This is a genomic window from Okeania sp. SIO2C9 (assembly GCF_010672455.1).
GTDB lineage: Bacteria > Cyanobacteriota > Cyanobacteriia > Cyanobacteriales > Microcoleaceae > Okeania.
Map to the genome: position 1 here is coordinate 427,993 of NZ_JAAHGO010000012.1, position 57,671 is coordinate 485,663.

Annotated in this window: 39 protein-coding genes and 1 pseudogene (1 of these 40 running past the window's edge); 12 read left to right on the forward strand and 28 right to left on the reverse strand. The window is 36.8% G+C overall.

The features are described from left to right. Both F6K23_RS12350 and dhaK read right to left on the reverse strand, forming a co-directional pair. A protein-coding gene (locus tag F6K23_RS12350; RefSeq protein ID WP_293155345.1) for a VOC family protein crosses the window boundary here: on the reverse strand, positions 1-122 show its 5' end (the start). 232 nt of this gene lie to the left of the window's left edge; 122 of the gene's 354 nt are visible here — the first part of the coding sequence; its start codon is at positions 120-122; the stop codon falls past the left edge of the window. Between the two features lie 736 nt (positions 123-858). Continuing rightward, entirely contained in the window at positions 859-1,932 is a 1,074-nt protein-coding gene (gene dhaK, locus F6K23_RS12355; protein WP_293155348.1) for a dihydroxyacetone kinase subunit DhaK, read from the reverse strand. Between the two features lie 702 nt (positions 1,933-2,634). On the opposite strand from dhaK, the gene F6K23_RS12360 reads away from it, so the two are divergent. Next, positions 2,635-2,904 (forward strand): hypothetical protein, encoded by a 270-nt coding sequence (locus F6K23_RS12360; protein WP_293155351.1) that lies wholly within the window; start codon positions 2,635-2,637, stop codon positions 2,902-2,904. A gap of 200 nt (positions 2,905-3,104) precedes the next feature. Here the strand turns inward: F6K23_RS12360 and F6K23_RS12365 are convergent, their stop codons facing one another. The 4 genes from F6K23_RS12365 to F6K23_RS12380 form a co-directional block, all read right to left on the reverse strand. Continuing rightward, positions 3,105-3,281 carry a hypothetical protein gene (locus F6K23_RS12365; RefSeq protein WP_293155353.1) on the reverse strand — a complete coding sequence of 59 codons (177 nt, stop codon included), beginning with the start codon at positions 3,279-3,281 and terminating at the stop codon, positions 3,105-3,107. Between the two features lie 517 nt (positions 3,282-3,798). Next, a complete protein-coding gene (locus tag F6K23_RS12370) occupies positions 3,799-4,392 on the reverse strand; it encodes a winged helix-turn-helix domain-containing protein (RefSeq protein ID WP_293155356.1) in 594 nt (197 codons plus the stop codon). Continuing rightward, complete coding sequence (locus tag F6K23_RS12375; protein ID WP_293155359.1) at positions 4,382-4,522, reverse strand: hypothetical protein; 141 nt, start codon at positions 4,520-4,522, stop codon at positions 4,382-4,384. The genes F6K23_RS12370 and F6K23_RS12375 overlap by 11 nt, the downstream gene beginning before the upstream one ends. Positions 4,523-4,545: 23 nt before the next feature. Further along, positions 4,546-5,106 (reverse strand): GIY-YIG nuclease family protein, encoded by a 561-nt coding sequence (locus F6K23_RS12380; RefSeq protein ID WP_293155362.1) that lies wholly within the window; start codon positions 5,104-5,106, stop codon positions 4,546-4,548. 165 nt (positions 5,107-5,271) lie between these two features. Between F6K23_RS12380 and F6K23_RS12385 the strand changes: the two genes are divergently transcribed. Then, positions 5,272-5,748, forward strand: coding sequence for a nucleoside 2-deoxyribosyltransferase (locus tag F6K23_RS12385; protein WP_293155364.1), 477 nt, complete (start codon positions 5,272-5,274; stop codon positions 5,746-5,748). Between the two features lie 298 nt (positions 5,749-6,046). On the opposite strand, the gene tsaE is transcribed toward F6K23_RS12385, so the two are convergent. The 3 genes from tsaE to yvcK form a co-directional block, all read right to left on the reverse strand. Then, positions 6,047-6,535: a tRNA (adenosine(37)-N6)-threonylcarbamoyltransferase complex ATPase subunit type 1 TsaE gene (gene tsaE / locus F6K23_RS12390; RefSeq protein WP_293155367.1), complete on the reverse strand. Its 489-nt coding sequence runs from the start codon at positions 6,533-6,535 to the stop codon at positions 6,047-6,049. A 696-nt stretch (positions 6,536-7,231) separates the two neighbouring features. Beyond that, a complete protein-coding gene (locus F6K23_RS12395) occupies positions 7,232-7,459 on the reverse strand; it encodes a hypothetical protein (RefSeq protein WP_293155370.1) in 228 nt (75 codons plus the stop codon). A gap of 184 nt (positions 7,460-7,643) precedes the next feature. Beyond that, positions 7,644-9,032: a uridine diphosphate-N-acetylglucosamine-binding protein YvcK gene (gene yvcK, locus F6K23_RS12400; protein ID WP_293156143.1), complete on the reverse strand. Its 1,389-nt coding sequence runs from the start codon at positions 9,030-9,032 to the stop codon at positions 7,644-7,646. 962 nt (positions 9,033-9,994) lie between these two features. Between yvcK and F6K23_RS12405 the strand changes: the two genes are divergently transcribed. Continuing rightward, the gene (locus F6K23_RS12405) at positions 9,995-10,807 is read left to right on the forward strand and encodes an ABC transporter ATP-binding protein (protein ID WP_293155373.1); all 813 of its coding nucleotides are present in this window, start codon (positions 9,995-9,997) and stop codon (positions 10,805-10,807) included. Positions 10,808-11,263: 456 nt separating this feature from the next. Further along, positions 11,264-12,694, forward strand: coding sequence for an MlaD family protein (locus tag F6K23_RS12410; RefSeq protein ID WP_293155376.1), 1,431 nt, complete (start codon positions 11,264-11,266; stop codon positions 12,692-12,694). A 468-nt stretch (positions 12,695-13,162) separates the two neighbouring features. Here the strand turns inward: F6K23_RS12410 and F6K23_RS12415 are convergent, their stop codons facing one another. Then, the gene (locus tag F6K23_RS12415) at positions 13,163-14,122 is read right to left on the reverse strand and encodes a 3'(2'),5'-bisphosphate nucleotidase (protein ID WP_293155379.1); all 960 of its coding nucleotides are present in this window, start codon (positions 14,120-14,122) and stop codon (positions 13,163-13,165) included. A 771-nt stretch (positions 14,123-14,893) separates the two neighbouring features. Here F6K23_RS12415 and F6K23_RS12420 point away from each other — a divergent pair. Both F6K23_RS12420 and F6K23_RS12425 read left to right on the forward strand, forming a co-directional pair. Next, entirely contained in the window at positions 14,894-15,712 is an 819-nt protein-coding gene (locus F6K23_RS12420) for a creatininase family protein (RefSeq protein WP_293156146.1), read from the forward strand. A gap of 275 nt (positions 15,713-15,987) precedes the next feature. Next, positions 15,988-17,688 (forward strand): mechanosensitive ion channel family protein, encoded by a 1,701-nt coding sequence (locus F6K23_RS12425; protein ID WP_293155382.1) that lies wholly within the window; start codon positions 15,988-15,990, stop codon positions 17,686-17,688. Positions 17,689-18,206: 518 nt separating this feature from the next. Here the strand turns inward: F6K23_RS12425 and F6K23_RS12430 are convergent. Next, complete coding sequence (locus F6K23_RS12430) at positions 18,207-19,544, reverse strand: lipid-A-disaccharide synthase (RefSeq protein ID WP_293156149.1); 1,338 nt, start codon at positions 19,542-19,544, stop codon at positions 18,207-18,209. Positions 19,545-20,102: 558 nt separating this feature from the next. Between F6K23_RS12430 and F6K23_RS12435 the strand changes: the two genes are divergently transcribed. Further along, entirely contained in the window at positions 20,103-20,588 is a 486-nt protein-coding gene (locus F6K23_RS12435) for an ankyrin repeat domain-containing protein (RefSeq protein WP_293155385.1), read from the forward strand. Between the two features lie 266 nt (positions 20,589-20,854). Here the strand turns inward: F6K23_RS12435 and F6K23_RS12440 are convergent, their stop codons facing one another. After that, positions 20,855-21,817, reverse strand: coding sequence for an ROK family protein (locus F6K23_RS12440; RefSeq protein ID WP_293155388.1), 963 nt, complete (start codon positions 21,815-21,817; stop codon positions 20,855-20,857). A 931-nt stretch (positions 21,818-22,748) separates the two neighbouring features. Between F6K23_RS12440 and F6K23_RS12445 the strand changes: the two genes are divergently transcribed. Continuing rightward, positions 22,749-23,147, forward strand: coding sequence for a DUF5132 domain-containing protein (locus F6K23_RS12445; protein WP_293155391.1), 399 nt, complete (start codon positions 22,749-22,751; stop codon positions 23,145-23,147). 189 nt (positions 23,148-23,336) lie between these two features. On the opposite strand, the gene F6K23_RS12450 is transcribed toward F6K23_RS12445, so the two are convergent. The 6 genes from F6K23_RS12450 to F6K23_RS12475 form a co-directional block, all read right to left on the reverse strand. Then, entirely contained in the window at positions 23,337-23,921 is a 585-nt protein-coding gene (locus F6K23_RS12450) for a DUF3226 domain-containing protein (RefSeq protein ID WP_293155394.1), read from the reverse strand. Positions 23,922-23,993: 72 nt separating this feature from the next. After that, complete coding sequence (locus F6K23_RS12455; RefSeq protein ID WP_293155397.1) at positions 23,994-25,013, reverse strand: ATP/GTP-binding protein; 1,020 nt, start codon at positions 25,011-25,013, stop codon at positions 23,994-23,996. Positions 25,014-26,531: 1,518 nt separating this feature from the next. After that, a complete protein-coding gene (locus tag F6K23_RS12460) occupies positions 26,532-26,804 on the reverse strand; it encodes a hypothetical protein (RefSeq protein ID WP_293155400.1) in 273 nt (90 codons plus the stop codon). Between the two features lie 371 nt (positions 26,805-27,175). Further along, complete coding sequence (locus tag F6K23_RS12465) at positions 27,176-29,422, reverse strand: heavy metal translocating P-type ATPase (RefSeq protein WP_293155403.1); 2,247 nt, start codon at positions 29,420-29,422, stop codon at positions 27,176-27,178. Between the two features lie 508 nt (positions 29,423-29,930). Beyond that, positions 29,931-30,539, reverse strand: coding sequence for a metal ABC transporter ATPase (locus F6K23_RS12470; RefSeq protein ID WP_293155406.1), 609 nt, complete (start codon positions 30,537-30,539; stop codon positions 29,931-29,933). Positions 30,540-31,007: 468 nt separating this feature from the next. Then, positions 31,008-31,529, reverse strand: a complete 522-nt coding sequence (locus F6K23_RS12475; protein ID WP_293155409.1) for a DUF1499 domain-containing protein — start codon at positions 31,527-31,529, stop codon at positions 31,008-31,010. 239 nt (positions 31,530-31,768) lie between these two features. On the opposite strand from F6K23_RS12475, the gene F6K23_RS12480 reads away from it, so the two are divergent. After that, positions 31,769-32,914: an RNA-guided endonuclease TnpB family protein gene (locus tag F6K23_RS12480; protein ID WP_293155412.1), complete on the forward strand. Its 1,146-nt coding sequence runs from the start codon at positions 31,769-31,771 to the stop codon at positions 32,912-32,914. Positions 32,915-32,977: 63 nt separating this feature from the next. Continuing rightward, entirely contained in the window at positions 32,978-41,248 is an 8,271-nt protein-coding gene (locus F6K23_RS12485; protein ID WP_293155415.1) for a LamG domain-containing protein, read from the forward strand. A gap of 401 nt (positions 41,249-41,649) precedes the next feature. On the opposite strand, the gene F6K23_RS12490 is transcribed toward F6K23_RS12485, so the two are convergent. The 5 genes from F6K23_RS12490 to F6K23_RS12510 all read right to left on the reverse strand — a co-directional run bounded on the left by F6K23_RS12490 (position 41,650) and on the right by F6K23_RS12510 (position 48,289). Continuing rightward, the gene (locus tag F6K23_RS12490) at positions 41,650-43,812 is read right to left on the reverse strand and encodes a hypothetical protein (RefSeq protein WP_293155418.1); all 2,163 of its coding nucleotides are present in this window, start codon (positions 43,810-43,812) and stop codon (positions 41,650-41,652) included. A gap of 832 nt (positions 43,813-44,644) precedes the next feature. Beyond that, positions 44,645-45,538: a hypothetical protein gene (locus F6K23_RS12495; RefSeq protein WP_293155421.1), complete on the reverse strand. Its 894-nt coding sequence runs from the start codon at positions 45,536-45,538 to the stop codon at positions 44,645-44,647. A 274-nt stretch (positions 45,539-45,812) separates the two neighbouring features. Further along, a complete protein-coding gene (locus tag F6K23_RS12500; RefSeq protein WP_367267690.1) occupies positions 45,813-46,619 on the reverse strand; it encodes a hypothetical protein in 807 nt (268 codons plus the stop codon). 513 nt (positions 46,620-47,132) lie between these two features. Beyond that, complete coding sequence (locus tag F6K23_RS12505) at positions 47,133-47,876, reverse strand: hypothetical protein (protein WP_293155426.1); 744 nt, start codon at positions 47,874-47,876, stop codon at positions 47,133-47,135. A 281-nt stretch (positions 47,877-48,157) separates the two neighbouring features. Beyond that, positions 48,158-48,289 (reverse strand): hypothetical protein, encoded by a 132-nt coding sequence (locus F6K23_RS12510; RefSeq protein ID WP_293155428.1) that lies wholly within the window; start codon positions 48,287-48,289, stop codon positions 48,158-48,160. Positions 48,290-48,441: 152 nt separating this feature from the next. Between F6K23_RS12510 and F6K23_RS12515 the strand changes: the two genes are divergently transcribed. Then, positions 48,442-48,789 (forward strand): hypothetical protein, encoded by a 348-nt coding sequence (locus tag F6K23_RS12515; RefSeq protein WP_293155430.1) that lies wholly within the window; start codon positions 48,442-48,444, stop codon positions 48,787-48,789. Positions 48,790-48,809: 20 nt separating this feature from the next. Here the strand turns inward: F6K23_RS12515 and F6K23_RS12520 are convergent, their stop codons facing one another. From F6K23_RS12520 to F6K23_RS12535, 4 genes and pseudogenes are all read right to left on the reverse strand, one after another. Continuing rightward, positions 48,810-48,992: a hypothetical protein gene (locus F6K23_RS12520; RefSeq protein WP_293155432.1), complete on the reverse strand. Its 183-nt coding sequence runs from the start codon at positions 48,990-48,992 to the stop codon at positions 48,810-48,812. Positions 48,993-49,076: 84 nt separating this feature from the next. Next, positions 49,077-49,277, reverse strand: a pseudogene (locus F6K23_RS12525) (UPF0175 family protein); the annotation flags it as partial. Between the two features lie 523 nt (positions 49,278-49,800). Continuing rightward, positions 49,801-50,097, reverse strand: a complete 297-nt coding sequence (locus F6K23_RS12530) for a hypothetical protein (RefSeq protein ID WP_287521252.1) — start codon at positions 50,095-50,097, stop codon at positions 49,801-49,803. A gap of 99 nt (positions 50,098-50,196) precedes the next feature. Beyond that, positions 50,197-50,724, reverse strand: coding sequence for a hypothetical protein (locus F6K23_RS12535; RefSeq protein ID WP_293155438.1), 528 nt, complete (start codon positions 50,722-50,724; stop codon positions 50,197-50,199). Between the two features lie 740 nt (positions 50,725-51,464). On the opposite strand from F6K23_RS12535, the gene dnaE reads away from it, so the two are divergent. Continuing rightward, positions 51,465-57,176, forward strand: a complete 5,712-nt coding sequence (gene dnaE / locus F6K23_RS12540) for a DNA polymerase III subunit alpha (RefSeq protein WP_293155441.1) — start codon at positions 51,465-51,467, stop codon at positions 57,174-57,176. A gap of 172 nt (positions 57,177-57,348) precedes the next feature. Here dnaE and F6K23_RS12545 read toward each other — a convergent pair whose 3' ends face one another. Then, positions 57,349-57,537, reverse strand: coding sequence for a hypothetical protein (locus F6K23_RS12545; protein ID WP_293155444.1), 189 nt, complete (start codon positions 57,535-57,537; stop codon positions 57,349-57,351). Between the last annotated feature and the right edge of the window lie 134 nt (positions 57,538-57,671).

Genomic DNA, 57,671 nt, shown 5'->3' on the forward strand with positions numbered 1-57,671 from the left:
AAATCAAAAAACACAAATCTATCGGTTTCAATATCTGGCGATTTTTGAAAAATAGTTTCTGTATAGCATATCTTAGCCCGTTCAAAGTCCTTTGCTGCAACATATAGTGAATTAACTTTCATGATATTCCTACTCTTAAAAATTGAAAAGTTATTAATCCGCTTTGGTAGAGTAGATCACAATGGAATCCCCACCAGAGAGCATTTTCTCCTTCAAATCCTGAGTCTGCACCGCTGCCAATTGACCCTTTCAAGAATTTAGAATTTAGAATTTAGAATTTAGAATTACCTCTCCTTGAAAAGAAGAGTATTGACTCAAAGGAAAAATTTTTTCTTTTTTCTCCTTAAAAGGGGAGGCACATACCCACAATTTCTCGGTAAAAATGAACGAATGGTTTTCTGTCTAATATTCAATAAATCAGCCAACACCTTCGTATTATACCCCTGCCGAATCAATTGTGGCTCTAAATCATCCAGGTTCCCCAATAAAAATGAAAAATATTTTCAAAGTTTAGACCTGAAATAATTTACTGAAATTGAAGTCAGGATATTGAGAAATAGAAGAGGGAAAAAAGGCAAAAAAATGCCCCCTTCCTATCTCCTCCTCTATTTTTAAATAAATCTCAAATAGCTTCTATAAAATTTTACTTTTGAATTTTGAATTTTTACTTCAAATATCCCAAATAGATTCTACAAAATCTTACTTTTGAATTTTGAATTTTTACTTCAAATACCCTAAATAGATTCTATAAAATCTTACTTTTGACTTTTGAATTTTGAATTTTGAATTTTTACTTCAAATATCCTAAATAGATTCTATAAAATCTTACTTTTGACTTTTGACTTTTGACTTTTGAATTCAAATACCCCATCGTAATGCCGCTGTTTTTACAGGTGCATCCCAGAATTTAATCAGCTCATCATCCAACTTCAACAAAGTAATAGAACAACCTTGCATTTCCAAGGAAGTAATATAATGTCCAATCAAATTACGCATAATTTTTAATCCTTTTTGTTCGCATATTTCTGCTAATTTCCGATAGACAATATATAACTCAGAAATAGGAGTACCACCCATACTATTCACAAAAGCTAAAAGGCGATCGCCATGCTCAAACGGTAAATCTATCAACTCCACTTCCTGCCATTCTCCCTTCACCTCATCCCACTCCCGCACTATCCGACTATAACCAACATCTTCAATAATATTAATAGCCAACATTTCCACAATTTCATCCACTGATGTCATCGCCATTCGTTCTCGTCCTGGTTCCCCATGAATACCAATACCAAATTCAATTTCGTCATTATCTAACTCAAAGGTAGGACTACCCTTAGCAGGCGTCGTGCATGATGTCAATGCCATTCCCATACTTCGCCCATTGAGATTAACTTTCCGGCAAAGGTCAGCTATTTGCTTGAGATCGTAACCTGCTTCAGCAGCAGCACCACAAATTTTTTCTGCTAAAACTGTTGTCCCGACACCCCGTCGTCCTTGAGTAAAAAGACTATCTTTGACCGCTACATCATCATCTATTAATATATTCAAGACTCGGATATTTTCTGAGAGAGCAAGTTCGGTTGCCATCTCAAAATTCATCACATCGCCACTATAATTTTTGACAATGTTGAGAACACCTGCACCCGAATTAACTACTTTTGCTGCTTCTAACATTTGGTCAGGAGTCGGAGATGTGAAAATTTCACCAGGACAAGCAGCGTCTAACATTCCCATCCCCACAAAACCGCCATGCATGGGTTCGTGACCACTACCTCCACCGGAGATGATGGCAACTTTATTTTTAATTGGTGCATCAGCGCGGTAGATGAAATGGGGGTCGAGGTTGACTTTTATTAGATCCGGGTGAGCGATCGCCATACCTTGAAGACTTTCACGAACTACATCATTGGGGTTATTGATCAGTTTTTTCATAGGATATATCTTGATTGATAATTTTATTTATTAGGATTTACGCAGAATATTAAATTATACACAATCTGTGGGGGCGAATAGCCATTCGCCAGTTGGTTCGGAATTTGAGGTGGAACCGGATGAAAGTTTGGCAGCAATGCTGACTAAATTGCAAGACCTAATTGGTTGGAAATAATTGATCATCCTAAGATATTAAAAGGTACTTTGAGAGAGTATCAAAAACGAGGAGTTTCTTGGATTCAATTTCTGGAACAGTATTTTTTCCCGCAAAAATTTTTAACATTATGTGCAACTACAAAAGAAACAGTCCAAAAGGCTAAATATAATTTTAACTAATCAAAATATCTTAAACAATTGTTTCTTCAAATCAAAACAACTCTAATTTAGGCAAAATTATTAAAAATTATTCAACGTACTTGCTTTATTACAGCGATTTGTATCATACTTTAAACATTGATATGATGCTCTACTTGTATCTAACAGTAAAAATATTCTGTTTCTAGGAAGCTAAAAGCTAGTATTTACGTTAAAACTATCCTAAAAATCATAATTTGAACCTCGCTATAGATAACGGCAAAAAAACAAATTTCCCATAAGTATAAATACTTGAGTAAATATAACTATTGACAAATTGCTTTTTGTTGGTATCTCAACGTCAGCTTTTTTTCAACTAGAGATTAAGTCAGAGGAGAAAAAATTAAAATGTATAAAAAATCAAAAGAGCTCAGGGAAATCATCAGAAAAGTAGACAGCCTTTCACCAGAAGAGCAATTATCTTTAATGTCTTATTTAACAAATAGGCTGAAAATGTGTGAAATCAAAAAAAAGCCGAGTAGAGATTGGAAAGACTTAGAAGGAATAGCACCTAATTTACTAGAAGGAATGGATGCTCAAGAGTATGTTACTCGGATGAGACGAGGAGAGTTTCCCGAGTTAGAAATTCAACAAATGATGCAATATTTAGAAGAGTAACAGAATTGACTATATTATTGCTAGATGAATTAGAAATTTGAAGTAGGTTTTGGCTGTTGCTGGCATAAATATATATATAGATATAAGGAATAACAGAAAACTCAGACAACTTGTTTATTTATAACTGCAAATACGGTTTATTATCAAAAAATTGAAACAGCATGGCAACAGAAAGTATGAGACATAAAAATCGCTTATTTTTACCACACAAGTTTTTCATTTAGTTTAAAATCATCAGGTAATATTTTGAGATTATTACCTAATTTTAAAAGATAATTTTTTTTCATTTTTCCTGTCTCCATATATGGTTCTAGTAAATATAAATTTTTTAGTGCTTCTACTAAAGTAGTAATATTTGTCAATCTTTTGATTGTCACTCCAAAATTATTGCAGCTTGCTAGATTTGGGTATACAGCTTTAAAGACTTTTTTTGAAAGTTCGTACTCAAATAATTCTGCAAAAACAAAAATCCCTTGTCTTAAGTTAACTAAAAAACAGTGTGTTTCTGTATCATACCAAATCCGGTTTTCAAAACCCCATTATACTTAGGTGAAGTTTAGCCAGTGATAATTAGTTAAATTTTTAATTTCTGTTTTCATTTCACTCAGCACATTACATCTTTTCACTAAAATCTCTTCTAACTCATCAATAGTGTCAAAACACTGATTTACTAATGGCTCATCCACCAATTTCCATAAGCGTTCTGCAGGTTGTAAATAGGGGCGAATATGGTGGTAGAAATTCTATTTCTATTCCTTCTGGAATTTGACATTTTTGACTCCGATGCTATCCAGCATTATCCTCAATTAATAAGATTTTTTTTGTCTGAAACTCCTACATCCTCAGCAAATTGTTTGTCAACAACATTCAACCATAATGTATTGACTCTTGGGATTAAATACCCAGAGCTGTTTCTCCAGTTTTAGGCTTAACAAAACCATCAACATATAACCATTCATAACGATGATTAACATGGGCTTGAGGTCTTTGACATACTTGATTCCATACTTTCCTTAAAATTGGTTTGAATCCCACTCTATGCTCGTCAAAAAACCATAAATCTATTTCGACACTCGGATATTTTTTTTCTATCTCTTTTACTTTTAAAGGTAAGTTTTTTCTAAATTTTTCTTGTTCAATTAGAGAACATTTTTTATGTTTTGGCCAGGGACTTTGCCAGGAGTAGTTCAGCTTTTTTAAGTAATCCCACCCCCTTTGATTCCAAACTTTTTCCACTCCTGTTTCCCTTTCAATCCAACGGGCTACTTTTAGTCCTGTCCAAATGCCACCATCAAATGGTCTCTCTGCTAATTCTAGAGCTAATTTTTGAAATTGTTCTGGTTTTAATAGTTCTTTTTTCCCTCTTTTTCCTTTTTGAAGGTTGCGTTTACCATTTTTGACTTCAACTTCACCTAATTGATTGTATTTTTTGATTATTTCTCGGGCATAATCATAATTAATACCTATAGCGATCGCACTATTTTTCACTGTCCAACAATCTTGATACTTTCCACAATAAATGCCACCTTCTTGACTCTACTGGTTCTACAGTTTTTTTATACCTTTGTTTGAGTTCATCACAACTCAAATAATTTGCTAAATATACTTTTCTTGGCATTTCATTAATCCTATATATTTACCTTAAAGTATAATAGGGATTTGAAAACCGGATTTGGTATCATAAGTGCAAAAGCGTTTTTTTGTTCTGTGACGAGTTCTTTTATACAATAATTCACCCATATTTTGCTGACAAATAACCAAAATCAGAGGTATATTTTCAGTATCATCAATTCCAGCAATAAACCCACTAATCATATCCCAATCTTCTCTTGGAACTGTAATACCATTGACAGTTTTGAATTTAAGCGATGGGAATAAAGGAGTATTAGCTAATTTTAATAGTCGCTGCAACTCAGAAAATTTAGGGCTTTTTTTTGGCAGATATTCTTTAACTTTAGTATCGTTTTGTAGTGGCTTAATTTCCTCAATGTATTTTTTCTCTAAATTATCTAATTCTGATAGAGGAGCTTCAATATAGTAGATATAAACTTTATCCAATCCTTGCGTAGCAAATTGTTTGTAACGATGATGAGTTTTTCCTGCCCAACGTTTCTTCAAATTTTTAGCTTGACCTATATATAATATTTGATTTTGCTCATCTGCTATGAAATAAATTCCTGGTACATTAGGGATGAAGATCACGACTTCTTAAAGAACATTTGCCAGAAAATTTGGGTAAGTTATCCATAATTTTATCTGCTCAACTTTTTGACGAAATTTTATCAGTTAAGCTTTCATATTTGGACATTCTACTACTAAAATTAATGTACCAGATTTACATGGAATAAGCTGTAATACAAAAGCAAAATGAAAAAAACAATTTATCTAGCTAATCCTTATGGTTTCTCAGAGCAACAAAAAGAACTGCTGCTTCCTCCTATAACCGAAAAATTGAAATCTTTAGGAGCAGAAGTTTGGGAACCATTTGAACGAAACAACCAACAAGACTTCTCAAAGCCAGGATGGGCTTACATTATTGCTCAAGCAGATTTGAATGATGTAAGAAACTGCGATGCTATATTTGCTATTGTCAATGGCACACCGCCTGATGAAGGTGTAATGGTTGAATTAGGTGTGGCGATCGCCCTCAATAAAGAAGTTTTTCTGTTTCGAGATGATTTTCGTCGCTGCACAGATAGTGAAAATTATCCACTGAATCTTATGATATTTGCAGGTCTACCACAAAAGGGTTGGGAAGATTATTATTATAAGTCTGTGGAAGAAATTGATTCAAAACACAAAGCTTTATATAAGTGGCTATTAGAAGATTCTGAAATTACTTAGAGCTTACCGCTCTAATCTCAAAGCATTAACTGATATTGACTAAAGACTTTTTTCGGTAGAAAAAAGTGCCAGATATTACGCCCAAAACCCTCAAAAAGTTAGCATAAAAGGCAAACTAAGGACAGAAAAATTGAGGGACAAAACTTAGCTCCTACCTCCTCGCTCATTCCCCATTTCTCCTGAGGACTGAGGACTGAGGACTGAGGACTGAGGACTGACTCCTACCCTCACCCATAAGACTTTTTCCGCAAACCCTACTTATGGTCGGATATTATCTCCAAAATCAAATATAAAGTACCTAAATTTTATCCAAATCAAAGTCACACTTACCAATAGAAATTAATTTAGCCTGCCGTCCGTGGAGGGTTTTCTCAATAGTATTTCCTACATTAGAAAAACCCAAACAAACCCGCAAAAAATCGGGAGGATAATAAACCAACTTTTCAGCCCATTCAATAGCGACAATACCCAAAGGTACTTCCAAACCCTCCCAATAAATCTCCAAATTTAAAGCTTCAATTTCTGAACTTTCTAAGCGATATAAATCAAAATGATAAAGAGGAATTCTGCCAGAAAAATACTCATTAATCAAAGTAAAAGTAGGGCTATCAATTGTTTCTGTTATTCCCAAACCAGTACCCAGACCTTGAACAAAAGTAGTTTTACCACTACCTAAATTTCCCTCTAATAAAATTACACTACCAGCAGGCAAAATTTTCCCTAAATTTTTACCAAAATTGTGAGTTGCGACAGTATTTTGTAGTGACAAAAAAACTTCTTGGTTCATAATTATTTATCGCTATTGCTGATTTGAGGTATGTTAATTAATGGATAATTGATAATTGATAATTGATAATTGATAATTACCTCTCCCTTTTATACCAATTTGATAAATGTTTGTTACAAATGATAGAAGTAATACCAAATTCAAAAAAGGTAGTTACATCTTAATTAGTAATTTATTCCTATAATAAAAAAAAATTAATCCCATAATTTATAAAAATCAAACATTTTTTCCTCTTTTTTATCATATTTTTCTTTCCCTGTTCCCTGTTCCCTGTTCCCTGTTCCCTATGTTGTGACTGTAGCAATGTTTTATGAAATTGGTATAATAAAGAAGGAAGAAGGAAGCAGGAAGATGGTAAAAATATTGAAAAAAAGGGAAAAACGATAGATATAAATATCTAAAATGAACTGGAGCAACTATTTTTAAGCATATCCGATAAAACTCTACCCTTTTGTAGCGTTCTTTTTTCAAAGTGGTATTAGAGAGAGGATTGACTAAAAGGAAAAAATTTATTTTTTCCCCCTTGAAAGGGGAGGCTTTTAACCAGAATTATTTAATTATTTAATTATTAATTATTAATTATTCGGTAAGCATTCAGCATTCAGCTATCAGCTATCAGCTTCTGAGACATATCTATGTTTTTTGCCACAGAATTGTATAGGTTGGTAACTAAAGTTTGCTGTTCTTAGATTTCAATTATCTAATAGTAATAGTATAAGTTAAAAGAATGCTGACTTCATTTATTAAAAAGTACAGACTCGCTGAATGCTGACTGCTAATAGCTGAATGCTTACGAGGTATGATATTACGTCCGGATAAGAGGGCGAGCAAAAAACTTTCAGTAGTCCTGCATGGTAATGGTGAAGATATATCTTTTTTAATTTCTCCCGCACTCCCCATCCCCCCATCTCCCCATCTCCCCATCTCCCCATCTCCCGACTCCCAATCTCCCCACACACTCTCTACCATTACTATGCACCACCACCAAACTTTCTTCTTCTATCCTCTTTCTTCTTCTTTTTTCTTCTTTCTTCCCTCCTGACTCCAGAGTTCTGAGTTCTGACTCCTAAGTAATTAAGATTAATATCATACACTCATTCATCAACACCTATTTATTAAATTCAATACGCTCATACCACTGCAATAATACCTGTGCTAACATCATCGAATCGTGGCGAACAAAACCAGTTTCTTCATCCTCATACATCACATTAGTCAAAAGAATTTTCCTTCCTAAATTTCTAACTTCTTCACGGTCAAGAAAAACCGGATGAGAATCTTCTTGAGCATAACGAACTAATGCTTGTGCTGAAGGACTTTTTCCCTGAACTAAAACAGTATCAAATAGTCGCTTACCAGCAGCAACATCAATAGCACGAATATGGTCTGCCACAGTATATCCAGTAGTTTCTCCAGGCTGAGTCATAATATTACAAACATAAATACTAGGAATATTTCTAGAAGCCATTGCCTCAGCAATTTCAGACACTAATAAATTAGGAATCACGCTAGTATATAAACTACCAGGGCCAATAATAATATAGTCAGCTTCTTCTATTGCCTGTAAAACTTTGGGCAAAGCAAGAGGATGTTCAGGAGTACAGCCAATTTTGACAATTTTCCCCCTAGCTTCCGTAATATTAGACTCACCCTCAATACGTCGTCCATCAGCCAATTCTGCCCACAAATTCACATCAGTAAGAGTAGCAGGTAAAACCTGACCCCTTATAGCCAAAACTTGAGAACTAGCAGCTACAGCTTGTTCCAAATCTCCAGTCACCTCACTCATCGCCGTGAGGAAAAGATTGCCAAAACTATGTCCCACCAAACCATCACCAGCACGAAACCGATACTGAAACAACTCAGTTAATAACTTTTCCTCATTCGCCAGAGCTGCTAAACAATTACGAATATCCCCTGGTGGTAGTACCCCTATCTCTCGACGCAACCTACCAGAAGACCCACCATCATCTGCCACCGTCACAACAGCAGTAATATTAGCACTGTAATCCTTGAGACCTCTTAACAAGGTGGAAAGACCTGTACCTCCGCCAAGAGCAACTATCTTTGGACCTCGATTTAATCGCCGATGGGCAAGTAACCGATCCACCAATTTTTCCTCTCCCTCTGGTATTAACACCTGAGTAATGGAATTAATACTACGATTTTGACCCCAGAAGATAAAAAGTAAACCAGCAAAGATAATTATTGGCCCGGAAATATAATTAGGAACTATAGTCGTCACCCATCCCAAAAATTCTTTAAGTAGCCGTAGGGTGTAAAAAATTGGAGTCATTCCCGTCCATATTGATAGACCTAAGCTAGTCAGTAGTACGCCAGCAGCACTCAAGAGTAACCACCGCTTAATAAATAATCCTGGAGCTAGCCACTTAAACCATTGGCCAATTATCTGAGAATTGGTCTGACGACGTTTTGCAATAAAAAAATTACTTTTGAGAAAGATGCGTAGGGTTTTCTTGACTAAACTAGTTGACATAGCAATATTAGCCTTAGCTTGATTAAGGACAAATTTGTACAAAAATACTATCTACAATAAAGAAGATTCTGGGAGTATTATGGCGCTTCAGAACTAAATTATGTTGAGATGAAATGCCTTAACGAAGTCAGAAGTCATAACTCAGAAGTCATAAGTCAGTAGGGGCGTTAACGATAGTTATGCGAAGCAAACAGCCGTTTGCTGGCGCAAAGCTCCGAAGATCGCCCGTACATAAGTTGTTTTTGTAACGGTGATTTGAGCAACCCTCCAAAAACCCGATCGCCTTAAAAGGCGGGGTTCGCGACCCAATGATTTTGTTAACGAAGATAAACTAAGGAGATTTAATCAAATCAGGATACATATAGCAGGCAACAGGCAATAGTGGAAAAAGTATTTCTCTGTCTTACTGTTCATTATCAGCATAAGTCAAACACCAGCTCGTTCCTTCCTATAACAGCAGCCACGATAAATATTTGCTACAAATAATGGAGCATCTTGGTATAGAATTACTCTATTTTTGTCAAAACTGATTTATCTAATTGAGAGATAAAATATATCATTAATTGTTGATTTTTTCTTACTTCTTTCTTCTTTCCTCTGCTCTAGATAACTAATCACCTAGATAACTAAAACCTTCTTGCTTTTTCTTGACTTACAGTATTTGTAACATTATTTTTGGAAAATGGTATCACAGAAGACAAAGTTTAGAGGAGAAAGGCTGACTAAATCTCAAAGTTTGAGACTTTTATTATGCCCCCTTGCTATACTGCCAACAAAATCTGTTATGGTGCTACGCATTAAGTTTAGGACATAAATAGAAGCTGTTTGCGCAGCATTCCGTAGGAAAACCCTTTTGTATTTCTCTGTTGCCTATTGCCAGATGAGCTGTTGCCTTGCGCGTAGCGCTATACTTACTGCTTTTTTAAGGCCAATACATTATTGTGGACTGTTAAGTGTAAACGATGAATCACGAACCTATAATTGAACTGAAAGGAGTTAGTAAGTCATTCGGGTCTAATGTTGTTTTAGATGAAACAGACTTAACAATTTATCACGGAGAAGCATTGGCAATTATTGGTCCATCTGGAACTGGTAAATCTACAGTTCTGAGAATTATTGCTGGTTTATTGACTCCTGATGCTGGAGAAGTTTATGTCCAGGGACAGCGACGAGTTAGATGGATGGATGATTTGAAAGATCCAATTACTATTGGTATGGTCTTTCAAAATGCTGCTCTGTTTGACTCCCTGACAGTAGAAGAAAATGTGGGTTTTCTTTTGTATCAACAGAGTAAGTTACCACATTCCCAGATTCAGGAGTTGGTGCAACAGAAATTGGAAATGGTGGGGTTGGGTAATATTGGCGATCGCTATCCGGCAGAGTTATCTGGTGGAATGCGTAAAAGAGTTAGTTTTGCAAGAGCAATTATGACTAATCCAGAAAATCCTCATGATGACCCAGAAATATTATTGTATGATGAACCAACTGCAGGTTTGGACCCCATCGCTTCTACTGTAATTGAAGATTTGGTACGTCACTTACAATCTGTAGATGGTGGTTGTAGCACCTATGTAATGGTGACTCATCAACATAGTACCATTCGTCGCACAGCAGACAGAATTATATTTCTTTATCAGGGTAAGGTGCAGTGGATTGGTACTGTAGATGAAATTGATGTAGTGGACAATCCTTTGGTACAACAATTTTTTACAGGTACTGTAGATGGGCCGATTAAGGTACTGGATAGAGGTTTGACTGGAAGGCAAGGAACTTAACGAAGTTAGAAGTCAGAAGTCAGAAGCGGTGCGACCCCGCGACGACGCCAGCTCGCTTGCGGAATGCGCACTCCTGTGAGTCAGAAGTTAACCCACCCCTCGCCCCTCCCCCTCCCAGGAGGGGAAGTAGGGCATTTGAGCAAGGCTCCAAAAATATTGCGCCTTAAAAGGCAGGGTTTTAGACCCATGTTATTTTGATAATTGCCAGATTAAAGGCCAGAAAAATTAATAGATTTATAGTGCTGTGCGCAGACAACAGGCAATAGCGGTCAGACCCCGCGACGACGCAAGCTCGCTTGCGGAACGCTGACCAAGAGAGGCAACAGGGGAAATAAAAAACCGATAATATAAGACTTTTAGCTATTGGACAGTTCCTGTAATTTGTAAATATGCCAGCGCACATTGCTATAGAGCAGATAAATATAACTATAGCTTATTGATAATTTTGGGGAAACTATGCGATCGCGAACAGCTAGAGAAGGTTCAGTAGGTTTATTAACTTTGCTAGGATTAGGTTTATTTGGTGTATTGGTGCTTTGGTTGAAGGGAGTAAACTTAGGCCAACGTAGTTATAACGTAATAGTGGAATTTGAAAGTGCATCTGGTATGGAGTTAGGCACATCGGTTAGATATCGAGGTATTAATGTGGGACAGGTAGTAGGAATTAAACCAGGGCCAAATGGAGTAGATATTACTTTAGAAATTAAACCTGAAGATTTAATTATTCCCCGTGATGTGTTTATTCAAGCAAATACATCTTCATTTATTGGTACTGCAGTGATAGATATTACTCCTAGAGGTGGAATACCAGAATCAGAAATTTCTGCTGGTCCTTTATCCTCTAATTGTCCGGAAATAATTATCTGTAATAATGACCGTTTACAAGGGCAAGCAGGAGTAGAAATACAGCAACTATTAAGAGCAGGAATTCGTTTAATCGATCTATATAGTGACCCAGAGTTATTTAGTAATATCAAAATAATTGCTGAAAATACAGCTAATGCCTCTGCAGAAGCTTCTAAGCTAACAAAACAACTGGCTGATTTGTCAGAAACTATTAGAGGAGAAATCCAAGGTATAAGTCAATATTTAAGAGAAGATGTTGATGAAATAACAGGAATTATTAGAGCAGAAGTGGGTGGTTTGACTAATACTTTAGAAGGAGAAATAGGTGGTTTGACTAATACTTTGGAAGGGGAAATAGGTGGTTTGACTAATACTGTAGAGAGAGATTTGGATAGTCTAACTAAAACTGTAGAAAGAGAAGTCAATGATATTTCCAATGGCATAGCAAATGTGACTAAAGCTATGGAAGAATCTACAGCAAAAGTTTCCGAGGCAGCGATCGCCTCTGCAAATTCTGTAGAGGAAGTAGCGAATAAATTTAGTTTAACAGCAGACCAGATTAATTCAATTGTTAATACAAATCGTTCTACTCTAATAGCAACTTTAGATAATATTGAGAAAACGACGGAAGATTTAGCAGTGTTAATGGAAAGTTTAAGTCCGATAGTTAGCGAGCTAGAAAGAGGAGAATTAATTGGCAATTTAGAAATATTATCAGCAAATGCAGTAGAAGCTTCCGCTAATTTAAGAGATATTTCTAGTGACTTAAATAGTTCTACAAATATAATTATGTTGCAACAAACATTAGATTCAGCTAGAGCAACATTTCAAAATGTGCAGAAAATGACATCAGATTTAGATGATTTAACTGGGGATGATAGATTTAGGAGAAGTCTTAAACAAATTATTAATGGATTAGGTGATTTATTCTCTTCAACAAAGCAGTTAGAACAGCAAACTCGGATGGCAAAAAATATTGAAACTTTGTTAAAAGATAGTGGTAGTTCAGAGGTTAGTAAATTGACAGATTTGAGGGAATAGGGAATAGGGAATAGGGAATAGGGAATAGGGAATGAGAAACGCCGAAGTAGTCCAGTAGGGTGCGTTAATGAAATGTAACGCACGCCTTTCACAGCAAGGGGTGCGTGAGATGTTAAACCGACCATTATTCCAGAAATGGTAAGCGTAAAGTCACTTGACTTGGCAAGTCATGTCATCCGCCAAGAAATAAATTTCTTGGCTTAAAGCAGAAGTCATCTTTAGATGACTAAAGTATAGCTAATATCATGTTCCCCCTCCGGGGGAGCTACGCTAACGGTAGAACAGTTATAATTAGGCTCGTAGTTAGGCTTTAGCCCTTACAATACTTACTATTAGGGCTAAAGCCCAACTACAAACAAAAATTTGATTATAAGTAATTATCCTAACATGATATAACTTTAAAAATTCTTACTTTTGACTTTTGACTTTTGACTTAAAATGACTTTTGACTTCCGTAAAAAGCTATATCTACTCCTGCAAAGCAGCTAAAACTTGGTCGTGAATTATCCCATTACTAACAACCACGCCACGGTTATCAACCATCTTCGCTCCATCAGCAAAATTTAACGGTTTACCATAAAGGTCGGAAACACGTCCCCCAGCTTCTTCCACAACGATCGCTCCAGCAGCATGATCCCAAATATTCTCTCGATAGTTAGGAGACTTCGGTGAAGGCAAACGCAAATATAAAGCAGCTTGTCCAGATGCCACAATACCATACTTTGCCTGAGAGTCTACCCGTACAGAAGGCGCAGTAATACCCGCAGCTTTCGCTACTGCATTCTGACGGTCTTGGTCACCGTGAGAACTTTCCACACTTTCCACAAACCTGAGATTAGTAGTATCACCAGCTTTCACCACATGAATAGGAGTCAATTCACCTCCTGCTATTGGCATCATTGCTGCTCCTTCACCCCGCACCGCTACATACAGCATCCCTGGTTGATTATTTTCTACTGGCATCGCCGGACAAGCTAACACCCCTACTTTAACTTCTCCTGCTTCCACCAATGCCAACGCCACTGCATATTGGTCTTGACGTAAAAACCCTTTTGTGCCATCAATGGGGTCTAAAGTCCAATAACGAGGTCCGACTTTACCGTTACCTTGGTTAATCCACTGTACTATCTGTTCTGGAGTAGCATCTGCTATCTGTTCTTTTACATAATTTGTCACTTTTGTCAAATTTTCTGCCATTTCTGGACTTTGTAATTCAGTGGCGTCTTCTTCTCCTACCACTGGATCATCTGGAAAGGCCTCACCCAAGGCTTTGCAAATCAATGCCTGAGCGCCATAGTCAGCAACAGTTACCGGACTTTTATCACCTTTTTCCATTGCCGGCGGAATATTTCCACGAACCTGTTCGCAGAGTTTAGCTGCTGCTAGAGCAGCTTCAATTGCTATTTGTTTTTCGCGTTCGTAAGCCATGAGTAGTTTTAAATTAGGTACTATTCATAGCATATAGTAGTGTTTGAATATTTAGAACTAGGTTTAGCGCCCAAAACTATAGGAGTTAAGCATTAGACATCTTCTCCAAAAGAGGGAACAGGGAACAGGGAACAGGGAAGAATAATTGATTTGATTTTTGATTTTTACCAGATGTATATTAAACATCTCCTATAATCAAAACAGGACTTACACAAAAGACGAAAATGAAAATATAGATCATTTGTAGATATTAACGGCCGTTAACCCCTATATTTTGTGGTTATGCGTAATATCATGTTCCCCCTCCGGGGGAGCTGCGCTAACGGTTGAATACTTATAACTAGACTTTTGTGAGGAGTCAGGAGTCAGGATAGAAGAAAGGATAAAAAGAGGAAATATTGGAGATGGGGTATTGATAATTTCAGTATTTCTTTAGTACTCTCGGTATTGTCAGTCCTTAAACTTGATTTATCACTAATTATCCGAATATGATATAAGTCCCGAAAAAATAAAGTCAATTATCCCACAGAAATTATCAATAGAGTTGTTGGGAATTAAGCTAAAAAAATGGCTCAAACCCTTATTAGTCAAAGCTTATAGCGTTTAAAAGCCCTAAAATGCTGAAAACCTTATATAGTAAGCTTTTGAGCATTGTTCAATTTTTATTTCCCAACAACTCTAATTATTTTCCTCTACTCCCTACTCCCTACTCCCTCTTTTCTAGGAGATGTCTATTATGATTATTAATGATATTTGACTTTATTATTTATGATGCACAATTTCATCCCACCAGAAAGATTTTTTCCCTATCTCACCTGGCAAGATATTGAAACAATGCCAAATAAGGAAAATGTAGTAATTATTCAACCAGTGGGTTCTATTGAACAACATGGTTTTCATTTACCTATAATTGTTGATTCAGCGATCGCTACTTTTATTACAGGTAAAGCACTAGCTAAACTCGACTCTAATATTCCTGCCTATGCCTTACCAACTCAATATTACGGTAAATCTAACGAACATTGGCATTTTCCTGGTACCATTACTCTCACCGCCCAGACTTTGATGGCAGTATTAACAGAAATGGCTGAAAGTATCTATCGCTCTGGGTTCCGCAAATTGGTATTTTTGAACGCACATGGTGGACAACCACAAGTTATCGAAATTGTGGCGCGAGACTTGCACCAGAAATATGAGGATTTTTTGCTATTTCCGCTTTTTGCTTGGCGCGTACCTCACCCAAGTAAAGAATTGTTCACACCAAAGGAAATGGAATTGGGAATTCATGCAGGAGATGGGGAAACAAGTATGATGTTGTCAATGTTGCCGGAGACGGTAAAAATGGATAAGGCAGTAACGGAATATCCTCAAGATTTGCCAGAAGACAGTATGTTAAGTATGGAAGGGCAGTTACCTTTTGCTTGGTTAACGCAGGAGTTAAGTTGTAGTGGTGTTTTGGGTGATGCCAAGGTAGCTACGAAAGAAAAAGGCGATCGCCTGATTGAGGCTTTTACTGATAGTTGGGTGCAGGTTATTCAGGACGTTTATAAATTTCAGCAACCAAAACAAAAATCTAACTCGCGATCATAATTGGTAGTTGTATCATGTCCGGTTTAATACTTAAACAATAGAGTTGTCGCTAAATAAAGGGAAAAAATCACTCTAACCTAGACAGAGCAATAATTCCAAGCATTTTTGCTATCCAATAGCTACAATCTTTACAGAACAAGGTTTTTGGGATTTTTTTAAGTTATAAAGCGACAAGTCTAATAAAATAATTCAAGCAATCATGGTATAATTGGCGAGTATTTATGTATTGGTTAAAAATTCCCAGAACGCTTACTATCCAATTTGATATGATTGCTATGGATATCAAGATCAGACTAATAAAAAAACTCTTTTTACGAGTTCTCACTGTTTTAATAATAATTATCTTTACTCAGTCTGCCGTCATTAGCATTAGCCCAGAGAATAACCCACTTAAGCCACCTGCCACTAATAGTCCCCGTACTACTATGTCAGGATTTATGAAAAATATGAATGAGGCTTATACACTAATTATGGAAGCTGAAGAGCAGGCCAAAACAGAGGGGGGATTATGGTATTCTAAGGCAGTGCGGAAAAAAGGCTATGAAGCAAACTTAGCTCTAGAGCGGGCGATCAATGCCTTAAATCTTGTAGATATTCCCCCAATTAATCGTCAAGATATTGGTACAGAATCTGCATTAATGCTGAAGGAGATATTAGACCGCCTTAAATTACCTAAAGCTAATATGATTCCTAGTCGAGAAGATGTTGTATCTAAATCCCTAAAGCGCTGGGAAGTTCCAGGGAGTGAGATTGCAATTGGGTTAGTTGAGGAAGGTTTCAATGTCAACGAATTTCTCTTCACCCCTGGAACAGTTAAGCGTATCAAAAAATTTTATGAATTGATCGAAAAATATCCCTACTATGAATTGAATTCCTGGAAAACATCTCCTGGGTTCTACAGATTCTATATCACTACACCAGGCTATCTCCTACCTCCCAAGTGGAGTAGATGGTTACCAACGCCAAAAAATACTGTGCTACTTTACGGCCAGGCCCTCTGGCAATGGGTTGGTCTGGCTATAATCACCTTCGTAGTATTCGCTATCATTTTTGGGGCTAGATTTTTACTCAAACGATATATTAGGAATGCTAATCCCCACAAAAAAGTATGGTTGGGATTATTCATACCAGCCTTAACATTATGGATGACTAACTTTTGGGAATTTACGATCAATAAATACATTAATATTACGGGCGCACTCCTCAATAATATACTGACATTATCAACTATTGTGGAAGGTGGTGTTTTGGCTTGGTTCGCTTTTATGGTATTCGATGCCATTGGTTGGACTATTATCTCCAATATGCCTCAAGAAAATACATCCATTGAAGCAATACTCGTCCGCAATGGAGTTCGCTTGCTAGGAGTTTTGGCAGGACTCACAGTTTTTTACACTACTAGCAAAGAAATTGGCATAGCTGTTGGACCAATAATAGCTAGCTTTGGAATTAGCAGTATTGCTATTGGGTTGGGAGTTAAACCATATATAGAAAATGTAATAGGTGGTTTAACCTTATTTTTGAACCGCCCAATAAAGATTGGGGATTTTTGCGAATTAGGTGGTGTCATGGGCACAGTAGAAGATATTGGTTTGCGCTCTACATTGATTCGCACGGAAGATCGCAAACTAATTTATGTCCCGAATACAGTAGTATCCACATCGCAAATTGTCAATCATAGTCAGCGCGACAAATATTCTTTTAAGCGCACACTTTCATTGAGCTATGACAGCATTCACGAAGAGTTAGGAGAAACCATGGAAAACCTACGAAATATGCTCGCTCAACATCCAAAACTTTCCGAAGAACGTATTAGTCTTAGCAGTTTGAGTAATGAGGCAATTGATGTTGATATTTTCGCATATATCTTAACTAGAGATTTAGATGAATCTATCTCGATCCAAGAGGAAATACTGCTCAACATTAGTCCAACTCTTGACCTCACAGGAGCAAAGGTAGTCGCACTTACTGTATAAAACACAATATAATCTTCTAATACAAGCACTATTAATAATAGTTCTAACGTTAGTATAGAGATGTAATATCATGTCCGGTTGAACACTTATTATTAAGATAGCGAGGGAGTAGGGGAGTAGAGAAAATAGACATATTTACTGTTTAATATAGAATCCGGGTAATTACTATAGCTAAGTCATTGCGACTGGAACGGAGTGGAAGGAAGCAATCTCAGGGGTGCGCGGAGATTGCTTCCTATCGTCGCAATGACAACTATTCAACCGGATTTTATACAAGCAAGAGGATAAGTTTTTTTCATCACGCTCTTATCCGGACATCATATAATACCAATTTGATAACTGTTTGCTACAAATAGTTAGGCTATTTCTTAGGAGTCAGGAGTCAGGATGAATAAAAGATTTGAATAGTATTAATTTTTAAATTTGGGAACGGGAACGGGAACAGGCAAGATGCCCATTCCACAAGACTACAAAATTTACTTCTTCCTTCTTCCCTCTTCCTTCTTCCTTCTTCCTTCCTATAGCAACGATAAAACAATTTCAGCCAACTTTTGTGCCGCTCCTGGTTGACCTCTAACACTTCTAAGATGATCGCGCATTTCGGCTAATTTTTCTGGATGAGTCAAAAAATCTAATACCAATTCTGCTATTGTTTCCGGTGTCAGTTTCCCTACCAACTCCGGTACAATTTCCTGTTTTGCCCAAATATTAGGCCAAGCAAAAAGTTTTCCCTTGCGCAACACTAACCAATTAATTCCGGCGGCAAAAGCAGCTCCTACCCCTGGTAAATTTGCTAACAACCCAGGCAAACCATCCCAAGCTCTCATAATATCTAGTTGTTGGGTGGGTAATAATACAATCATCGGTATTGCTAAGGAACCCAACTCAGCAGTATTAGCACCAACTGTAGTCAAGCAAAGACGACATTGGGAAAGTAGATCGTAAGCAGGAGTGCGCGTTATTAATTCCACCTCTAGACCTGTAGGTGTCACCAATTTAGGATTTTCTGTCTCAGAGTCTAGAGGAATTAATAATTTCGCCTCAACACCACCCATTTTTTGAACTGCCGGATTTTTTCGAGAGTCGGCAAAACTGGCTAAAGTAGATAATTCTAGAGTAGGAGCAACTGGAATAATAAATCTAGTTTGCGGGCGTATTTTGTGGAGATGTTGAGCGATCGCTAAAGTTAAAGGTACGCCCAAAGATAATTTAGTAGGTTTAGACCCAGGCAATAACCCAATTAATTCAACAGTATTTTTCTCTGTTGCAGGTAAATCTAAATTACTGCTCACCCTTTTAAGGGGGTCAAAAAGAAATTTCTGCATTTCAAGCCTCCCTATTGCAGAGGTACTGATAACTGATAACTGATAACTGATAACTGAATTTGCTTCCGCCATCAAATCTCCCACTACTGTAAATTTTTCAGCATATTTTGATGGTACTTGAGCAGCAACTTCTGGTTTCATTACGCCAAATTTATCTATCCAGCGCCACCATCTAGCATCCCATTCAGCATAAATAACAGTACGATAACCAAGACGTTTTCCTACCGCAACAGTAAAAAATTGGTCGCCTCCCAAAAATAAAACTATTCCCTGGGGATGCCAATGCCAATTTTCCGCCGTTTTTCCCTGAAGCAAAAACCGCCAAAAATATTCTGCGGGTTGTACTCGGTCTATTTCTGGATAAGAAAGAGCGATCGCTGCTTCTTTTCCGGTAGCATGGGGACAAGGTGAGAGAATGATAGAAATTCGGATATCAGTATTTGCCTGTTGTCGTAACTGTTGCACAACAGGTCGCACCCAAGTAACTAATTCTCCCGGGCCATTTGAGAGGATGACAATATCAATTTTCATAGAGAGGTGATAGGTCGTAGGTGGTAGTTGGTAGGCGATCCCATAACATTCTGGCAAACCCGCAGGTAGCGGTAGGTTTTCAACCCAAGTGAATTGTATAGGTATTAGTTCAACAATTAACAATTAATAATTAACAATTAATAATTACCGAAAAATTATGGTCTAAACTCTCTCCTTTTAAGGGGATAAAAAAAGATAATATTCCTGATGTTAAGTCTCTTTATTAGACATCTGGTAAAAATCAAAAATAAAATCAATTATTATCCATAAATTATCAATTATTTCTCCCTGTTGCTTTCCGGAGCTGTTGCCTGTTACCTCTTTTCTGGAGATGGCTATTGCAGAGGTACTGATAACTGATAACTGATAACTGAAATTACCCCTCTTGAAAACGGATAGGATGGGCGAACAGGATTTTATTTATTTCTCCTTTTTTAAAGAAGAGGCTTTCAAGCTTAATTATTAGGTAAACTTGTATATTTATTCCCTGCTTGCTGTCTATTCCCTAAGAAGCTAATATACTTACTAAAGTCAACCAAATTATAGGAGAAAATTAAGATGACAGAATTAATTGATGTGGTTAAAACTGGAGATATTTCTCAAGTCGAAACTTTGCTGAGTGAAGGTACAGAGATCGATGCTAAAGACTCGGAGGGTTCGACTCCCTTAATTGCTGCTGTGGAAGCTGGCCATATAGAGATAGTTAAAAAATTATTGGCTGCTGGCGCTGATGTCAATAACAATGATAATGATGGTTGGGTGCCTTTGATGGGTGCTGCTGGTAGTGGCGATCGGAAAATTTTGCAAATTTTATTGGATGCTGGTGCTGATGTCAATGCTGCTACTAATTTTGGCTTGACTCCCTTGATGACAGCTGCTGGTAGTGGCCATATTAACGCCATTCAAATTTTGCTAGACCGGGGCGCAGATATCAAGGCTAAAGATAATAATAAATGGACTGCTTTGGTCTGGGCAAGTTCAGAAGGTCATCAAGAGGCAGTGGAATTGCTAAAGCAGGTACGCGATCGGGGAGTTTTGCATTAGGTGGTAGGTATGGCAATAACCAGAGCGGTTAGGACTTATGCTGATGATGAATCTTAGACTAGGCAATGTTTTTTCCACTGTTGTCTGTTACCTTTTCTCTGCTATATGTAGCACCCCTGCTCTTGGTTTGATAAATTTCACTAAGTTATTGTTCGAGACAACTATCGTATTGTACTGCGTTATGACGTAAATTTTCAACTAAGTCAAAACTCTCTCTCCTTTCTCCATCTCTAAAAATTCTTTAAACTTTTCAACCGAATATGATATTATTGGTTACTCAACAACAAATCCTCAGCTAATGCAACTGCTCCCCACAAAGGTGCTTCATCACCCAATGCTGCCGGTAAAATCTCAAAATTGACTTCTGGTAAAGCAGTTTCTCTTGCTACTCGTTGTAGGGTTTCCCACAATAATTCACCTGCTTTCATTACCCCACCTCCTAAAATAAACCGTTCGGGATTAACTAAATTAGCTACATTCCCAATACCTACTCCCAAACCCCAACCTGCTGACTCGATCGCCTTAATTGCAATTTCGTCTCCTTGCATAGCTGCTTGACTAACTTCCTGAGCAGTTATTGCTTCTAAATCATTATTTACTAAACTCCGCAAAATTTGCCCTTCTTGAGGTTGATATTGCAACTGTTCTCTTACCTTTTGGGCAATATAGGGACCTGATGCTAATCTTTCTACACAACCACGCTTACCACAAAGACAAATTGGACCTTCTGGATCGACGGTGACATGACCTATTTCTCCTGCCATACTCTGAACACCGCGCCATGGTTTGCCATTGAGAATCCAACCTCCACCTACACCAGTGCTTACAGTAATATAAAGTAAGTTGTCATATCCTTGACCAGCGCCAAAACGATGTTCTCCTAATGCTGCTACGTTGGCATCATTATCAACTATTGCGGGTGAGTTAAATTCAGTTTCTAAGATTTGCTTGAGGGGAATATTTTCCCAACCTTTTACATGGTGAGATAGACGAACTGTACCTGTTGTTGCGTCTACGGGACCGCCAAAACTGACTCCTATGGCAGCAGGTTTTTCGCCTTTGAGGAGGTTGTGAGAAATAGTTTGCATTATTTCAATATCTGTTTGAGCAGAAGCATGGGGAGGGGAAAAAGTTTTTTGATAGTCTTGCCAGTTTCTTTCGCCAGCATTTAATACTGCTGCTGCTAACTTTGTACCACCAAAGTCAAGGGCTAAAATTTTATTTGTCATAAAAATTAAGTAAGGTTTATTGAGGTTATTTTTAAGTTGTTAAACTAGAGTTTGGAGGGAAACTCCTTCAAGAATTAATAATTAATAATTAATAGTTATTCATTAACAATTATCTCTCCTTGAAAATAAGAGGATTGACGAGGAGCGTGAAAATTTTTTCTTTTCTTGGTCGATGGTCGGTCAGGGAGGAGACCTCGTCATCCATCGACTCCTTTTTTCTCCTTTAAAGGATAGGCTTTAAACTTTAATTATTCGGTAAGTTTAATCTTAATTCTTGATTCTTGTAGTTTATTCTCGGTTATTAAGTAATCTATAAATTTGTGGTTCATATAGCAGTCGAAGGAAAGAGCGCGAACAGTTCAAAAGCTCAAAACTCAAACAAAGCAATATTTTTTTTTCTTCTTTCTTCTCTCTTCCTTCTTCCTTCTTCAGTTATTCATTAACAATTATCTCTCCTTGAAAATAAGAGGATTGACGGGGAGCGTGAAAATTTTTTCTTTTCTTGGTCGATGGTCGGTCAGGGAGGAGACCTCGTCATCCATCGACCCCTTTTTTCTCCTTTAAAGGATAGGCTTGAAACTTTAATTATTCGGTAAGTTTAATCTTAATTTTTGATTCTTGTAGTTTATTCTCGGTTATTAAGTAATCTATAAATTTGTGGTTCATATAGCAGTCGAAGGAAAGAGCGCGGACAGTTCAAAAGATCAAAACTCAGACAAAGCAATATTTTTTTTCTTCTTTCTTCTCTCTTCCTTCTTCCCTCTTCCTTCTTCCCTCTTCCTTCTTCCTTCTTCCTTCTTTCTTCTGCTATATTTTATTGTTGAAAATAAATAGCAACAAAAACTTAATAAAAAATTAATTACCCTCGTTCGTGTTTTTTTGTTATAATTCTTTTATAAGATAAGAATACTAATATCAGGAGAGCATTAATATGGTAGAACAAACTAATCAAAACTTACCAGAATCAGTGGTTCAAAATTTACCTGTGGTAGCTAATCAAACCTGGCAACAAGCAACTCAAAACTTTCCTCAACAAGTTAAACAAACTGTTATTCAAAATCGAGTTCCGATTGCAGTAGGTGTGGGTGCGATTGTATTAACTCCGATTCTTTTACCTTTATTAAAACCTGTAGCTAAAGCAACTATTAAAACGGGAGTTTCTTTCTTGGAAAAAACTAAAGGCGCTCTAGCAGAAACAGTAGAAGTATTCGGGGATATTGTGGCGGAAGCTAAGGCAGAAGTAGCGGCAGAAGCACAACATAAATCTAACTTAAAAGCAGGTGTATATTCTCAACAAGAATTGAATGCAAATAAGTCAGCAACTCCTTGAAGAAGGAGTCAGGAGACAGAAGACAGGAGACAGAATCAATTGCATAGGGATAGGAGGGCGATTAGCATTAAAGGCTCACTAGGGCAGAAAAATTAAGGGACTATTCTTCCTACTAACTCGTCCATAACTGCTATTTATCCTGACTCCTGACTCCTACCCTTACCAAAATACTTTTTCAGCAAACCCTATTTAAATATTGTTGATAAAATTTGTCAGTTCTTTAAAAGCTTCGTTATCCGATTTTATATAACCTGCTTGAACCGCTACACCTAGACGTTTATCGGGATGTTCTTGAGTAGATAACCAGGCGTATATTTTAGCTTTAGAAATTTTATTAGATTTTCTTCCTGTACTTTTCTCCATGCACTGAAAGAAACTTTCAATACAACTAATTTCATCAGTATCTATTGATTTTAAACATAAGTCTTCTAGCATTCCTGGGGAACTGTTGTCTGGAAGGATAAACTTTTCTATTTTTAAATTCTCTATTTCATTTAATTTATGTTTTATGAGAGAATCTTCAATACTTTTAGAGGCATAATCGAATGACTTATCAGCATCTCTAGTAATTCCTAAAAAACGCAAATTAGAAAAGCCTGGTATTTTAGGCAAAGTTTTCAAGTACTTATTAAGTTCATCTTTCCCTCCATAATCAATAACTTGGATATCATTAATTTCTAAATATTCAATTAATTGAGAGAAGAAAATTACATCTTCTTTTCCTTCACCAATAATCAACTTTGACTTTTCAATTGTTGTTTTATTCTGACTCATTAACGCATCTCCAGGTTAAGTTCTAAAGAAGTCTCAATATTATCTTTGTCATAAACTAAACTCTTGATAATATTAGTCTTTTTTTCTCTCTCTAGTTCTGAAATAACGAAAGTCATATAACTCGGAGTTGGAAAATGCTTTGTGAGCAGCACGAATACATTCATAACTATGAGTAGTAGCAAAGAGTTGAGTGTTAGATTTTCTAGTTGCTACAGCTATAGACTGCCAAACTTTTTCCATGACTGAGTGATGTATGCCATTTTCAATTTCATCAATTAATACTGTTCCTTCTTTTGCATTCATAATCGATAAAATAATAGATAATAATCTTCCCATTCCTTCTCCCATTAATGAAACAGGAATTAAATGATCTGCTCCAATATCTCCATGAATCATCGGAATTCCTCCGGTTACCAAAACTGCTAAACGTTTTAATCTTGGTTCTATTATTTTTAAGATTTCTATAATTTCATTTTGTTTATTTATAGCTTCAAATTGACTGAATATTTCTGCATCATTTGTTGGCGATACTCTTAAACGACTACTGAGAAAAGCGCTAGGAGGAAAAACTTCTATTTCTTTAGCTTCTTGTTCTTCGTCTTGCTGAATTGCTATCTTTATTTCTGTTTGTTCTTCTCGATCTGGTGTTAAAAATATTGTAAAACCAAAGATTTGTTGACTATTTTTTTTAAATCCTAGTTTTAAATCCTTGAGAGTTTTTCTACTATTTGACCTTAAATTTAAAGGGAACAATCTTGGGCTTGATGCTTTATCTAAACTCAATTTTAGTTCGTTCTCTTCACCATTTTCGTTTACTATTTTAATTTTAATGGCTTTACTGACTTGTTTTTTGTAGAATAACCATTCACAAATTTCTTCTACATCAAAAGTTTGTTGCTGAACTACTCCTCTATTAAAGTTTAATTGAAACGGAATTTCTAGAGCATTTAAACTTTTTAACAAAAAAATTGCTTCTAGCAGAGCAGTTTTTCCAACATTATTGATACCTCCAATTAAATTAACTCGTTCGATATTATCAATACTAATTTCTTCAAAACATCTAAAATTTTTAACTGTAATACATTTAAACATAATTAATTTAACGCTTTCTTTTTTACTTTTATAAAAGCTGTTTGGTATCTTTGTCAAAGTGGAGCATTTAGTCAAACATGATAGTTGGAAGATAATTTGGTTTTGGGTTGAATAAAAAGTCATGCGTAGGGGCGAGCAACTCCCAATATATAAACTGTATCACCATTTTTTGGAGAATGCAAGGCTGAAAATTTTGGCGATTTTTTTGAGCTTCACAAAATGATAATTTTCTCTAGTTGTGATCGACGATACAAGCTATCTTTGTGAAAGTGGATAACTTACTCAAGCATCATATATATACACTGGTAAAACATTGTCTTTTTTGCGTTGAATAAAAAGTCATGCGTAGGGGCGAACAACTCCCAATAAATAAATCCTATCAAAATTTTTTCGGAAGTGCAAGACTAAAATATTTGGAGCATTTCTGGAGCTTCACAGAATGATTGTTTGGAGTCTTAGGGGATAATTTTCTCTGCTTCTGATGATTAACTTTAATCAAGGCTGTTTAGTATCTTGCTCACTGTAGATAATTTATTCCCACCGACGCGATCGCGAGAATATTATCTTTTTTAAGTTGAATAAAAAGTCATGCGTAGGGGCGAAACACTCCCAATAAATAAATCCTATCAAAATTTTTTCGGGAGTGCAAGACTCAAATATTTGGAGCATTTCTGGAGCTTCACAGAATGATTATTTCCTCTAGTTCTGATTAACTTTAATCAAAGCTGTTTAGTATCTTGCTCACTGTAGATAATTTATTTATTCTCACCAACGCGATCGCGAGAATATTGTCTTTTTTGCGTTGAATAAAAAGTCATGTACAGGGGAAAACGACTCCCAATAAATAAATCCTATCAAAATTTTTTCGGGAATGCAAGGCTCAAATATTTGGAGTATTTTTGGAGCTTCACAGAATGATTCTTCTATGGTTGCGATCAACCATAGAAGCTATCTTTGTCAAAGTGGATAACTTATTCAAGCATCATATATATAGACTGGGAAAATATTGTCTTTTTAGTGTTGAATAAAAAGTCATGCGTAGGGGCGAACAACTCCCAACATATAAATCGTATCACAACTATTTCGGGAGTGCAAGACTAAAACATTTTGCGCCTTTTTTTTGAGCTTCACAGAATGATTGTTGGAAGTCTTAAGGGATAATTTTCTCTAGTTCTGATTAACTCTAATAAAAGCTGTTTGGCATCTTGCTCAAAGTCGATAATTTATTCCCACATTGCGTACGCGAAAATATTGTCTTTTTTTAGCATTGAATAAAAAGTCATGCTCAGGGGCGAAGGACTCCCAATAATAAAATAGTATTACACTTATTTCGAGAATGCAAGGCTGAAAAATTCGCCGTTTTTTTCTGAAGCTTCACAGAATGTTTTTTTTGCTAAAGCGATAATTTTCTCTAATTTTGAGTTGAGCGTAGACTTCTATAGAAAGAAGCAATTTGGATTCTATAGAGGCGAATTTTATCTAATTATTCAACTCACCCCTAACTTAATAATTTTAACCTCAACGATTAGTTTGAGATTCTGCTAAATTATCGGCAAACTCTTCACTAAGAGTGGCAAAAGTCTCCTGACTCTGCTCATAGACAGAAAGACCACTTTTAATCGCACCCTTAACTACTTTTCTCGCAACTTTTGTGACAGTAGGAGCAACTAATGGACTGAGCAAAAACGCACCTAGTCCCAATAAGGCAAAGCGATCGTTTGTTTGACCATCTTCAACCATTTCTCGGAGGTGAAGAGTAACTACAGATTTTTTTAAATGAACAAGTGACATAATTTTTTAATTAGGAAGGAAGAAGGAAGAAGGAAGAAGGAAAAAGGAAAAAGGAAGAAGATAAGATTAGTTTTTTGTGGGGGTTTGGTAAATAGGGTTTGCTGATTAAATCTCAAAGTATTGACTGATATTGGTTTTAGCCTTTTTCAGCACTGAAAAAGTACCTAGTTTTTGGCTATTGTTATCTCAAAATGGTAAAGTTTTGACCCTGACAATGCCGAAAATTTGACCGTAGCAGATAGTTTAAACTGTTCCCTGTTCCCTGTTCCCTTACTTTACTAACAGACTTTTTCAGCAAACCCTAAATAAACTTTTGAAATTAATCAAAATATATATACAAATATCTACAAAAACTATTCCCCTACCTTATATTATGTACTACCTTCTAACTGATGCTGCACTAGGGGACGCAAACTATTTAAACCAGCAGCGATCGCACTGCCATTGTGGACCACCGTAGCAATGAGAGGATGTAGTCCCACTGTGGAGGCCAACCCTAAAGCCACCAAATTTGGCCCTACTACCATAACAGTATTTTGTTCGATCAGATGCTTAGTTTGCTTGGCAATAGCGATCGCCTCCAACAAACTAGATAAATTATTATTCATCAACACCACATCTGCTGTTTCCCTCGCTACATCCGAACCATTTTCAAAAGAAACAGACACATCTGCATAAGCTAAAGCCACAGAATCATTTAACCCATCTCCCACAAAAGCCACAGTTTTTCCGGTGCGACGTAAATCTCGAACAATAGCAGCTTTTTGGTCAGGAAAAGCCTCAGCATGAACTTGAGACTCTGGAATTTTCAACTCTGTCGCCACCATCTTTGCCCTAACTTCGTTGTCCCCAGTCAATAAATGCACCTCCATACCATACTCTTGCTGCAATCTCATAATCAAAGGCATACTTTCCGGACGCACTGGGTCTTTATATTGAATTGCCCCCTGAAACTCGCCATTGCAGGCCACATAAATCAAAGATAACCACTCAGAAACTGGGCATTCTTGGTCGGTATGGGCACAACTTTCCTGAAAACAAGGATGATTTTCATAGAAGCAATTCAAATCTACTCCTGCTTGAGTCAAAAACTTAGCACTGCCGACCAAAACATCCTGACCATTAATATCTACCTGAATACCTAATCCTACTTTATACTCCCACTCACCCCGTGGATAAATATTCACGCCTTGTTCTTGAGCATAACGAACGATCGCCTCTGCCACTGGATGAGTAATACGTTGTTCCGCAGAAGCTGCTAAAGCCAAAACTTCTGTGGCACTCATTCGTCCTGAAACTGTTTCTACTCCCACCACAGCAATATTACCTTGAGTCAAAGTACCAGTTTTGTCAAACACAATAGTATCAATTTCGGCTAACATTTCCAGAGTACGTCCACTCCTAACCAAAATACCGTGTCTGGTAGTATGGTTTAGCGCTCCCAAAAATGCGGTGGGAACTGATACTCGAATTCCTGTGACAAAGTCTAGGGTAAGAATAGATGCTGCTCTACTGGGGTCGCGAGTTGTGGCTAAGACAATGCCAGCTAATATCAAGGATGGCAAAATTAATTTGTCTGCCATTTGAGATGCATAGTTTGCCATTCTGGTGTCATGTACTGGAGCTTTTTGTAATAGTTCGATACTAGCAGCAGCGCGAGTTTGTTTGCCGACTCTTTCTGCTCGAATATAAATTTGACCGGAACGTACTAAGGTCGAAGCATAGACTAATATACCTGGTTTTCCTACTACTGGCATTGACTCTCCGGTTAGTTGCTGTTGGTCAATGACTGCTTCACCTTGCAAGACTTCCCCATCTACTGGTATTTGTTCTCCTGGATAAACTATGACTGTATCGCCTTGTTTGACTTGGTCGCTTGGTATTTGTTGTTTTTCTCCATCTCTTTCTACCCAGGCAAAACGTCCGATGGTGTCTAACAGGTCTGAAGTTTTATTTTCAGTCGATCTGGCTGTTTGTTCGCGTATCACATCCCCTAGTTCGTGGAGAGTTAATACTAATGCGGGGGTTAATACTTTGCCTTGGATTGCACCTAGGGTTAGGGAGAGGAAGTCGAGACAGTCTATATTTAGGCAATGTTCGATTAATAAGCTCTGGAACGCTCGTTTGACAACTGGGAATGCTGCAATGGCCAATGCGCTAAAGCTCAGTTGTGGGGAAATTGGTAATTTTAATGGTCCGCTGAGGAATGCTAAGAGGGTTGCTAGACTTGGTATTACTAAACTTGACAATTCTCCTTCATTTTGGTGTTCTGTTTCTGGTGGTGTTTGGGAGCTAACTTTTTTTTTGACAACTGTTACGGTAGAGCGATCGACGTTTTCTATTAGAGATATAAGATGGTCTAGTATTTCTGTTTCTGATTTGCCTCTGGTTTGATAATTAATGGCGATCGAACTTGCTGCTTGGTTAATGCGAGTTTGTTTGACGTGGATATCTGATTCTAATAATGTTTGTACATTGTCAGTATAGTTTTTGTCTAGACTCAAGTGCATGACACGAAGTCTGACTCTTCCGGGAATGCCATGAACTAATGATATTGTGGGAGTTTTGACTGTTAGTGTTGATGTTGACCCTGATTTTTGTGATTTGATAGTTTTCATGGTTTTAGTTGATTTGTCTTGGTTCCGGGTGAGAATGTGGCTTCATTAATTGATAATTACCTCGGGTTTTAACCGTTACGGAATTGAATATCAGGAATATTTTCTTTTTTTTCTCCTTAAAAGGGGAGACTTCAAGGCGCGAATTATTTAATTATTATGTCTGCACCTTTTGCTTCGACTGCTATAAGAGTTGCTCCAGCTCAGTATAAACCTATGATTTTAAAGATTTAACCTACTGGGGAATTAGAGGGAGGATGACATCAAGGTCGAAGTTGGAAGTCAGTTTCATTAATGGATAATAGATAATTGATAATTACCTCTGGTTAAAACCGCTACGGAATTGAATATCAGGAAATATTGTTTCTTCTCTTGGTTGATTGGATATGGCGAGGGGACCTCGCCATCCCTCAACCGCTTTTTTTCCCTTAAAAGGTAAGGATTTTTACCAGAATTATTTAATTATTAATTATTCAGTAAAACTGTCTTTTTCCAAAACCTTAAATGTAGCTTACTCAGTTTCTTCTGGCGTTTCTGGGGACTCTGAATTTGCTTCTGGTTGGGGTATTTCCTCTTTATCAGTATCAGCTTCTTGAATAATAGTCATTAGTCTCATTCCTAGTTCCCAGTCTGACATTCCATCAGCTTGATACTGGATAGCAACGGAAGCTGCTGCTGTATTTATCCGCACTCCTAATACATGGAAGTCTGCTGTTAAAAGTTGTTCTAAACGTCTGACATAATTTGGGTCAGATGCTACTTTTGGTATTCGCAGTCGGATGCGACCAGGTACTGAATGCACGATGGTGTATGTTGGTGAGTCATCACTAGCAACGGTTGTCACTGGTTGAGAAATAGTTGTTTGCTCAGTATCAATTACAGGTATGGTTTCTGTTTGTTCTTTGATTTGTTCAATTATTTGGCGTACAAAACCTGCAACTGTTAGGTTTACTAGAAGTGCAGTAGCACCCCGTAGTTGAAATCTATTGGTAATCATGATTCCGACTAAGGGAGGTAGAATGTACTCAATTTCATTATGTGCTTGTAAAAATGCACCTAATTGGGGGACGGTTGTTTCAGTGGGGTTGATGGTGTTTGTATAGTTTGAGGTTGTCGTCATAGTGAATATTCTTTTTGCGAGCGACTATGAGAAAAGGTGAATATATTACAGTAGTTTTCGAGTTGATAAGGTACAAAGTTTTATGCTTTTAGGGAACAGATAACAAAGAATGAATAAAAATTATAGATTAGTTTTAAGCTATACCTCATGCTTCCTGAAATTGGCTGTAATTAGACATCTAACTAAATATTATCAAATGAAGATTCAGAAATAGAATAGGGGAAAAAGGTAGAAAAATAGGTGTTGCTGAATTAGGGTATGATATTGATCTTAATTACTTAGGAGACAGGAGATAGGAGGGAATAAAGAAAAACAAACCCCCATTATAAGGAGAAAATTTTTTGGTCGGGTAAGCGTAACGAAGTTCTATCGCGCTGTGATCCGGACAGATATCATATCTCAAATCACCAACACCGAAAAATACTCCCCTACTCCCCTATTCCCCTACTCCCTTACTCCCCTACTCCCCTACTCCCTTAGTTCGTTCCATTTTGTCCTAATAGTTTCGACTCGTTCGCGGTTAACACCTAAATCTGATTCTCCTAGACGGGAAGCTGAACGTACTTGAATAGCATTAGCTTCTTCATCTATATAAAATTCTACATCATCTACAAATCCCATGATTTTACTTGTAAACTCAGCGTACAAATAATTTTTATCCTCCTTGACAATATTAGTCCGAGACATAGATGCAATTATTTCTTTGAGGTTAGCGATCGCTATTTCTGGATTATCAGAGTCATAGCTCAGAGAAGGTATACCATGTTCTGCATCTTGACTGTAACTACTGACACAGTTTGGACTATTAGGACAAGGTGCTAGTCGTCCAGAATATACGCCTAGATTATCGGGTCTAGTGCCAGCAAATAAATTTAGTTTGTCAGAGGTGGCATTAACTCCGACAACAATGGCAACTGTTATTAACAAAAAGAGGGTAATGTATAACATTTTCAAAAATATATTAGAAGATTTTTTTTCTGTTGTTTCCATGGTCTATCGGAGAATAATTTGATTGAACTGGCTAATATAATAACAATTATTCTATATCTCAACCCAAAATTCTATGACTGACGAAAAGCAAGCAATATTAACAGTAAATCAAGCCTTTTATCGAGCTTTTGAAAAACGGGACATTGAAACTATCAGTTCTATTTTGTCCAAGGGTAATTAACAGCTTGACATAATCTATGATTATCTGGTACTCTCTGTGAGAATCTATATTTAATTTTATGTTACTTGGATTCAAAACTGAATTACACCTAAATAATAAACAAAAAACCTTGCTGGCTAAACACGCGGGTGTAGCGCGTCATGCTTATAATTGGGGACTATGGTTGACTCAAAACATCCTGAACCACAATTCAAATAATCCTTCAGGTAAACTAAAATTTCCTACTGCAATCGACCTGCATAAACTTTTAGTAGCAATGGTTAAACCGAAAAACTATTGGTATTATGAAGTATCTAAATGTGCCCCTCAATATGCTTTGAGGCATTTATCCAATGCTTGGAAACGTTGCTTCACCAAAGTGTCTGGTCAACCTAGATTTAAGAAAAAAGGTAGAGATGATAGCTTCACTTTGGATGGTTCTATATCAGTAGGTTTTAATTGTATAAAGTTACCTCGAATTGGTTGGGTAAAAACCTTTGAAATCTTGCCAGACAATGTTAGTCCAAAGTCTGTAACGATTAGCAAAAAGGCAGGTAGATGGTTTATTAGTTTCAAGATAGAAACAGCTTCCATAAATACTGAGAAATCAGTAAATGTAGTTGGTGTAGATTTAGGTATAAAATCTCTAGCTACGTTATCTACTGGCGAAGTATTTGAAGGCGCTAAATCAAAAAGAAAGTTAGAATCTAAATTATCACGACTGCAATACCTAAACAGGAATAAAACCAAGTTTTCGTCTAACTGGAAGAAAGCACAACTCAAGATAGCTCAGTTACACAATAGAATAGCTAACACCAGGAAAGATACATTGCATAAACTAACTACCTATTTGGCTAAAAACCACAGCCAGATAGTAATAGAAGACCTAAATGTATCAGGAATGATGTCAAATCACAAGCTAGCTAAGGCTGTTGCTGACATGGGTTTTTATGAGTTTCGTAGACAGTTAGAGTACAAGTGTGAGTTATATGGTTCTGAGTTAATCATCATTGATAGATGGTTTCCTAGTTCTAAGACTTGCAGTAGGTGTGGTCAGGTTAAAGAGTCTCTGTCTTTATCGGAGCGTGTTTTCAATTGCGAACACTGCAATTTCAGTTGTGATCGAGACTTAAATGCAGCGTTAAATTTAGCTATGGCGGGCAGTTCGTCCGTGACAGCTTGTGGACTGGATAACGCCGACGTTGCCAGAATGAAGCAGGAATAGAACAGATAATCATAGATTTCTATAGATTATCGTAGGTTTCTAAGAACGGCAAAAAATAATACAATGCTAATCACTGGTCAAAAAATCACACACTTAAGTACAATTGCTTACGAAGGCAAAGTAATTGTTGTGGGCACGAATCAGGAAGGGATAATTTATTACACGGTAAAACGCAGTGGTTTTGAGGACTCAGCTCTTCAAGGGGATAACGATCCAATGGGGTTTGAAGATTGGAAATTACTGTCCTTAAACCTCTCAGATTCTGACCAATCTGTTTTGGACAAAGAGCAAGAAGACTACACTGACACAAATGGTAAGCAACTACTCAAATCATTCTATGGTGAGGGTAACGACACGGTTAAATCTGCCGCTGCACCTGTAAAATTGGTATCTGGGTTGGGACATCTCTATGTATTTCGTCAGTCCACCCGCAATACCCTATTAGTCAATCGCTTTGTGCTTGATGGGATAAAAAATGAACTTATCCCTAAACTAGAAGTCCGCTTTCGTCGGAGTCGGCAAAAGTATCTGTCAAGCGAAAGTATGAAAATTGATAAAGCTAAGGGGACTCTGAATAATATAGATTCTCTTAATTATCGGGACATGAATGGTAAACCGTTCTATGAACCAGCGATCGAACTCAGCTTTATCAATAACCTCCATGAAGGTTGGTTCTCTGTCTTGTTAATGCCAACTATAGAAAAGGATGTATCTCGCTGGCATATTTTTGCCTATAATAGTCAGAGTCATAAAATTGATCTGTATACTGTAAGGGCTGATGAAAATGGTTTATTTGCTCTGCAAGACTATGTTTTTGCTCAACCCGATCCAGCGGATACAGATACAACAATATATCGCTCCATTTCTGGTCTGATCAAACAAACCGTTACTTTGAAAGACGATAGTAGTAATGATTTGACTATTACAAATGGTTTGGACGCTAGTGCCTATGATATTCAGGTTGAGCGACAAACAGATGGAGGAATGCAACTGCTGCGAGATTCAACTCGTGTTATGTTAGCAGTTCCCTGTCGAAAAGGTAGTAATCAGACCACAGAAACTGCTGTACTTGATTTTGCAGTGGCCAGTGATGGTACGCTCTCTCAAATTGATGATACCTCTCCTACCCATAATCAGCTCAAAAGTGATAGTCGAGATGTTTTGTTACCTCTCAACACTTTAGATGAAATTAAAGTTATTGCTGATTCTAATCCTCCAGCAAAGGGGACAATCACATCTATTAGCAGAGGTGATGAAGACAAGGTAAAAATTGAATTTTTTGCAGGTGTCAATGGTCCCCATCTGGGATCTAAGATAAAAATTCAAGGGACTCAAAGTTATGATGGATATTATCAAGTTTTAGCAGTAGATGGCAATAGCTTTGAGATTAAGGTAGCAGGAGATGACAATAGCCTTGAGGATGATGAGGTAGCAGTAGATGGCAATAGCTTTGAGATTAAGGTAGCAGGAGATGACAATAGCCTTGAGGATGATGAGGTAGCAGCAGATGACAATAGCCTTGAGGATGATGAGGTAGCAGTAGAGACGGAAAATTTAAGTGGAACTCATCAAGATGATGGGACGGAAAATTTAAGTGCAACAAAGCCAGTAAAAACAATAACGGAAACCACGACTATAAAGCCTACAATTCCTACATTCCCTAAAATATATAGTATTGAGATGGGTTTTTGGGAAGAGATGCCTCAAGAAGAAACAGGACTATTCTTCAATAATATGATTGTTGGCTATGAAAAAACATTCACTGGCAATCTCAAAGTCCATTGTGCCCAACATAATCTGAAAGTAGGGGATAAAATCCAGGTTACTGGAACCAAAGAACAAGATGGTTTATACCCGATAGAGGAGTTGGGACAAGATGGAAAATCTTTTACCTTGGATCTAAAATGGCAGAATGGTGAGGTGGTTAAACTTACGGACTTCAAGCGTCGCGGGATTCGTTTTGATGGCAATGGAGACTATCTACAAACTCCACCTATTGAGCTGAAGACTCCACGGCCTAATTCTTCCTTTGGGGCTACAATTTCAGCTTGGGTTAAACAGGATAGCCATGCAAATCGCCTGCAAGTGATTGTTGCTGAGGAATGTGGACGACTACAACTCCTAATTGATACTGACAACAAGGTGATGTTGAAAGTACAGCTCAGTAATGGAAGTGAGCAGATTATTAAAGATCCAAATGTTTTACCTCTGAATACATGGGTTCATTATGCAGGTGGTTTTGATTATGATGGTTTAACAAAGAGCAAAAATAGTCGGATATATCTTTGCAAAAATGGAGAATTAGTTACGCCAACTGCTGGAACAGGTGTTCAGGTGACTAATAAGGAGTTGATTGTTGGTTCTGCTTATCCTCAACCAATTATTAAAGCCCTGAATTTTAATGGCAGCAGCGCTGTAGATTGTGGTGAAAAGGTGATCGTAGGCCAAGAATTTACCCAAGAAGCTTGGATTTATCCCACAAGTAATGATGAGAATTATCGTGGCTTTTTAGGTAATCCGGGCACGGGCAATGACCGTGCTCCTTCGCTTTGGGTAAAGGGCAAAAAAATTCATGTATCATATGGATTTAAGACGAGTGTGGTCGGCTTGTTGACTGATGATGTATTAACTGTGAATACCTGGAATCATATCGCAGTTACATTGAATAGTGAGGGTTACAGAATTTATGTCAATGGTGAACAATGCCACGTTACTAATCCGGATCAAATTCCTGCTCCTGTCAATACTCCGATTAAGTATATTGGTAAAGTAGACCACTATTTTATAGGGCGTATAGCAGAGGTACGGATTTGGAATAAAGTTCGCAGCCAAACTGAAATCAAAGAAAATATGCACCGTCACTTAACTGGATCGGAGCCAGGTTTGGTAGCTTACTGGGTTTATGATGGAACTCAAGTGCGCGATATTTCTGGGAATGGAAACCACGGTACTTTAATGGGTAATCCTACAGCAAGCAACCTTCTTGATGGTTTGCGTTGGGGAGCTTGGAAACCTCGCTTTTTCATTGGTGGCGGTATAGGTACGAATAATGACTTTCAAGGACTGATTGCAGAAGTCCGAATTTGGGCTCGGTCTCATACTGCTGAGACTATCAAAAACAATATGTATCTACCTTTAACCGGGAAAGAATGGCATTTGGCAGCTTATTATCGGATGGGAGCGATTGTTACTACTGAAGCTCAGAAGAGTGTACCTGATTTTTCTGTCCATGGTCGTGATGCGTTGGTTTCTGGGGATGTTTATGTCAGTGCGAAGAATCTGTCTCGGCAGACTGCAGGAAAGTCCCCAGTTGATGCAGATAAGTTTATTAACGATGAGTTCTTTGCGGTTTCCCAGCGTGCTACCTATGAGGAGAGCTTTGAATTTAAGGTGAACGGTTCTAGTACTGATGTTAATAATGCAGATGGTCAAAGTAATAAGATTTTTACTTTTGCTTATTGGGGTAAGGCGAACCGGGGCAGTAAAGAGATTATGAAAATTCCTGATGCTGCTATTCAACCGAGGGAGCATAAGGTTGTTTTGTCTCCTTTGGGCAGTAGTGGATGGTATCGAGCTTCTTGCAAATTTACGGTTCCTGATGGTATGAGTTTGGTGCGTAGTTTTGGCATTGACAATATTAAAGGGAGTTGGGCATCGATTGATATTCGCAAGCATCGCATTCAACTGATTTCCGAAGCTATTACTGAGTCAAGTTCTACTCCTAGTGTTCAGTTGAAGACTTCAGTGTATAGCCAGGAGACTCTTGCGCAGTTGTTGCAAGAGATTTCCCAAAAGGAAGCTGAGGAAAAGGGGCTTATTGCTCAGATTAATGGTTTACTATTGGAGAAAAAGATTGCTCAAAATAGCGATAAGTTTGTGGATGTAGTAAAGAGACTTCGTGAGAACCTGGGTACTGTTTTGAAAAACAAAAAAGAACAGGAGGAACTACTTGAGAAAGAATCAAAAAGCATTTTAAACTATTATTTTTCTATGAGATACAATGGCAATAATTTATTGGGACGGGATTTTTCAGGTAGAGTCCCCGTGAAACGATGGTTGACACAGGAGGAAAATGTCTTTATCTGCGTTCCGCGAGAAATCGATTTCTCAGAATTCTCAGAAGATCTACGATATGAGAGACCTCGGACAGACGGATACCTATTATTAGTTGAGCCAGAATTTAGTCTTAACGATAATTCGATATCTGGGTATATTTTTTCTTATAGGCCTGTTTATCAGGGATGGAAAAATAGGGAGGTGGGGTTTTCCGAAAGAAAGATAATAAAATTGGACGAGAAGGAGAGCTTGTGGGACCAAAGAACATGGTGCTTAGAGTTATTTAACCTCAACGACGAAGAGAGCAACCTAAACGAATCGAATCGTCATGTTTATGATTATCTTGGAAGGTTTTTCCGCCTTGATAAAGATTTTGAAAGAGATCATTACGGTGAGAGTCTTATTATTGTTGATGGTTATTGTATAACCTATAAAGATCGATATATAACAGATATAACTGGGATATCCCCAGATGACAGTGACGGCTACAAGAGGAGGCGGTACTCAAATATAAATATAAACAGATTTTTATGGGAAATAAAGTTTAAGAGATTGCATAAACTGGGACAGCAAAAAATAGATTCAATCAAAGAAAAGAGAGATAAGTACGGAGAGTTAGAAAACAGATTAGACAACAGGATTAAAAGTATAGAGAGTATTCTAAAAGATAACAGAGAAGTATCGGTTATTCAGAAAGAGATAACAGATTGTCAGAACAAAATAGCTAGTGTTCAAACAGAGATTGCTACTAAGAAAAAGACATTTCTCACCACCATCACTCAGCATACGCAAACACCGCCGAAATTACCAGAAATACCTACCAATGAACAAGAATTAACTACCCGAGGTATGATTCTTGGGTTCGTTAACCCTGTTAGTAAAATTTGTCTGCAAAATAGTTGTGAAGGGAATTTATTACTCAGCTATTTTGATCAACAAGCAGCCATACGTCTAGCACGTTATGATGCAACTGCTGATAGTCGGAATGGAACTTTCGAGCAATGGATATCTGATGGGGAGTTTCGAGGTTGCTTGGAATGTGGGGATGCTAATGACAAGGTGACACTTCAAAAGACTGATGGAACACAGAGTCCAATTCCCTTATCGCCCAACCAATGGACAGTGGAAGCATGGATTTATTATCCAGGGGAAGTTAAAAGAACAGGTGACGATCAGGGTGAAATTTACGATGACAATGTTTTGGTCAGTGCTAAAGATGTTTTTGATTGTCCGATCGCTATCCGACAAGGTAAACGGTTAGGCACCATAGTTAATCACTTTTTCCATGACAGTGGTTGTGACCTTGAGGGCGAACTAAATATAACTGATGACAATAAAGGTGTGTGGTGTCATATTGCAGCTGTTGCTAAGGAAAATCAGACCTGCTTTTACATTAATGGAAAACCTGTAGGTACTCCGCTGCAGACAGATGAAACTAAAAGACCTGAGCGTTATGCTCTGACTTTTGGGGATAGTGGTGGTGCAATGGAGTGTTCCAATTTTACTAATTTCCCAACTACACAAATGACAGTAGTATGTTGGTTCCGTTCTACTTCTACTGCATCTTCTACGTTGCTTGACTATGGAACCCCCAGTGCTCCTCATGCTTTGCTGATTGAAAATGATAACCAGCTAAAAATTACGATTGGTGGACAGGAGAAAAATATAGATTGGTCAGGATTTAATGATGGCTTATGGCATCATTTAGCGGTTACCCTGACTCTTCAGAGTAACAAAGGAACTTTAACAGTTTATGTGGATGGTACAGAAGAAGATATAATTGATCTCACATTTCCCTCAGTCTATAGCTTGCCCTCTGGCGGAACCTTAGTCTTAGGACGAAAAAGTGACTCCACTCATCCCTTTAAAGGCGAAATCAGCGGCACCAGTATTTGGAACCGCGCTCTAAATGGTGTTGAGATTAAGAATAATCAGTATGAAACACTGCAAGGAACAGAAGGCGGTTTGGTTGCTTACTGGACAATGAAGACTGAGGAATCAGGTGGTCAGAAAACTGTCAAGAATAAGGTAGAAAGTGGTATTGATGGCATTGTGAGTGGTGAGTTGGAAAGTGAGGCAATGTCGTTCCAATGTCACAGCAATATAGCGTACATTGGCAATGCCGAGAATGGCAACTATCCCTTTGGTAAGCTAGCAGAAGTCCGAATCTGGAATCTGGCATTAAAGGATACAGAAATTGCCATCAATAGCAAAACGATGCTTACTGGATACGAACCTGGTTTAGTCGCTTATTACCCCATGAATGAAGCTCAGGGGAATGTGGTACGGGATCATTCTGCCGAGGATCAGCGTCCTGGTTCAATAGCTGTTTCAGATCGAATGTGGATGGCTTTGACAAAAGTACCTATAAATGTTTCTCCCTCAACTGTTCCTTCCTCTCTAGTTACTTGTGAATACAATACAGTAGGGCTAGATCCTGACCAACCAGGCAAAAAATTAGCCATGATGCGACGCTTCTTTGGCTATTGTAATTCTTCAGGTGAAGTCGAGCTACTCCCAGACAAACGAATTGAAGCACTAGACATAAAATGGATTGGTAATGCTCAATTCAATCCGACTTTATTAGGCTACATTGAGGGACCACCTCCTGTCCCCAGTGAGAACTTGACAATTGAGGATGACTATGATGGGGCAACATCCGTGCAACTCACCCAGTCAGAGGATGTATCCTATTCTTGGTCTCGTGATAAAGACATTTCCCACGGCTTGGATCTTGATGTATTTTTAGGAGCAGGTTGGGGAGCTGATGCTGGTATGATGATTACCTCCAAGGTTTCAGAAGGTCAAGCTGGTTTCAAGGGGTCCCTGAATCTTCGAGATACAACCTCTAATAGCAGTACAGTTCAGGCAGATTCAACTTCTAGCATGACTGATTCTTTGGAACTGCGGGGTATGGTTGAAGATGAACCACAATTCAAGCATTTGGGTAATCGTTATCAGCCTAAAAATGTGGGTTATGCTTTAGTTGTCTCGGGTTTAGCAGATGTCTTTATTACGAAGCTCAAGCGTAGTGGCAAGATGATCAGCTATGACATTCGCCCCATGGAAGGTATTCCTCTTGATATCAATACTATTACCTTTTTGATTAATCCTGCCTACACTCAGAATGGCACTTTGGATGGTTTAGTGGGAAGTTCAGCAGCAAATGACCGTTTCTATCGTCATGTACCAGAAATGCGGGCACAGTACGGTTCCCTTTACCCCGCTAGTTATTTCCGACTTCAGGACGCCTACGACCTCAAACAGCAAATCGAACGGTGGGATATCGATCGAGAATCCTACTTCGTCAACTTTGATGCGACGAAAACTACTGTCAGCGCTCTAGAAGATCAAACAGTTGATACTTCAGACTATGACAAATTCGGACAAGTAGACGTGGATTTGGATGGAGATCAAAAGGATGGCAAAGAAGGGGATAAAGACAAGGACGATTCTGATGCAAAATCAAAACTGAAAGATTATAAAGAGTCTTTGAAGGCTAATAAGGACGAAGCAAAGGCAAAAGCAGCCCAGAGGAAGGCTGAAATCCAAAAACGGGTGAAGGAAAATGATGAACGAGTCCAAGCTGAATCTGCCTTTGATTCTTGGCAAAAACGTATGGATAATTTATTGATTCGTGCGGGTAAGCGTAATATTGTTAATACCTATGTTTGGGATGCAGATGGAGGCTTACGAACGGAGGAACAGAGCTTTGCTAGCACTGTTGAACATACTGTAGGAGGCAGCTTCTCCATCGGGGGAACGTTAGGTGGTTTAGCCGATGTATTGGTTGTAGGGTTTAAAGCTGAACTCACTGCTTTGTATGCAGGGGAAATGACTCAGACGATGAGCAAAACTAAAGCTAGTAGCAAGGGATTTGAACTGGTTGTGGATGTGAGCGGAGTCGAAAGTAAGGGGATTACGGATCTCAACGATCGTCCTTTAAAGTCTGGGGAAAAGGTCGATCGCTATCGTTTTATGAGTTTTTACTTGGAGGGCAATACCAATCACTTCCAAGATTTCTTCAATTATGTTGTCGATCCGGAATGGTTGCTGAGTAATGATGAAGAAGCTCGTGCTTTACGTCAAGCTCAATCAGGGAAACCTAATAAAGTCTGGCGAGTGATGCACCGGGTAACCTATGTAGAGCGTCCAACACTTGACGGTTTTGCCAGGGATTTACGCCCCTTAGAAAATAAGGATGATACTCCCGATCAACTGAAACAAATTCTGAAAAAGCTAACTGAGTTGGAGGAAAAGTTGAAAGAACAGGGATAGTTGTTATACCAAATCCGGTATAGATATACCTGTTATGTCCCATCCTGTAGAGACCTTGCATGCAATGTCTCTACAGGGTTTTCGTTGTTTGCTAAAAACGGGTGTGTTTAACCAGGATTTGGTATTACAGCAGATTCGGTCGTATATGAAGTACACATATTAATAATTGAATGTTCCCAGTGCGAGCATCTTGCTCGCGACCAAGCATCTTGCTTGCGCGGGTGTACCTCACGGTGGAATCCGCTGTATGTTGGTAAAGTAAACCAAAAGGTTACTGCACTGAAAAAGTCAATTGTGTGAGGTTAGGAAATGGGGAATGGGTAATGGTTTGACTTGAAAAGCTCAAAAACTTAGCATTTTGAGCAGACAAGGATAGAAAAATAAAGGGACGATTCTTCCTCCTACCTCCTAACTCCTAACTCCTCACAATATTGAGGTCTTTGTTGTAATTGAATATCCAATAAATCAGCCACATTACACTTTAATCTACCTGCTGTTTGTTTATCTGGTTCTATATAGCCAAAACCAGTACTAAAAAACCTTTGCTGATATGAATAAATTGCTTCTATCCATTGTTTTTGTGCTTCTAAATATTTCTCTGGTTCTCCTAAAAGTTCATCTTCTATCGCCCCAGCATACTGAAGTTTTATATCATTTTCTAGAATTTGTTTAATTGCTTGAATAATGTTTAAGCGTGCGTCTTCTAGTGTAACTACTGTTGAATTTTGAGATAATATTTCTGTTTCTAATTCCCGGACTATTTCTCTAATTACACTGCTACTAGTGGGAAAATTGTCTAGTGCTTTTTCCATTTTTACCGAGGAAATTACACTAACATTTTTTGTTGAACTATCAGTTAATTGTTCTTCTGAAAAAGGGGAAGGTTCATTTTTTTTTTGTTCAGCAATAGTACCATTATTCAACTTACTTGCCTGATATCCTAAAACAAAAGATAGACCATGAGAAAGCAGTAATAAAAATGTTACTGCTACTGGTACACCATACTTTTTGATAGAGATAGTTATGCGGTCGGAAACAGTTAATTCTTGTCGAACATTTAACCCGAAAATTCTAATTTGATAAATTGACTTTAATCTTGGAAATGCTGATGTAAATATTAATTTTGGAACTTTTCCATTACTGAGTTGATGAAAATAAGCCGCTAACTCATAATCAGGTAGTTGAGAAAATAACTCGGCAAAAGGTTGATAATAATTGCAGCGATAGCGACGATATTTTAAGTGGGAAATGAGTTTTTTCCAAATAGTATTTCCAGAAATTAGTTGTTCTATTTCTTGGTCAATACTTATGTTTAATAAATTGTTTTCTATATATTCTAAATCATGGCGAACTTGTTGTTTGATTATACTAGAATACATTGACCATAAACTACCTTTAGTTTTTAATAGCCAACAGAAAGCAGGAACAGATATTTTTCCTCCTAATATTTGATAGAAGGCGTAATTCATTCCTGCTGAAATTAATGAGTCTAATGATTTTTGATAATTTTTCAGTTGAGATTGTAATTTTAGAGATATTTTTTGTTTCTCATCTTCTTTTTTTCCGTCTCCAGTAATATTTAACCAATTCAGATATTCTGGTAAAGTTTCGGGAATAAAAATTGCTCTTAAAGTTAATAACCTAACCATTTGAGCATTAGCATTTCCTTGTTTTACAGCATTACTCGCCCCGAGATTATCAAACAGGTTGTTTAAATATTTTGATGTAATTTGACCAGTCTGTATTTTTAAAATTAAATTTTCTACCCATTCTTGTTTGATTTGAGAACCACTAATTAATCCTTTAATTGCTGTTTCTATAGCTGCTTCATCTATATTTGTTGAGATATTTTCCTTGGATTCTTTTGTCATCTTTATCTGTGTTTGTGACAGATTTGCTTCTACTTCAGTATTAGCAGGATGAATAATAATAAATTGTTCTGGTCGTTCAATTGCTTCTACATTATAAGCCCATGATATAGGTAGAGCGTTGGCTTTAATTTCAGCCATTTTATTAATAATTTGTAAGTCAGAAAAATCAATGGGAATTATTACAGGTATAACTTGACTACTCAGCCATTTTTGCCATTCTGTGGGTAAATTTATTTCTGATTTTGTAGTAATTTTATGTTGATTTGGTTTGCCAATTTCTTTAGTTTCAGATGGATTAAATACTGGATTAATACCTTGTTGTTGTTGAGTATTTATCCAGTCTAATATTTGCCAAATATTATTTTTACCAGTGCAGAGAAAATAACGATAAAAAGAAGTAGAACGTCCATACTCATCTTGCCCAGTAGTTACTACAGCAACTACTGAATAATCTGGTTCTTCATTACTTATACTTAAGACAACTCGCCCGACAAAAGTAGGTTCTTGACTATTACGGTCTTTGGCTACTTCAAAGCCTTTATTAGCAATTGCTCTTCCTACAGAATGGGGAACTTGAGGCAAAGTTAAGTTCATATATTCCCCTACTTTAAATCCCCGAGAAATCCATTTACCATCGGGTAATATTTCGGGAATTATACCTGTGCTGAACTCGTGAATTTCAATTGTTTCCATTTGCTGATTTGAGGAAGGTGTTAGATGTTAGGTGTTAGGTTGTAGGTGTTAATAGGAAGGTGTTAAGTTTTAGGTTTTAGGTTGTAGGTCTTAAGTTAAGAAGGTTTTAGGTTTTAGGTTTTAGGTCTTAAGTAAAAAGGTTTTAGGTTTTAGGTATTAATAGGAAGGTTTTAGCTGTTAGGCTTTAGGTATTAATAAGAAATTTTTAGCTGTTAGGTTTTAGGTTTTAGGTCTTAAATAAGAAGGTTTTAGTTGTTAGGTTTTAGGTTTTAATAAGAAGATTTTAGCTGTTAGGTTTTAGGTTTTAGGTCTTAAGTAAGAAGGTTTTAGCTGTTAGGTTTTAGGTTTTAATAAGAAGGTTTTAGGTTTTAATAAGAAGGTTTTAGCTGTTAGGTTTTAGGTTTTAATAAGAAGGTTTTAGGTTTTATACGATGTCCGAATAATTAGCGATCAAGAAACTTTCTCCTTTTTCTCCTCTTTCTTCTTCTTTCTTCCCTCACGACTCCTGACCCCTGACTCCTTAATCGTTCTTTATAAGTATTCAACCTTATATGATATTAGGTTGTAGGTTGTAGGTCTCAATAGGAATATTTTAGGTTTTATATGATGTCCGGATAATTAGTGAAAAAAATTTTCTATTTTTCCTCCTCTTTCTTCTTATTTCTTCTTCCTTCTCCCTTCTTCGTTCACTCCTGACTCCTTAATTATTTTAATTTTTTTGTTAAATCCATTCCCAAAAATAAAACGATATAGCAATCCTAAATTATTTGTGATAATTTTATTTCTTCGGTGTTTGTCATTCCCTGCTCCCTATTCCCTATTCCCTATTCTCCTAATCTAATTGTGAATTACGTTTGCCCGTACAAATCCAATAAATAGGAGAAACTAAGCCAAAAGGTCGCCATTTTTTCGAGTCTTCTAATACTGATGCTACCCCACCACGACCCCGATAAATTTGCTGAGAATTTGGTTTTAAATATTTATTTCCTGTCACACCAAAAGCAGAAGTTGTAAAATATTCCACATTACCCATTCCCAAATTTAGCCAAGATTCTAATCTTTTAAAAATAGTAGGAAATCGTGCCTCTGCTAAAAATTTTGGTCTATTTCTATTTACCCATAAATCAGCTAATTCACACTTAGTTAAAACCAAAGCAATACGCCGTTTTTCACTAAACAAATCCTGACCTGCTAATGCTACTAAAAGTCTATCCACTCCCCTGGCATATTCTAGGTCTTTACGATGAGTTGTACCATCAATCATTAACATAATTCCCGTTGCTGGAAAACAATCATTTAAGTAGTCTCGAAGTAATTGAGAATCTGTTTGGTGAAGTACATCGCTGAAAAATTCTCCAGAATAATCTTTGCAACTAATATCTAGATTCAAAACATTATTCGAACGCCTCAAATTATCTTCTGGTTTGAGAGTAATTCTTAAACTATAATCCTTCATTTCTAATACATCATTAGCTAGACGAGTTTGTTCAATTTGTAACCCTTCCTCTATCAAATTTTGTGCCTGCTCAATCAAATATTCTCCATCTTTATTTGCTGGAGTAACTAATTCAACAGGACTAGAAAAATCAGCATTTGGCCACCTAGCCAAAGCTGCCATATAAGTAGTTTTACCAGCAGCGCGATCGCCTATTACTCGTAAAATGCCAGAACAATTTTCCTCTTTTAAATTCTCATTAATTCTGGTCTTTAATAGGGACTTAAACATTCTTTTTACCGAAAAATTGTGGTTTAAAGACTCCCCTTTTAAGGGGATATTAACGAAGTCAGAAGTCAGAAGTCAGATAGGGGAGCCGTCGGATTGGCGACGTACAGAAGTTATTTTTGTAACAGGGATTTGAGCAAGAATCCAAAAACATTTCGCCTTCAAAGGCGGGGTTTTAGACCCATATTATTTTGATAAATAAAAATTTCCCTTTGAGTAAATCCTCTTCTTTTCAAGGGGAGGTAATAATTAATAATTAATTATTAATTATTAATCATTAATTATTAATTGTTGAAATCCTCTTTCCTTGACTTAACCAATACAGGGGTGAAACTATACCATAAGGTTTCCATTTCAAAGGTTCCCGTAAAATTGAGTGGGGACTTCCTAATTCATCAGTACGATTTGGACGGGGGTCATTTCGTTGTAGAACGCCAAAAGTAGATATAGCATAAAACCGTAAATTTTGTTGAGGAATGCGCTTTTGTAAAATACTGGTTGTTCTTGGTAAATGTACTTTAAATATGTCTAATTCTGGGTCAAGACGACCAGGCCAAATTTCTCCTCTTTCACATTTACTCATTGCTATAGCTAGACGTAAATCTTGGGAGCGGTCGCGCTCATCCATTAAATTAATAAATCTCTCCATCACATTACTATAAAATATGTCGCTTCCTGGCTCCCATTTATGGAGTAAAATTAGACAACCGACATTATCTTTTATCAGACATTCATCGATAAATTCTTGATGTAAAGGATTAGAAATACCTGTTTGTAATTCATTAAAAATCTCCCCTGGATAATCTCGCACTACTAGATTAATTTCTTCTGGTTTTTGTTGCCACCAACGTTTTATTTCTATCTGAAAAGAATACAAAGGTAAATCATAGAAACTTTTGATTTTTATTCCATCAATAATAGTGGGTTCTAAAGAAGCACCATTGAGAATAATTGTTTCAGCTTTATTAGCTAAATTTTGAGCATCATTAGTAATAGCTGTAATTTGAAAATTTGGGTGACTTTTTTCTGGCCAATAAGCTAATCCTGCTAGATAAGTAGTCTTGCCCGCACCCGTAGGTCCCATAATACAAATATTCCCCATTTTTTTGATTAAATATGTGTTTACTATTTAAGCGTTCAGCAGTCAGCACTTCAGCACTTCCGCAAATAATGAATAATTCCTGATAATGTTAAATAACCGTACCTTAGCAGTAATATCAAGTATCATTAATTAGCCATAATAAATTAGCTATTTTTAGTCATCTAAAGATGACTTCTGCTTTGAGCCAAGAAATTTATTTCTTGGCGGATAACATGGCTTGCCAATGTCGCCAAGCCAATCTCGCCAAGGATTTTAATCCTTGGCTAATAGTTTAAGTCATCTTAAGATGACTTTTGAGGATTATGCCATCTTTTTATATTGTGGTTAATCAATACAACTTGATATAAATTTTAATTCTCTGTTATCTAACTCAATGACAAAACTTTCACTTTTTCCTTCTTACTTGTTTTGATCACGGGAACAAGATGCTCTCACTGGCTATACTTATTGCTTCCTTCTTCCCTCTTCCTTCTTCCTTCTTCCCTCTTCCTTCTCTCAACCTAAATAACTAGCTAAATAAATCCAAGGTAATTCTAATAAACTACGGTGATAAATACTGGTAATAAAACACCGAACAGATAAACCAGAACGACTACTATTTATTTGTTCCAATTGTGATTTTAGTGGTAAAAAATAACGATTAACTACATAATTATGACGTTGCAGCCAATTCATAGTATAACCATGAGGTAAATAAGCCAATTTAGAAATTTCTTGCTCAAGATTACAATCAATTAAATCGGCTTTATTCAGACATATTACAATAGGTCTGGCTTGAGGACAATCATAAATAAAAAAGTCAGTCCAACGATTAAACCTATTACACCATTGTTGCTGAGTAATATAATTTTCCTGGTTAATATGAGGCTGTAAAATTTCTCTATAGGGAGGAACAATTAAAAAAATTCCTTCACTTTTACCCACTATTTCTTTAAAATTTTGCCATTCATTAATATGCTCAGATTGCCATGACCTACGAAATAATTCCCCAGGAGAATCTATCCAATCTACAATAATTTTACTAATACCAGTAGAAAGTCTAACTTTCACATTCAAAGAACGCTTTTCAATACTTTGAGTAGGTTTAGCAGTGCCATCTAAATTAAGTAAATTTGCCTGGAGATTTTGATAATTTTGATTGACCAAAGAAACCTGAACATAATTTCCTTGGGGATTGGCCAATTCTAATGCGAAATGAGTTTTGCCGACGGCGCGATCGCCTATATAAACTACTCCCATTTTAGAGTTAATACCAATTTGATAAATATTTGCTACAAATAACTAGGTTATTTCTTAGAAGTCAGGAGTCAGGGGTCAGAATGGATAGCTTTGATGCTATTTGTTAGGTCATAATTTATCTTTTTAGTCTAAGGGACATTGCCTGTATATGTCTTTTAACTGCCCTGATTATTCAAACACATTCTTTTTCCAAAGGTGTTAATCTCTTCTGCTTACAAAGAAAATATATTAGTAGCAAATATTTCCAACAATTTGGGATTAATTTATAAAGATTTAAGTTGCTATTCTGAAGCCGAAGAATATCTGATTAAATCCATAGCGATCGCTACCCCCATCTTACCGAAGACTTCCACAAACTCCGCGACTTGGGCGAACAAATAATCCACCTTGCCTTTTCCACCCCTCAAATCCAAGATTTCACCACTTACCAACAACAATTAGCACAATTGCAAACCGAACATAACAACTTGCAAAAAAACCTAGCATCCCAAGTTCGAGAAATCCAACTAAAAGAACAACTCCCTAACCCTAGCGATGTTGCATCAGAGTTACCAAAAGGTTCAACATGGAAAACGAAGCACTAGAAAGCTACTTCAAACCCCTTCAATGTCCCCGAATGCTCTTAATCGCCACCCACGGTGTATTTTTACCTAATCAGCCAGAGGAGGACTCCCCAAGTTTTCCTTCTCAAAGGGAAACTGCTTTACTACCAGGCGATCGCTTTTTTGGTCGAGTAGAAAATCCTATGCTCTGTTCCACCCTCGCTTTAGCCGGAGCTAACACATGGGCAAAAGGTGACAAACTTCCTCCAGAAGTGGGTAAAGGAGTCCTATTTGCTCAGGACGTAGCCGGACTTGACCTCTGGGCAAATGAAATTACTGTCCTGCTTCGTTGGCAAAGAGCGCAATCATAATGTTTGTATCTAGAAGGTATCTACCACTCATTGATATCTATTTGTTCACAATCTTGTTTAATCGTTTCGCCAATAATTTGAAGGTCTTCAGGAGAAATTGAGCCAGCAAAAGGTAATAATTGTGTTCCTGAAATATCTCTAACTTGAGTTTTTAGCAATTTCCGAGCAAATTCAAGCACTTGGTATTGCAAGTGCTGTGGCATAACTTTTAATTGTTCGACTACCTCATCAATGACAGACAGACTTACTAGATATCTCCTTTGTTAAGTAAAGTATTAACAATAATATTAGGCACGTTTCAATTCTTCAGCTAATTCCGCTTCAGTAAGTTGAAAAGTTTCTACTCCATAATCAGCTAATTTTGTTAAAAATAAGGGTTTAGGAATTCCAAGCAAATTTGCTGCTGCTCTGGAAAAAAGACGACCTAATTCATAAAGTTTAATAGTAGCAATTAATTGCATTTCTTGACTAAGTTGTTCTAGGGTTAAATTTAAGGTTAAGGCTGTTTATTCTGGTCTGTTGATGATTAGTTGGTACATAAAATCTATTTTTTGTTAAGAGTATTAATTGCAAAATAATATTATTTGAGTGAATTGAAAAGTTAGGAAGTTGGCGATCGCTATTTGAAAGCTATTTTACAGAAACTTTTGAATAGGTTGTAATTGGTAGATTCTGACCCATAAATACCATTTTAGGGATTAATTCTGATAATTTACCATTGATTTTGAAGAAATAGGTCTTGATTGTTCCTGAGTAGAAGGTTTCTGAGGTAGGGTAATAATATTTTCAGTGAAAAACCAAACTGCAAGGCTAGAAATAACCCCAGATAGCAAGCCAAGAATTAAGCCTTCAATCCATCCTCGAACTCTTCCCTTAGAACTAGCATTTTCGATCAGACGAGCAAAGGATTCTTGAGGAACTTTTATAGTTATTCTGAATAAGAATGGGGCACTTTTTCAGCTCAAATCCTTTCACAGCAAGAAAAACTCGTCTCAATCTAAACCAGAATGACTATAGAACAGTTTCTGCGGTACTTTTATCCTCCTCTAACTCATGAATACGTTCTTGTAACTTACTAACTTTTTCCTTGTTTTCTTGAGCCTCACTTTGCAATGATTCTACAGCCAATATTGCAGACTCTAGCTCTTTTTTTATATCGCTTAATCGACTAATTCTGGTATCTATGCTTTGGGGATCGATAACTTCATTAAGAGGAATTTCATAACTTATAAATGGTATTGGTAATTTTATTCTAACTTGAGCCTTGCTTAAAACTTCCTTACTGAGAAGCTTAAAAATCTTTTTCATAGTTCATTTAAAGAAGCAGAAATAAGTTTAAGTGAATTGTATCCCAGTCATGGGAAATTTGCTATTTCAGCTAAATATAACCAACAGCACTTGCACTTCCTAGAGGGCAGACGGAGGACTCCCAGTTTCAATTCTACGAGCAAACTTCCGAATATCTGCTACCTTTTGTATGTATTCATCAACTTGCTGTTTGAGAAGTTGAGGATCTGAATTTGGAAAGTCAAGCAAAGTACGACTAATGTCATAGTAATCAGATTCTTGTTGACGAAATCCTTGATATTTTTGCTCTGCCTTAAAGGTGTAAGCTAAAGTTACAATCAACCCTGTCCATGTTGTCAACAAAGTCATAAAGCTAACTGCCCATTTATTTGTTGCATCATAAAATTGGATAAGAACAGGCAAACTAATGGCTGAAATCAAACTCCAAATTACTCGTGCTGAGTCAAGCCTTTGGTAAGCTGCTGCCTGATTCTTCCAGTAGACTAAAGTTCCTTTAATTCTACTAAAGTGTTCTTTCAACCTCTCTTGCTCTTCTCCAAGATTATTGGCATTATCAAACCAGGTTCCAGCACTATTTAAATCAATTTTCTTTAAAAAAGCTCCGATTATAGGAACAATAGTTATCAATATTCCTATACACAGAATTATGACTCCAATTGCCCATATATTTATAGACGAAACAGATGAAACTAATTTACTCATCACACAATAAATAAGGTATATCAGTCATATTTTTACTTGCTTGAAAGCTGCTTAACTATTAATTTTATAGCAGTTGTGATAAATATTCTGAAAGTCTTCTTGATGCCTAGATTCTCAATGTCTATAGTCTGATTAACAATTCAGATAGTTCTTTTTCTAGAAATTTTCCATTGCAGCAAAAGATATTTAAAAATGATAGAACTCCGTTCCGTTACGCTATCAAACTACGTTACGCTAGCGCGATCGCACTCCCACTCAAACATTCTTTACTCATCTTAATAAGCACCTAAGCAGAGCTAATGACTTACCTCCAAAATACACGAAAATTTCTTGACAAGCAACCACCCTATATCTCTTACATATCAATACTTTTAATAAATGGCCTATGAAGCAGCGATCGCACCCTTTTTACCCCCATTTTTCCCCCTAAATAGCTCATTTGAACTTTTTTTGGAAAATTTAGTTTAAATTCCAAATATATTTAGCAATAATTTATAAGCTTAATTTATAATAATCATTCATTAAACCCTAAAAGTCTTACAGGTAAAGACTTTCAGTTAAACCAACACCAGCAAAAATTAAATATCAACCTTCTTTCTTCTTCCTTCCTACTTCTTCCTTATAGAATAAAGCTATCTAAAATATTTATTCTAAAATCTAAAAAAATGTCATTTGTTGGCCTACATATTCATAGCGACTATAGCCTATTAGACGGGGCATCCCAATTACCACAATTAATAGATAGAGCTGTGGAACTAGGAATGCCAGCCATTGCTCTAACAGACCACGGAGTAATGTATGGAGCAATTCAATTAATTAAACTGTGTAGAAATAAAGGAATTAAACCCATAATTGGCAATGAAATGTATGTGATAAATGGAGAAATTGAGAAACAACAAAGAGGCAAAAAATTTCACCAAGTCGTATTAGCAAAAAATACTCAAGGCTATAAAAATTTAGTTAAATTAACAACTCTTTCTCACCTGCATGGTTTTCAAGGAAAAGGAATATTTGCTCGACCTTGTATTAACAAAGAATTGTTGGAAAAATATCACGAAGGTCTGATAGTAACTAGCGGATGTTTGGCAGGAGAAGTACCGCAAAATATTATGCAGGGAAAATTAGAGGAAGCCAAGAAAATAGCTAAGTGGTACAAAGATTTATTTGGAGAAGATTATTATTTGGAAATACAAGACCACGGTTTTCAAGAAGATAGAGTAGTTAATACTGGAATAGCTAGAATTGCCGATAAATTAAACATAAAAATAGTAGCGACAAACGACTCTCATTTTATTTCCTGTCGAGATGTAGAAGCTCACGACGCTTTGTTGTGTATTAACACTCAAAAATTAATAGCTGAAAAAAAGAGGATGCGGTATAGTGGCACCGAATATTTAAAGTCTGCTGAAGAGATGAAATTATTATTTCGAGACCATCTAGAAGATAAAGTTATAGAGGAGGCGATCGCTAATACATTAGAAGTAGCAAATAAAGTTAAAGCCTACGAAGGAATATTAGGAGAACCACGAATTCCTGACTATCCTATTCCACCAGAACATAATGCTGATACTTATCTGGAAGAACTTTCTTGGAATGGGTTATTAAAACGACTGAAACTGAAACAAAAAAATGAACTTCCTGCAGCTTATAAGGAGAGAATGAAAACTGAATTGAAAGTTCTTCAGGATAAAGGTTTTTCTACATATTTTTTGGTGGTTTGGGATTATATAAAATATGCCAGAGATGAAAATATTCCTGTCGGGCCTGGTAGGGGAAGTGCTGCTGGTTCATTAGTTGCTTATTCTTTGCGAATTACTAATATTGACCCGGTGCATCATGGCTTGTTATTTGAAAGATTTTTAAATCCAGAACGGAAGTCAATGCCAGATATTGATACAGACTTCTGTATTGAAAACCGAGATTTAATGATTGATTATGTAACTGAACGGTATGGGGAAGAAAGAGTAGCTCAAATTATTACTTTTAACCGGATGACTTCTAAGGCAGTATTAAAAGATGTGGGAAGAGTGTTGGGTGTTTCTTTTGGGGAAGCGAATAAAATGGCAAAGTTAATTCCTGTTGCTAGGGGTAAACCAGCTAAGTTAAAGGTGATGATTTCTGATAAAACTCCTTCTCCAGAATTTAAGGAAGCTTTTGAGAATCAAGAAACAGAAATTAAAAATAATGAAGGGGTAGAAGTTGGTAAAATTCCTATCCGACAATGGATAGATATGGCAATTAGAATTGAGGGAACTAATAAAACTTTTGGAGTACACGCGGCAGGGGTAGTAATTTCTAAAGAACCTCTAGATGAAATTGTACCTTTGCAAAGAAATAATGATGGCTCGGTGATTACTCAGTATCACATGGAAGATATAGAATCCTTGGGTTTGTTGAAGATGGATTTTTTGGGATTGAAAAATTTAACTATTATCCAGAATACTGCCGACTTAATTAATAAAGCTGGTTTTATGTATGACTTGTATTTGTTGGTAATAGCTAAACTATTGAATGACAAATACTTGAGATTACTTAGTTTTTACTTTCATAACTTGATTCAGCAACGCCAAAATCCTCCAATCAACTTGGTACCAGATGACTTACCTGTCGAGGAAAGAAAGATAATGAAAATTTTGGCAAAAGGTGAAGTTAAAAATAAGCCGAAACCTGGAAGTACACGGGAGAAAGTTGAGAAAACCTACGAACTAATTCAGTCTGGAGATTTGGAAGGAGTATTTCAGTTGGAATCTTCTGGCATGGTAGATGTTGTGAAAAAATTGAAGCCTACTTCTATTGAAGATATTTCTTCTATCTTGGCTTTGTATCGTCCCGGACCTTTGGATGCTGGTTTAATTCCAAAGTTTATTGACCGGAAACATGGGCGGGAAGAAATTAAATATCAACATCCAAAGTTAGAGCCGATTTTGCAAGAAACTTATGGAGTTTTGTGTTTGCCAAAGGGAACTTTAATTGATAAACCAGATGGTTCGAGAGTGGCGATTGAAAATATTAAAAGTGGAGAGGTAATTTTAACTTCGGATGGGAGGAAAGTTTGGGAGGCAAAAGTTGCTAAACAGTGGCGGAGTGGTGTTAGGGAAATATTAAAGATTACTTTGTCTAGCGGAACGGTAATTTATGCGGGAAAAAACCATCGCTTTTTAACTCCGGAAGGAGATAAGTTTGCCTGGGAGTTAAAACCTGGGGTGGAGGGAATGAAGAAGGGTAATATTTATGGTTCTGCGGTTTATGAAAAATGGCAAGTTTCTAGTAATCAGAAAAGACTAGGTCAAAATGAAGCTTATTTCTCAGATAGACAGAAACTAGAAAGTTGGGAAAAATCTAGAGAAAACCATCTACAGATTTCCTCTTTTTCTTTGGCAACTCCTTCAGAAAATTCCATTTGTCAAACAGATACTTCGATTCGGAAAAATCTGGAGTTTTCCCCGGAAAAAGCTACCTTATTTAGACCGACTAATTTCTCAGATAAACCTCAGCAGGAAAATGGGGAAAATTTCCAAGAAAATTATCTACAGATTTCCTCTTTTTCTTTGGCAACTCCTTCAGAAAATTCTATTTCTCAGACAAATAGTTCGATTTGGAAAAATCTGGAGTTTTCCTTATCAAAATCAACCTTATTCAGACAAAAAAATTTCTTAGATTTTTCTTTGACAACTCCTTCAGAAAATTCCATTTGTCAAACAGATACTTCGATTCAGAAAAATCGGAAATCTTCTCTGTCAAAACCAACCTTATTTAGACAGGCAAATTTCTTAGATAGACTAAAGCCAGAAAATCAGGAAAATTTCCGAAAAAACCATCTACAGATTTTCTCTTGTTCTTTGGCAACTCCTTCGACAGATTCTATTTCTCAGACAGATACTTCGAGTCGGAAAAATATGGAGTCTTCCCTGGAAAAAGCTACCTTATTTAAACCGACAAATTTCTTAGATAGACTAAAGTCGGAAAATGGGGAAAAATTTAAGCAAAGCCATCTAAAGATTTCCTCTTTCTCTTTAGCAACTCCTTCAGAAAATTCTATTTATAAGATAGATACTTCGAGTCGGAAAAATCTGAAGTCTTCCCTGAAAAAAGGTACTTTATTTAAACCGACAAATTTCTTAGATAGAGTGAAGTGGGAAAATGGGGAAAAATTTAAGCAAAGCCATCTAAAGATTTCCTCTTTCTCTTTAGCAACTCCTTCAGAAGATTCCATTTATAAGACAGATACTTCGATTCAGAAAAATCTGGAGTTTTCCTTCCCAAAACAAACCTTATTCAGACAGACAAATTTATCAGATTTTTCTTGGGCAACTCCTTCAGAAGATTCCATTTTTCAGACAGATACTTCGAGTCATAAAAATCGGGAAGAGTCTAACCAAGAAATCTACGAAAAAACTCATTTTCAGGATGCCAGACTTGTTTATGTTGTCTCTGTGGAAGAAGCAGGAAAAGCGGAATGTTTTGATTTAGAAATGGAAGACCAAAACTCACCATACTTTCTAGCAGAAGGAGTAGTTGTTCATAATTGTTACCAAGAGCAAATTATGAAAATGGCTCAAGATTTAGCAGGATATTCTTTAGGAGAAGCAGATTTATTACGTCGTTGTCTAAGTGGTTCCACAAAAGTAATAGATGCAGCAACAGGCAACTTGGTTAGTCTCAAAGAAAGAGCTGCTAAACCTGAGTATTGGTTGGGTCGAAAAGTTTTTTCTTTAGATACCAAAAGTCAAAAAATTGTCCAACAACCAATAACAGAAATTCATGGTAATGGTGTCCGAGATGTTTGGGAAATTACCACTCGTACAAATAGGAAAATTAGAGCTACAAACAACCACCTTTTTTATACAGTTTTAGGATGGAAACCTTTAAAATATTTTTCCCTAGGCGATCGCTTAGGTTTACCAAAGAAAATTCCGATTAATCATAGTAGTCAAATATCTGATGCTCAAATTAAACTTACTGCTTATTTAATAGGTGACGGACATCTAGAAGTTAGAAGTCAGAAGTCAGAAGTCAGAAGTTATTTCTGTAATAGTGATCCAGAATTAATTGCTGATTTTAATCGCTGCGCAGAAGAATTATTTGGCTCTTCAGCACCTGTCGATAAACAACTACATCCAGGAAAAAAATCAGTTATTTATGTTCGTATAGGTTTTCTGTCAGCTTTTAATAATTGGGTAGATAATCATCTCAAACCTGCTAATTCACCGGATAAAGAAATTCCTGATTGGGTATTTTCTTTGTCTAAGAGTCAGTTACAACTTTTCTTAGGAATTTTATGGTCAACCGATGGTAGTTTTGACAAAAAAATTGGGCATACAGATTACAATTCAACCTCAGAAGTTTTAGTCAGACAAATCCAACATTTACTTCTGCGTTTAGGTATAGTTTCTCTGTTCAATATTAAAAAGATAAAATATCAAGGTAAGCCTTATCTTTCTTATCGAGTTCAAATTACAGCGCGTGAGGATATGCTCAAGTTTTGTGAATTAATACAGCCATATTTGAGTAGTTACAAAAAGCAGATTTGTCAAAGTTGTTATTTAGTCATCAAAGATCAACAAAAAAATCAATCTAAACATTGCCTACCTCCAGAAATTCTTACCCTAATTGCACAAGCTAAAAAAGCTAGTGGAATGACTTGGACAGAAATAGACAAAGCTGTCGGTGTATGTCGTGCCACAATGTCGTCAGGTTTGAATTTTCAAAACACCCCAACTAGGAGTTTATCCCGTCATAAAGTTAATAGATTCGCCACAGCTTTTGCAGATGAAGAATTAAAAGCAATAGCTAATTCTGAAGTGTTTTGGGATGAGATTACTTCTATAGAATATATTGGCAAAGAAGAAGTTTTTGATTTGACAATTCCCGAAACTCATAACTTCATTGCCAATGATTTTATAGTTCACAACTGCATGGGTAAAAAGAAGGTCTCGGAAATGGAAAAGCATCGAGAAATATTTATTGATGGTGCGACTCAAAGAGGTGTTAGTTCCGGGGTGGCACAAGATTTGTTTGAACAGATGATTAAATTTGCTGAGTATTGTTTGGCTTATGAGACAGAAATTATGACTGTGGAATATGGCGCTATTCCTATTGGTAAAATTGTAGAAGACCAGATTGAATGTACTGTTTATACGGTAGATAAGAATGGATATGTTTATACACAGCCAATTGCTCAATGGCATAATCGGGGTGTGCAGGAAGTTTATGAATATAGTCTGGAAGATGGAACTGTGATTCGGGCAACACCAGAACATAAGTTTATGACTGAAGATGGTCAAATGTTGCCTATTGATGAAATTTTTGAGCGTAATTTGGATTTGAAGAGGGAAGAAGGAAGAGGGAACAAGGAACAAGGAACAAGGAAGAAATAAACATAATCAAAAGATTCAGGATTTTTTTCTGGGAGCTATATCAGATTTTTTTTCATTCTGTGAAGCTCCAAAAAAAATCGACGCGTCAAAGGATTTTCCGTTGCATCCTCACAATTTTTCTGATATAATAAGTGTTATTGGGGGTTGTTCGCCTATACGCATGATTTTTTATTCAACACAAAAGATAGTTATGGTTTCCAGAGCGATCGCTCAGGTTGTAGAAAGGAAAATCAATGTAAAAGTGGCGAGGTTTAGAGTTAGAGAGAGATCGCCTCTTAACTAATAACTTAATAGATTTCAATATTGAGGAATTTTTCCCAGGAGCAATACCAGAAATCTTTTCATCTTGTGAAGCTCCCATAAATGCTTGTTTTTCCTCAATTAAATCTTTCCTTCTATAACTCCTCAGCAGAAAATTGCCAATATTGTCATTCTGTGAAGCTTCTAAAAAATCGGCGGGTCAAAGGATTTTCCGTTGCATCCTCACAATTTTTC

Coding starts and splice junctions, on each gene's coding strand:
- dhaK (WP_293155348.1), bottom strand. CDS start 1,932: ATGAAAAAACTGATCAATAACCCCAATGATGTAGTTCGTGAAAGTCTT.
- F6K23_RS12360 (WP_293155351.1), top strand. CDS start 2,635: ATGTATAAAAAATCAAAAGAGCTCAGGGAAATCATCAGAAAAGTAGAC.
- F6K23_RS12375 (WP_293155359.1), bottom strand. CDS start 4,522: ATGCCAAGAAAAGTATATTTAGCAAATTATTTGAGTTGTGATGAACTC.
- F6K23_RS12385 (WP_293155364.1), top strand. CDS start 5,272: ATGAAAAAAACAATTTATCTAGCTAATCCTTATGGTTTCTCAGAGCAA.
- tsaE (WP_293155367.1), bottom strand. CDS start 6,535: ATGAACCAAGAAGTTTTTTTGTCACTACAAAATACTGTCGCAACTCAC.
- F6K23_RS12395 (WP_293155370.1), bottom strand. CDS start 7,459: ATGGGGAGATGGGGAGATGGGGGGATGGGGAGTGCGGGAGAAATTAAA.
- yvcK (WP_293156143.1), bottom strand. CDS start 9,032: ATGTCAACTAGTTTAGTCAAGAAAACCCTACGCATCTTTCTCAAAAGT.
- F6K23_RS12405 (WP_293155373.1), top strand. CDS start 9,995: ATGAATCACGAACCTATAATTGAACTGAAAGGAGTTAGTAAGTCATTC.
- F6K23_RS12410 (WP_293155376.1), top strand. CDS start 11,264: ATGCGATCGCGAACAGCTAGAGAAGGTTCAGTAGGTTTATTAACTTTG.
- F6K23_RS12415 (WP_293155379.1), bottom strand. CDS start 14,122: ATGGCTTACGAACGCGAAAAACAAATAGCAATTGAAGCTGCTCTAGCA.
- F6K23_RS12420 (WP_293156146.1), top strand. CDS start 14,894: ATGCACAATTTCATCCCACCAGAAAGATTTTTTCCCTATCTCACCTGG.
- F6K23_RS12425 (WP_293155382.1), top strand. CDS start 15,988: ATGGATATCAAGATCAGACTAATAAAAAAACTCTTTTTACGAGTTCTC.
- F6K23_RS12430 (WP_293156149.1), bottom strand. CDS start 19,544: ATGAAAATTGATATTGTCATCCTCTCAAATGGCCCGGGAGAATTAGTT.
- F6K23_RS12435 (WP_293155385.1), top strand. CDS start 20,103: ATGACAGAATTAATTGATGTGGTTAAAACTGGAGATATTTCTCAAGTC.
- F6K23_RS12440 (WP_293155388.1), bottom strand. CDS start 21,817: ATGACAAATAAAATTTTAGCCCTTGACTTTGGTGGTACAAAGTTAGCA.
- F6K23_RS12445 (WP_293155391.1), top strand. CDS start 22,749: ATGGTAGAACAAACTAATCAAAACTTACCAGAATCAGTGGTTCAAAAT.
- F6K23_RS12450 (WP_293155394.1), bottom strand. CDS start 23,921: ATGAGTCAGAATAAAACAACAATTGAAAAGTCAAAGTTGATTATTGGT.
- F6K23_RS12455 (WP_293155397.1), bottom strand. CDS start 25,013: ATGTTTAAATGTATTACAGTTAAAAATTTTAGATGTTTTGAAGAAATT.
- F6K23_RS12460 (WP_293155400.1), bottom strand. CDS start 26,804: ATGTCACTTGTTCATTTAAAAAAATCTGTAGTTACTCTTCACCTCCGA.
- F6K23_RS12465 (WP_293155403.1), bottom strand. CDS start 29,422: ATGAAAACTATCAAATCACAAAAATCAGGGTCAACATCAACACTAACA.
- F6K23_RS12470 (WP_293155406.1), bottom strand. CDS start 30,539: ATGACGACAACCTCAAACTATACAAACACCATCAACCCCACTGAAACA.
- F6K23_RS12475 (WP_293155409.1), bottom strand. CDS start 31,529: ATGGAAACAACAGAAAAAAAATCTTCTAATATATTTTTGAAAATGTTA.
- F6K23_RS12480 (WP_293155412.1), top strand. CDS start 31,769: ATGTTACTTGGATTCAAAACTGAATTACACCTAAATAATAAACAAAAA.
- F6K23_RS12485 (WP_293155415.1), top strand. CDS start 32,978: ATGCTAATCACTGGTCAAAAAATCACACACTTAAGTACAATTGCTTAC.
- F6K23_RS12490 (WP_293155418.1), bottom strand. CDS start 43,812: ATGGAAACAATTGAAATTCACGAGTTCAGCACAGGTATAATTCCCGAA.
- F6K23_RS12495 (WP_293155421.1), bottom strand. CDS start 45,538: ATGTTTAAGTCCCTATTAAAGACCAGAATTAATGAGAATTTAAAAGAG.
- F6K23_RS12500 (WP_367267690.1), bottom strand. CDS start 46,619: ATGGGACCTACGGGTGCGGGCAAGACTACTTATCTAGCAGGATTAGCT.
- F6K23_RS12505 (WP_293155426.1), bottom strand. CDS start 47,876: ATGGGAGTAGTTTATATAGGCGATCGCGCCGTCGGCAAAACTCATTTC.
- F6K23_RS12515 (WP_293155430.1), top strand. CDS start 48,442: ATGGAAAACGAAGCACTAGAAAGCTACTTCAAACCCCTTCAATGTCCC.
- F6K23_RS12520 (WP_293155432.1), bottom strand. CDS start 48,992: ATGCCACAGCACTTGCAATACCAAGTGCTTGAATTTGCTCGGAAATTG.
- F6K23_RS12530 (WP_287521252.1), bottom strand. CDS start 50,097: ATGAAAAAGATTTTTAAGCTTCTCAGTAAGGAAGTTTTAAGCAAGGCT.
- dnaE (WP_293155441.1), top strand. CDS start 51,465: ATGTCATTTGTTGGCCTACATATTCATAGCGACTATAGCCTATTAGAC.
- F6K23_RS12545 (WP_293155444.1), bottom strand. CDS start 57,537: ATGGGAGCTTCACAAGATGAAAAGATTTCTGGTATTGCTCCTGGGAAA.